Here is a 57,671-nt window from a genome sequence, read left to right on the forward strand (position 1 = left end):
AGCACCCCCAGGCGCCATCGGCATGAACGGCATCCCAGCACCGGCACCAACACCGGCACCAGGCGCCTTCGGAGACGGCCCTCCCAGACCCGGGGCACCCGCCAACGACACCCCGCCGACGCCGCTCCCGGCCCCCGAGCCCGGAAGCGTCACCCCACCAGCGCCCCCACGCCCCAGCACCTCGGACGGCATCCGGGACACAGGAGCACTCGGCGCGGAAACGGTCGGCGCGGACTGGCCGGGCGCCGATACGTCCGGCAACGGCACCTTGCTCGAAGGCGGGTTCGACGCGAGCGACACAGGGTCGATACCCGGACGTACACCACCGGTCGGCGCGGTCACGCCGCCTGCGTCAATGGTGCCCATGGTGGGCGGCGTAGCCCCCTGCCCACCGCCGCCGTGCAACAAGTCCGACGGCATCGGAGCCGGAGACCCGAGTGTGGGCATCCCCGCCGCCCCACCACCGGCATTCCCCCGCCGACTCGCCGAGTTGAGCGACGGCGGCACCACAGGACCCACCGAACCCCCCGTCGGCGACGGCACCCCACCAACAGACGGGGCAGAGGACAGCGACACCGGGTCAACACCCGTGGAGCCGCCCCCCGCACCACCGCCGTTCAACAAACCCGACGGCATCGGAGCCGGAGTGCCACGAGACGGCGACGAGGGCACGTTCGTGCCCCGCGTCCCGGGTGCGGTCGGCAATGTCGCGTTGGGAACGGAGCCCGGGTTGAGTGCCGCGTGCATCGCGGGGTTCACGTTCGTGGAGGTCGGCATAGGGGACGGCTTGGGCGACGGCAGGGGTGAGTTCACCGGAGCCGAAGCCAACTGGGATGGCGGCACTGACGAGTTGGTCGGCACGTTCAGTCGCGAAGGTGTCGGAACCGCTGTACCCACAGATGAGCCCACAGATGAACCCACCGGTGAAACCGCCGGTGTCTGCGGCAAGCCGGGAGACCTCACCGGCGAGCTGTTAGGCCCTGTCCCCGGTAGGGGAGTCGTCACCGGCGCGGCCACGGGACCGATCCCCCCCAACCCCGGCGGTGACACAGGCGTGGGAGCGGGGGTGACGGACGGCACCGAAGGCGACGGCACCGAAGGCACCGTCACCTGAGGAATGGTCGGGAGTGTCGGCGACGTCGTACCCGGCAGCGGGACAGCAGGTGACGTGACCGGCCTCGTGGGAACGGTCGGACCCGGGCCCATCGAGATGGGTGTCGTGTTGACACCGGACGGCGCGGTGATGTCGGGCTGCTTGAAGTCAGTGGGCTTCGGCTGGTCGAAGTTGCCGACCGGACTGCCGAGGGGAGATGTGATGATCGTCGGTGAGACCTGGTTCAGTGTGCGCGTCTCGGCGGAGTACTGACGCGCCAGCGAGTGCAGAACGCCGCGCATGTCCTCCGTCATCATCTTGACGATCTCCGGGCTCTGGCTGACGGGAATGAGCCCGTTCTTCATCGGCTTGATGCCGATTTTCAGCGCCTGCTTGGCATACCAGTCGTCAATGGTCCGGATGTTCGCCTGGGCCACCGCGAGATTGTTGCCGGCGTCGACGAGGGTCTGCGCGACCGAGGCGCCCATACTCCCCCCGGCCAGCGCGTTGGTGCTGGAGGCCACCTGCTTGGAGAAGGTCTGCATCATGGTCATGAAGGAGTCCGCCGCGGTGCCCTGCCACGGCGAGTCCGCGTTACCTGCCAGCGCCTTGGCCTGGGTGACCAGTTGCTCCGAAACCACTCGCAGAACGTCGTGCACGTACTGGAACACGTTGCCGGCGTCGTAGAGGCTTTGCGGCTCTGCCACGGTTTGCGCCCGGTCCCGCTCGTCCTGCTTCGCCATGTTCGAACCACCGAGAATGACCGCCTCGATCTGCTTCCAGTCCCAGGAGTCATAGTCGTTCGAGGACCCCATGACAGAGTTGTTGCCGAAGATTCCGGAGGTCTCCGACGCCTGTGTCGTGTTGCCGGTGTCGTAGTTCTTCTTGGAGTTCGCCATGGCGTCCGCGCTCTCGTCCGTACCTGAATGGGAAAACGCCTAGGGCGGCGTCAGGTCCGGGGAGGGGGACCTGACGCCGCCTAGGCAGCCATACAGCGTGTTGTCATCCGCCAGAGTTCATCTTGCTGAAATCGCTCTGGGCGGACTGCATTGCGGTGTTCAGGTCCTCGGCCGTCATCGTGGCCTCTTCTTCGGTGGTCTTGTAATTGGCACTCAGCTGGCGCATGCCGGCGCTGATGTCTGCCAGACCCTGGCCGAGAGAGTGGAGAACCTTGAGGTAGTTGTTCTGGAGCCCCGAGTCACCGTTGGCTCCGCAGGCGACCTGCCGGAGCATGTAGGCGTCGTAGAAGGCTCCGGGGTTGACCTTCTGGAGCTGCATCAGCTTGTCGTACGCCTTCTTGACCGGCTCCGCGAGCTTGTCCATGTTGTCGGCGAAGAGCTCCATGGACGGCGTGTCGACCGACGTCCTCGATCCCCGGCCGGTACCACCCGGAACCGGCGGCGGCGTGATGTCGGACTTCTCCGGCGCCGACCGCGTGGGCGGCGCGTGGAAGGTCGTGGGGTCCCACTCCTTGGGGGCGGGCCGATGCGCGATCCTGTCCAGCGCCCGCTTCGCCATAGCCTGCCCGGCAGCGGCTGACATCAGCGGCTCCAGTAACTCACGCCGGTCCGCTCGGCCTCGGCGTACTGGGCGATGATCTTGCCCAGCGAAACCTGTGCGTTGCTGGCCTGCACGGTCATGTCGGTAGCAGCCCTGGCCCAGATGTTCCGCTGCTCGTCGAACAGGTCGCGCGCGCCGCTCTCCCACTCGATGATGGCCTTCATCGTGCCGTTCTGCAGTTCACCCAGGAAGTCGTTGATCTGCGCGGAAATCCGGCCCATCTGCATGACCGCATCTTCGAGAGGCGCAAACTGGACACTGTAGTCGGACATCTTCTTCTCCTGTCTGTGAAAGCCGGTGTGTTCTTAGGCCGCGAATCCGGGGAGCGTCGGAGCGTGAATCCCGGCGGCGGCCTGCTGGGCCTTCTGGATGGTCTCCTCGTTCGTCCGCGTCAGCAGGTTGGTGTTGTCGTCCAGGGTCTTCTCCATGCCGTTGAGCACCGAGATCACCTTGTAGAAGTCCTGGAGCCAGCTCTGCAGTGCCCGGTCGAACGCCGCGTTCGCCTGCCCCCTCCACGAGGCCTGAATGTTGGCGAGCGTCTGGTGCATCGCCTTGTACTGGCCGTCGAAGTTGGTGACGCCGTTCGAGAAGACATTGATGGCCTGGCGGAGACCCGCGAGGTCGACCTGTGTCATCTGCTGGGGGTCCATGGCGATCGAACCCTCCTGTTCCTGTCCCGGGTTCGTTGTCGAACCGTCTGCTCACACCTTCTCCGCGGCACAGGACCAACGGAACGGGATTCGCGGCCCCTTGCCCCGCCCACCAGCGATCGTTGCCCCGACGACCCCCAGGACCCGTCGTTTGGCCCATGCATCAGCGCCGCGGGGCGTGGCACGCGCTCCCCCACTGCCTCATGGGCGGGGCCCCCAGCCGCGTTGTCGTCGGTTGCCGACCCTCCGCGTCGACGCCCCCTCCGCCATACATCTGCACACTCCCCCATCGCCCCGCTCGGGCGACTGGAAGGCACGCGCTCACAGCTGGCCTGATCCAGACGGCAGGCCCTACCCATAAGACCGCCGGACGTTGTTGACACCTGCGGTCTCCCATCACCACGAAGGCCTGACATGCACCCTTCAGGCAAACTGCAGCAGGACCGCCAGGCCCAGCGCCGCCTGGCGCTCCTGCGTCACGCCGAGGAAGTCATGGGACACGTCTCGCTGACCTGCCGGCGCTACGGGATCAGCCGGAACTGCTTCTACAAGTGGGAGCGGCGCTACGTCTGTCTGCGGCAGAACCACCACTTCGGGCCGATGAAGATCAAGATGCGCCTTGGGCGGTACCACGGCATCGACGCCGAGGAGTTCTACCGCATGCTCGCCGGCATCGTCATCGACGACACCGGAGTCCCCATCCGTCGCCCGCACGGCTCTCTCGCTGGCCCACGGCGTTGTGGCGTCGACTCGCCATTCCCTTGGGATGTCGGGGGTCTGCGGTGAGGGGACGGAGCCATCTCCGGTGCTGGCGGGTCGAGTTGGCGGAAGGAGCAGCCGCCGACAGGAGGGCTGGGACAGAGGAGAAGCGGCCATAGCCCTGGTTGGTGGGGCGGCAACCGCGTGGCAGGCCCGTGCCCTTCCCTTCCCCAGTAGCGGGCCTTGCGCGGGCGAGAACGGATAGCTCTGGGTGGACAAGGCGGTTGGAGGAGAGTTCGCTCTCTTGCCTGTGACGATGGTGTCATCGGCGCCGTTCCAGCCCGCGACGACGTTGCGAGCCTGTTCGATCTCGCACTGAAGGTGGCGGTCGCTCAGGGATCGGGCGACGAAGTCTTCTGCGCCGGCGATCTCATCGGCCCGCTCGGCGTGTGGCGCAGCCGGGGCAGAAGCGGGGCGAGCCCCCTCACGGCCGCTGGAGGCCGGGGGATTGCGGGCTCCGCCCGTCACCCTTCTGGCACGCGGGGCCCTCGATCAGGTGTCACCGTGCCTGGTCGTCAGCATGGTCTGCCTCAAGCCGGGCCAGCAGGTCCTCGAGTGCGGGCATGGCATGGCTGGTGCGGCGGCCTTCGGCCAGGCAGTCGTGCAGGGTTTGGACGTCCTGGGCGCGGACCTTGCCGCCGTGGTGGAATCGGTTGAACGCCTGGTAGTCCAGCGGCAGCATGTCCTGTTCGATGTTCTGGTGTGTCTGGGCGGTCTCGCGCGGGCCCATGGCCTTGGCCATCTGCTGTCCCGTCTCGCCGTGGCGCGGGAGCGTCATGATCTCGGTCTGGGCGCTGCAGGCCAGATTCCACAGCTCCTCGTCCTGCGTCAGGGTCGCGAAGTCGGGCCAGCCGGCGAGCTCACTCGCCGCGTACACGGGCGCGGCGGCGTTCAGGAAGACGTCGTCGACGGCGCGGGGGATCTGCGCACACTGTGATTGACCGCTGCGCTCGTACAGCGAGGCGAACCGCTCGGCGGCAGCCGCATTGCCGGTCTCGATGCGGAAGCCGATCCGGTTCGCCGGATGCCGGTAGCAGACGCTCGCCTGCGCCAGTGTCGCCGGGTCCGTCGGCGGATGCACGGGCAGGTCGGCCGCGGCCTGATGGCTGAGCATGCCCAGGAACCCGTGGGTGAGCCGGTCCTCCTCGATGCCCAGGGCCTGGAGGTGGTGCTCGCGGACACCGAGGCCGAAGCCGCACATGATGACGTGGGCGTCGCAGGCCCGAACCACATTGCCCAGGCCGCGCAGCAATTCGGTTCCCTCCTGCGTCCGGCTGGTGTGGCCGTCCAGCGTGATGACGACGAACTCGAAGTCCGTACCCGCCAGTTCCGTCACGTCATCGGCGACGCGGTAGTTGCCGAAGGTCTTCAGTTCGGTGTCGTCGTAGCAGTACAGCTGCTGCGTGGAGCCGAGCGCCTCCTTGCGGCCCGGCCGTACCAGGAAGGTGATGTCGGCTCCCGCCAGCCCGAGGTGGTAGCCGACGGGCAGCCCTGTGGCGCCAGCGCCGACGATGAGGACGGATGAGGTGGTCATGCGAATGCCTCCGGTTGAACGGTGGTAGGTCGGTCTGGTTGGTGCAGGAGTGCTCGGGGTCAGCCGAGCTCGGCCAGGCATCGGGCGGCCGGGGCGGGGTGCTCCTCGATCCCCCGCGGCCTGCCGCGTTGCGGGTGCAGGGACGTGATGAGGGCGTCGAGGTCGAACACGGTTTGGTCAGCCCTCTCCGGGGCGAAGCGGCCGAGGTCGGGTCGCCGCTGCGGAGCGCGTCACCGCTGCAGATCACCGCCTTACTGATCACGGCCCAGTCCCGGCCCACGCCGCCGTAGCGCCGACGCGGAACGTCCGAGCTTGTGCGCACCCATGTGAATCATGAGCGCATCTCGAAAATCACGATCCACATGTGAAACATTGTGTCAGAGTAGACCGAGGAGCTCAGGACTGCAATTTTGAGTCTTTCCTGCAGTAGTATCGGAGGCGTGACCCCAGCCGTGACCCGAACCAGCACCCGAGACATCGCCCGCAACGCGGTACGGGCCGAGCTGGCCCAGGTGGCCTTCGACCTGGTCCGCCGCGAGGGGTACGAGAACGTGACCGTGAACGACCTCGCCACCGCCGCAGGCGTCTCGCGCTCCACATTCCTGCGCTACATCGGCAGCAAGGAGGAGGCCGTCCTCAGCGCCTTCGACGCACACGGCGAGCAAGTCGCCGAGGCGCTGCGCGCCCGCCCCGCCACCGAGGACGACTGGACCGCGCTACGGCGTGCACTGGACACCCTGATGGAGCGCTATCGGCAGGACCCGCAGAGCGCGCTCGTGATCACGCGGCTGGTCCAGGACACCCCGGCGCTGTGCGCGCGCCACCTGGAGAAGCAGAAGGGCTGGCGGCCGACTCTCGCGAAGACCCTCGCCGAGCGCGCCGGCGAGGCCGAACCGACGACGCTGGCCCACGCCGCACGCGCCGCCGCGGCACTGGAATGCCTCGACGTCGCCCTCGACCACTGGACAGCCTCCGACGGCCGGCTGGACCTGCCCGGCCTCCTGGACGAAGCGTTCGCCGCTCTGGCCTTCTGACACTGCCCCCGGAACTCCCAACCCCCTACACGACCACATCCCCGACCTCCGCGAAATGCGCGCCGGCGTGGTCCCCCACCTGCTCGAAGCTGCGGAGCCTGATGGATCGCGGGGTACAGATCGACCTTCGACGCCGCCGGATCGAAGCTGGGCGGCCGGCCACCTGCCCGGCCTCGCCGGACACGGGGTCCGATCTGGTCTGAGGGCTGGGGGTTGACGGCCCGGATGCCTCGGCGTCGTAGATGCCGGCGGATTGCGCGGGAGGAACAGGCCGGTCCGCAAGGACGACCTCGGGCCGGGTTCTCGGCCTACCGAGTCCGATACGCGGGACTCTGATCCGGGCCATGACCGCGTCGGACGCCGGCGCATCACCCGCCTGGCCCGCGGTGATGTACAGGGCCAGGGGCCTTGCCCGACCGTCATCGGCCAGGAGGGCCGTCGTGCTCAAGCCACCGCGGGAGCGTCCGAGCGCCTGATCATCGGATTCCGCTTGGCCAAGGGCCCCTCTTCTTGTGAGCGGTTTGGAACGAACCGTCGTCCACGGACCGGATCGGCTGGCATCACCGGCTCGATCCGGTCCCGCATCGCGTCAGTGATCACCCTCCGGACAGGCACATCCGATCAACCGACCAACCCACCGAAGAGACACCCCCTAGGCCCCCGCGCCGGCTCCCGCCAGGGCCGGGCTGCCCTCCTCCGGAGGCCTCTGACCGGTACCGGAGGATTCGGGGGCGTCGGCGTCCCGGCGGGCGCCGCTCGGGCGGATTGCCGGGGAGTCCGACGCGGCCAGACGAGCGGCGAACTGGTGCGCCCCGTAGGCGCCCGCCGGGGGCGGAGAGTCGGTGAAGTGCTCGGCGAGCGAGTCGCGGACATGGTCGTCGACCGTGAATCCGCGTGCTGTCAGGTAACGCAGCGAGAGTTCGGCCGCCTCCGCACCGGAGTAGTCGACGAACGGCAGGTACTCGGCGAAGCAGGCGGCCAGTTCGGAGCCGGCGCGCGCGTTCAGGACCTCCGCCAGCGTCGGGTCCTCCCCGAACAGCACCAGCGCCACCTCGGCGTTGCCGTCCGTGGCGGCTCGCAGCGAGCTCATCACGGCACTGCGCTCCGACTCCGGGCGGGCCAGGAACGCCTGGTCCAGTTCGAGCAGCAGCAGCCCGCCCGCGGCTTCCTCGAAAAGGGCGGCGGCGAACGCCCCGGCCTGCTCCCGCCAGCGCGCCGGGAACGCGGACAGCGCCTGCCGATGCACCGCGCCGGTCGCCAGGAGCCCGTGCTCGGCGAGGCACCGCGCGTACAGCCCGGCCACGGCACTGCGGCCGCTGCCCTGTCTGCCCGCGAACACGACGTTCATCAGCCCGGCGACGGGCTGGCCCTGCCGGTGCAACTCCGCGAGACCGGCGAGGCGTTCGAGGAGCGAGGTGCGGACCGCCTCCAGTCCGACCAGGTTCGCGAGGCGCCGGCTGCTGCGCGGCTCCGGGCGCCTGTTGCCCCCGGAGCCGGGTGCGGCGCTCTCCGCTCCGGACGGCTTCTCCACGTCGTCGGCCGACAGACGGGTGAACTCCGAGTCGGCGGTGGGGGGATTGGCGGCCAGCCGGGATGCCTGACGGTTGATCATCGACTCGAACAGCTGGCGGGCCACGCGTCCGTTGCCGAAGGTAGGGCCCTTCGGGGTGCGTTCGAAGTACGAGGTGAGCGCGTCCAGCGCGGAGTCGGTGAGCTCGTAGTAGTGCTTGCCGCACAGTCCCCGGACGATCGTCACCAGTTCCTCGACCGAGTAGTTGGGGAACTCGACGGTGCGGGAGAAGCGTGAGGCCATACCGGGGTTGGAGGACAGGAACTGGTCCATCTGCTCGGAGTAGCCCGCGACGATCACCACGATCTCGTCGCGGTGGTCCTCCATCAGCTTCATCAGGGTCTCGACGGCCTCCTGACCGAAGTCGGGTCCACTCCCCTTGGCCTGGCTCGTCAGGGTGTAGGCCTCGTCGATGAAGAGCACGCCCCCGATCGCCTTGGTGAAGACCTCGGTGGTCTTGATGGCCGTGGCACCGATGTACTGAGCGACGAGGTCGGCGCGCGCGACCTCCACGATGTGGCCCTTGCTGAGGATGCCGAGTTCGGCGAGGACCGCGCCGTAGAGCCGGGCCACCGTGGTCTTGCCGGTGCCCGGAGGACCGGCGAAGACAAGGTGCCGGCTCATCGGAGGCATGGGCAGGCCCATCTCCTCCCGGCGCTGGGCCATCTTGTTGAGGTTGATGAGGCCGGTGACCTCCTGCTTGACGCTCTCCAGCCCGACCAGCGCGTCCAGTTCGGCGAGCGGCCCGGTGCCGGTGTGCTGCGCCGTCTCCGATGTGTCGGGCCCCTCCGAGCGATCCTCCGGCCGCCTCTTGCTCTTCGGCCCGGACTTGCTCTTCCGGTCGCCGCCGGTCAGGTTGCTGGCCGAGAACAGCGGATTGTCCCGGAGCTGATGGACCTGCTGGCCGCCGTTGTCGCGCACTTCGCAGTCGCGTACGCGTACGGGCTCCTCGGTGTTGGTGCGTACGCCGTCCCCCGCGTTGTCGAAGATCACGCAGTTGCTGACCTCGGCACGCGCGCTCGCCTGGATGTTCACACCGTGTCCGCGGGCGCTGTGCACCCGGCACCCGACGGCCGAGACCGATCCACCGCCGGTCACCCGGATCGCGTCGGTCCCGGAGCCGGCGACCTCGCTGTCCCGCAGGGTGAGCGTCGCGTCCTTGCCGACGAGGACCTCGCAGCCCTGGAGCCGGGCGGACACCACCTCCGCCGCACCGCCGTCGGTCAGGGCGAGCCCGGTGCCGCCCGAGGTGCGCACGCGCAGCTCCTGGAAGGTGCCGGTGCTCTTCTCGGCCAGGACCACCGCGTTCGCCCGGTCGGTGACGATCTCGCTGTCCCGCAGGGCGACCTTGGCCGCGCCCTCCACCCGCAGCCCGGTGCCCGCGCCCTCGGCCACCCGCAGGTGCTCCAACTCGGCGGTGGACCCTTCCGTGACGAGCACAGCCGCCTCGGCCGCCTCGCGTACAGCCAGATGTCTGAGGTCGGCGGTGCTTGCGCCGTCCACGACGACGCCCACCGACGCCTGTGTGATCTCGCAGTTCTCCAGCCGGGGCCGCGACTTCCCGGTGATGCGGAGTGCGGTTCCGCCCGGCGCGGCGAGGGTGCACGCCTTGAGCTGCGGGCTCGCGCCACCGGCGATGTGCACCGCCTCCGCACCGGCACCGGAGAACCGGCAGCCGGTGAGAGTGATCCGACCCTTGCCGGTGAGGTACGCGTCCACGCTCGCGCTGTCGGTCACGGTGAGGCCCGACACGGCCGCCGCGCCGTTCTGCTCGACGACCAGCGCCGGCTTGCCGCTCGCGCTGATCGCCGTGTCCTTGATCTGGACGCCCCCCTGGCCGTTGACGCAGATCCCGTTGCCGCCGGCCTGCTCGATGACGCTGTCCCGGACCGACAGCCGGCCGCCCTCGGCCACCACGATCGCGGACGAGCGGGCCGCCTTCACGACGGTCTTCTCGACCGTGTTGCCCCCGGCCGAGGTGACCACGATTCCGGCGCCGGGTGCCTCGTCGATGCGGCAGTCCCGTGCCGCCAGCGTCCCTTGATGCCACGCCAGGATCGCCGTCCATCCCGCGCCGGTGATCCGGCAGGCGTCGAGTGCGGCCTCGCCGCGCCGGATCTCGACGGCGGCCGTGTCGTCGTCTCCGCCGGAGATCGTCAGACCGGAGAGCTTCACCGCCTCGGCGTCGATCACGACGGCGCTTCCCGAATTCACACGGATGAGGACCTCGCTCGTGCCGCTCTCGGCAGCGATGGTCACCAGGCGCGTGATGACCAGAGCCTCCTCGTACGTCCCCCCGGCCACGGTGATCAGCGCGCCGTCGGCGGCGGCGCGCAGTGCGTCGCCCAGGGACTGGTAGGCACCCGGACGGTCCCGGGAGACCAGCAGGACCTGCCTCGTCATGGCGTCGTTCCCTTTCTGGGTGGTGCGGTGTCGGCGCTGCGCGGCGCTGCGCTGCGGCCTGTCACGATCAGCCCCGGCGGATGGCGAAGTGTGCCGGCGGCCGCCGCCGGGAGGCGGGTGGCGGGCTTGGCGTCCTGCCATTCCGTTGCGGCCTGCTCAAGCCCTGCCATGGCGATGTCGTCCAGGGGCAGGCGCCGGAGGTCGACGCTGCCGTCCGCGCCGATCTCCGGACCGGTCAGCTCTCGTAGCAGCACGCGTCGTTCCGCGTCGCGCACCCCGAGCACCTTGAAACTGGTGCCGGGCAGGTAGAGCACCCGGTCGGGGACGGTTGCGTCCAGCAGGGCGGTACGGCGGGCGGTCATCGACCAGATCAGTACGTCGACATCGCCGGCCAGCTCCGGATGTGCCGTGGTCAGCGCGGAGCAGAACGCCCACTCGGTGACGAGCCGACGCTTGCCGTACCACTGCCACTCGGCCTCGCTCAGTGTGGTGCGCAGCAGCGTTGCACCGCGATAGGACGGCAGCCGACGCAGCCCGGATGCCACGCAGCGGGCCAGCGGTACGTGGGGTCCGGTCTTTCCGCTCCGCACCGCGCTGTCGATCCGGTCGGTGCCCCCGGACAGGTACAGCCGGACCGCGACAAGGTCGGTGACCACGTCCTCGGCGGACTGCCGGGAAGCGCCGCGCAGCCCTGGGGACTCGGACAGCACGCGTGCCACGTGGTTCGCGGCGGAGCCGTACTGCTCTTTGAACGTCCTTCGCAACCAGCTCCGTTCCTGCTCGATTCCGCGCTCCGGGGGTGCGGCGCAGGCTTCGGGGCCGGGGACGGGTTGCACCCGCACCGCCGACTGCTGGGCCCTGGGCTGCTGCGCCGCAGTGGGAGTCGGCGCGGGAGTTGGTGTTCCGGATGGTTCGGGGGCCCGGGAGAGACCTTGCGCGCCCGAGGGGCCGGAGGCAGCGGGCACAACCGGCGTTCCCGGAGGACCGGAGGAATGCGCCGCGGGGGACGCGGAGTCCAGCACCGGAGCCGGCACGGGAGCAGGCACGGGAGTGGGCACGGACGGCGTGGGCGGAGCCGGCAGCGCGGTCGTCCGCGGCGCCGGGCCTGTCCGGATCTCCAGATCCATGGCTTCGGCACCTGCGGCCGAGGCGTCGCTCGGTTCGACAGGTCCGGTCTCGACAGGCGGGGCGGACTCCAGTCGAAGGGATCGCGGGCGCATCGGAGCCGGGGGCGGCGTCAGCTGTGCTTCCTCGGTGTCTGGCCCCGTGGGACCAGCGGACACGGCCGGCGTGGCCGCGGTCCCGGGGGTGAGGGACACCGGCTCAGGCTCCGCCGACTCGGCCGCGGGGACGATCCGGCCCGTCTCAGCCTCCGGCACCGGTCCCTCATGCCCCGACTCCCCTGCAGGCCCCGGTATTTCGACCACGGGAACGGGCTCGCCGGCCACGGAACCCGGGGCAGGCCCAGGCACCCCTGATCCGGATCCGGGGTGCCCCGGCGCGGGGGTCGGCACTGCGGCCCCGGGCGCAGGTTCGCCGGCCGCAGAGCCCGGTGCAGGCTCCGCAGGAGCGACCACGGGCCCAGGGCCGTGCGTCACAGGACCCGGGACAGGCCCCGAGACACCCGCCACAGGGACGGACCCGTCCCCTGCAGAACCCGAAACGCCGACAGCGGACCCGCCATCATCCGCAACGGACTCCGGCGTGGACCGCCGCCTCTCGAACGCCGGCGCGCGCTCACCCACCGCAGGCCCCGCAACACCGGTCGCGGGATCCGGAACATCGACCACCGGCCCTGGACCGCCCGCCGCGGGCCCGGCCACCTCGGCAGCAGGCCCACGCTCGTCCCTCGCAGGCACCAACCCGGGCTCCGTGACCCCGGCTTCTCTCCCGCTGTGTCCGGCGGTCCCGCTCTGTCCGGTTGCAGGCACCGACGCCCCAGCCGCAGCCCCGGGCTCATCCTCCACGGACACCGGTGCCGGGCCCGGTACCGACGTGGGCTCATGAGCTCCGGGCGGGTGCGGGGCACCGACGCGGGAAAGGTTCCCGGTTGTTTCCTTCGGAGCGGGCAGCACACGGCATGCCGCGGCAAGCTCGGGACCGAGCCTCTGCCGTACCTCTTCGGCCAGCGACCGCATCCGCTCGGCGGACTCCGACGTGCCCGCGTCGAAGTGGATGACCAAACCGGTCCGGTCGGGCGGGACGTGGTAGACGGCCGTGACGTCGACCGGGACCGTGGGTGGCCGCAGCCACAGACCGCTCTGGGTCACCTCCAGCACGGCGTCGGGCGCGTATTCGTACACGCCGGGCAGGACCTCCGGCAGACCGTCCACCGGCGGACGAAGGCCGAGCAACGCGGGCGGCGCCAGCTCCACGGAGCCGTTCGCGCCGGCCTGCCGGTAGACGAGCTCACGCACGAAGGTCGTCGGGCCCGGTGTGCCGTCCTCTCCGAGCACGCGCGTCAGCGTGCCGTCCGTGCCCGGATCACCGACCGTCGGCAACCCGGCGTAGAGGGTGACCTCGTGGCCGAGCCGGTCGGCCAGTATCTGACCGAGCGCCTTGTCCTCCGGCGCACCCACCGGCCCGTACGGCACGAAGCGCACCAGAGGGCGGGCATCCGGCGCGACGCATCCCCAGAACCGTTCGATTTCCGCCAGCGGCAGATCCGGCCCGGGGCAGCCGAGCACCACGGTGAGGCGATCGGTCTGGCAGCGCAGGAAGGCTGCCAGTCTCCTGCGATGGACGTCCAGCTCGTTCGCCGGCTGGTCCGTCCGTCGGATCCAGACGCCGGCGGGAAGGGGTTCGGCCGTGCCGACGACACTGGTGGCGAAGGAGCGCTGCGGCACCGCGTGGTCCCAGTCCGGCGCGGGAAAGCGCCGCGAGACCCGGGGCGCCGGTCTGTGCGGTGCGAGCCGCGTCCAGACGGACGATCGGCGGGGGCGGAAGCCCAGCCATCCGGAGCCGCCGTCCTCCGGTACGAAGAGGACGCCCCCGGCGGCGGGGAGCACCCTGCCGTCCGGGGTGAGCACTGTCCGGTCGAGCCGGTCGGCCAGTAGCTGACCGACCGTCATGGCGGTCTCGCGGCTGCTCGGCCGGCCGATCACCACCCGGAACGAACGCCCTCTGCGCTGGAGCAGTCCGGCGACCGACTCCCAGTCCTCGGTCGGCGGATCCGCCGGGAGGTCGACGACGACCAGGGTGTGTTCGGGGTCCTTGGCCAGCCCGGCGACGAAGGCACGCACCCGCGGGTCGATCTCCCCCTCGGGATGGACGAGGAGCGCACCGCCGATGTCCTGGCACTCCAACCGCGCACGGCTTGCACTGCGCGGACCGCTCTCGGATTGCACTACGTCCCACCTCCCTAACCGGCACGTGCCGTGACGGCGGTCTTGGCGGCGGTGGCGTCCAGCCTCGGACCCGTGGACGCCAGGTCGAGCAACTCCCGCGGGAGCGTGCTCACCTTGGCCTGGCCGTAGCCGAACGCCACGACGGCGTTGTCACCCAGCGGGTACTTCTTGCCGCTGTCGGTGATCAGGAAGAGCTGCGCCGCGGAGCCGGTGGGGTCGGCGGAGTCGGACGCCTGCGCGGACGGCGCCGCGGCGAGCACGGCCTTGTTCGGCGGCACATACAGACCGGAGGAGCTCAAGCCGGCCGCGACGGGCTCGGTCACGACCGTGCCCCCCTTGGAGCTTCCGGCCTTCTGCAGCACGCAGAGCGCTGAGCCTCCCGGTTGGAAAGCGGACCCCGAGAGCACGTCCGGCACAGAGGTCAGCAAGGAGCGGTCCGACGAGACCTGGGCGGCCGCCACATCGGCCGCGCTCACCTGCTTCGGTGCGGTGGCTCCGGGTACCGCGCTGAGCAGGGCGGACGCCGTGCGGTTGATCGGCGCGAGGCCGTCGGGCAGCAGCACGTACAGCTCTTGTGCCCCGGCGGCCGTGGCCTCGAACAGCTGCCCCACCCGCGCGGGACTCCCGGCGACGGTGGGGCCCGTGGAGCCCGCCCCCTTGATGCTCGGGGCGGTCAGCGTCCCGGCGGAGGGCAGTTGAGCCAGCCATGTCGCCGAGGCCCGGAGGGGCTGTTCGGCCACCAGGCCGAGCGCGACCAGTTCGGCATGGGACCTCAGCCGGGACTTTTGGCCCTGCCAGAGGATGTACCGGGTGTTGTCCGGCCCGGCGAGCAGGACCCGCTGGTTGCGCGGGACAGGGGTGGTACGGCCCGTCGGGTCGAGGTCCACCAGCGTGCTTCCGCTGCCCGGCGGCAGGCACACCGAACGGTCTCCGGAGACCAGTTCGGCGGCGGGAGGCACGACATCGGGTGCGCCGAGGATGCCGAGCTGCGGTCCCCGCCGGACGCCGTCCAGGGAGTCGCGTGATACGGAAATGACCTTGCCGCGGCCCCCCGTGACCAGCAGCGCCGAGGCGTAGTTGGCCATCGGGTACAGCTGCTTGCCGAGGTAGACGTACCGGTTACCGGTCTCCTTCTCCACGATGATCGACCCGGGACTGCGCCAGGCCGTGCTCGCTCCGGGGCTCATCAGGCCGTATACCGCGAATCCCGCGGCGAGCAGCACGGCCACCAGCGCACCGAACTGCATGCCGAGATGGCCGCGCCGCATGGGGACTTCGACCGGGCCCGGATCGCCGGCCACCAGTGCTGAAACCAGCCGGCCGACGGCGAACCTGTGTGCCTGGACGTGATCGCGTCGATTCTGCACCGCCGCCTCCTCAACCGGCCAGCGAACGGAAGTACGCGTACACGTTCAGCACCTGCAGCAGCAGCGGGACGAGGGCCAGCGCCGTGCAGCCCTCAAGAAGCTCGCCGAGACGTCCCCATATCGGCCGTAGCCGTGCACCGGGCAGGCGCCAGGCCCCCGTCAGCAGCAGAGCGGCGGCGGCGAACAGCCCGAGCATGAGGGCGGACTGTTCCAGAGGGGTCGCCCCCAGGGCGAGGGACAGCAGCACCAGGATCGCCCCGAGCACGCCGGCGACCACCAGCGCGATGCGCTGCCACGCGTTGGCCACGCCACGCGCGCGCAGCAGCACCGCCGCGCTGAACACCGCGGTGAACACCCAGCCCGACCAGTTCGGGGACTGCACCAGCAGCGCGGCGGCCACCGTGAAGACCGCGGCCACGGACAGGAAGAAGACGCTGAGGTAGCCGTCCGCCACCTCGACCCGGCGGGTGACGAGTGCCTCCGGCAGCGGGTCGATGCCCTGCTGCAGTTCCTCGGTGTTGTGCGGGAGTTCCACGACGCGCAGTCTGGCCACGAACAGCGCGATGCGCGGGGCGACCGGGGACACGGCGAACAGGGCCGACGCGAGCACCGCTGCGACCCGTGTGGCGTCCCACCCGAGCACGATCGACAGGAACGATCCGAACTCCACCGTGCCCGCGAGCACGAGCAGGCTGCCGAACACCGCGATCGGCACCCTGCCGGTCGCCAGGACGGCGGCGGCCGCCGCCCCGGTGAACGCGGCGGTGACCAGCCCGTCGAGCCGGCCGGGTGAGAGCAGGCCGGCGGGGCCCGCCGCCGCCGCAAGGCCCGCCAGCGTGGCGAACACGCATGCGCCCAGGCCGGTGACAGTCCCCATGCCCCGGTCTTCCAGCTTCGTGGTGACCAGAGCGCAGCCGACGACCAGGCCCAGTGCGAGCAGGCCGCAGGTGATCGCGGTCAGCGGACCGGGGCGTGCGGCGAGGGCCAGGACGACGCCGGACACCAGCACCAGACAGGCCAGGACGAGGCAGAGGATCCGGGTCAGTTCCGGTCGCCAGCGGTTGCCTCGGCTGCTGATCGCGGTGGCCACTCCGTCGGCCACGTCGTCGAACTGCAGCTGCGCCAGGGGGCTGTCCTTCGGCCGCAGGTACAGAACGTCACCGTCCCGCAGGCCGAGGGTCTCCGGGGTGCCGTCCAGATCCAGCGGGGCCTCTCCGAGACGTTGCAGCGCCCAGCTGCCGCCGAGGTCGTCCTCGGCCACGGCCCGCCGCACCACGACGGGCAGGAGGGTACCGATCATGGCGGAGACGGGCACCGCGAGGTCGGTGCGGCCGGATGGCGCGTTGATGGTCAGCCGGCAGACATCGGCGGTTCCCCCGTGCCCTGCGCGGGACGGGGACGACGCGGCGGTGCTCATTGTTCTCCTGCGGTGCGCGGACGGGGAATCGTTGATGCTGTACGCGAGGTCGAAGCGGTGCCCGGGTGCCGGGTGTCCGTCGCAGTGCTCATGACGGCGCCGCGAGTCCGGTCTGGAGCAGACCGACACCGCGCCGGGTGACGAACTGAGCGCGGCCCGCGGGCAGCGTGCGCGGTTTGGCCTCGCCGATGAACTTGCCCTCTTCCTTGGGGTAGGAGAAGAGCAGCGCCGGGCTTCCCAGTTCCCACATCCGGCGCATCAGCGGGTCCATCATGGCGCGCATCGCTCCGGAGGTGCTGCGCGCGACCACGATGTGCAGTCCGATGTTGGCCGCCTGGGCCAGCAGCGGCACCATGGGCGACATCGGGTTGTCCATGGCTCCGCCGGTGGCGAACAGGTCGTAGTCGTCGATGAGCATGAACAGCCGCGGCCCCTGCCACCAGTCGCGCTGCGACAGCCGCTCGGGGGCGATGTCGGGGCCGGGCACCCGGCCGCCCACCGACGCCGCGGCGCTGGCGGCGAGTTGCGCCAGTGCCTCGGTGCCCACGGCGTAGCCGACGCGGTACTCCTCGGGGACGTCCCTCAGGAGCTGCCGGCCGGGATCGGCGAGCAGGATGCGCGCCTCGGCCGGGGTGTAGCGGGAGGTGATCGCCTTGGCGACCAGGCGCAGCGTGTTGGTCTTCCCGGTGGCGTCGTCGCCGAAGGCCATCAGGTGCGGCACCTTCTCGAAGTCGTGCCAGACGGGCTCCAGGCGCTTCTCGTCCCAGCCCAGACAGAACCGCATGTCGCCGTCCGGTGGCGGCAGCTGCTCCATCGGCAGGTTGGTGGGCAGCAGCCGGACGCCCGGGGCCGACCGGCCGGTCCAGAACGTCTCGATCTCCGCCACCGCGGCCTTGGTCGCGCTGGTCAGATCGTCGATCTCCGAGGAGCCGTCGAGCCGGGGCAGAGCGGACAGGAAGTGGTGGCCGGCGCTGGTGAGACCGCGTCCGGGACGCGAGGGCACTCCGCCGGCCTGCCGCGTTCCGACCTCCGACTCCATGGCGTCGCCGAGCCGGAGTTCGAGCTTGGTGCCCATGAGGTCACGCTGCTTGGGGCGGATCTCCGACCAGCGGACCGCCGATGCCACGACGTGCACACCGAAGGACAGACCACGGCTGGCCAGCTCGGCGACTCGGTCCTCCAGCTCGTCGAAGTCCTGCCGGAGCGTGCCCCACCCGTCCACCACGAAGAAGACGTCGCCGTACGGGTCGTCGATCTGCCCGCTCCTGCGCAGCGCGCGGTAAGCGGCCATGGATTCCAGGCCCATGCTGGTGAAACGTTCCTCGCGTGTCTCGAGGATCTGGGTCATCTCCTCGACGGTGCGCAGCACCCGGTCGCGTTCGAGGCGGGTGGCCACCGAGCCGACGTGCGGCAGGCCCGCGATGGAGACGATGCCGCCGCCGCCGAAGTCCAGGCAGTAGAACTGGACTTCCTCGGGGGTGTGCGTCAGGGCGAGCGAGAGGATCAGGGTGCGCAGCAGGGTGGACTTGCCGCTCTGCGGTGCTCCCGCGATGCCGACGTGCCCGTCGGCTGCGGAGAGGTCAGCCACCAGGAGTTCACGCAGCTGCTCATAGGGGCGGTCCACCATGCCGAGCGGTATCTTCAGGGCGCCGACGGCCGGGTAGTCGCTGGCGCTCATGCCGCGCAGCGGGTCGGGCACGATGCCCGGCAGCAACTGGTCCAGGCTCGGCGACTCGTCCAGCGGTGGCAGCCACACCTGGCGGGCGGGCGGGCCGGCGTCGGTGAGCCGGTCGATCAGCACATCGAGCAGGCTTTCGGAGCTCTCGGACTGCTCGTCGTCGCGTGACGGCTCGTCAGGTTCCGGTGAGACGAAGGGATCCACGGTCGCCGGGTCGACCGGAAGCAGCGTGCGCTGATCGAGGCCGAAGGGGACGATCTCGGCCGCCGGCCCGGTCGGGGCGTCGCCCGCCACGGCGCGGGTCTGCGGCTCCGGGCAGGGTCCGGAGACGTAGGCCGCCTTGAATCGGACCAGGTTGGTGGTGTCGACCTTCAGGTATCCGTGGCCGGGCGCCGAGGGCAGCTCGTAGGCTCCCGTGACGCCGATCACGCTGCGCGACTCCATGGAGGAGAAGGTGCGCAGGGCGATCCGGTAGGAGAGGTGGCCCGCGACCTTGTGGATACTGCCTTCGTCAAGTCGCTGCGAGGCGAGCAGCAGGTGCACGCCGAGGCTTCGTCCGACGCGCCCGATCATCACGAACAGGTCCACGAACTCCGGCTTGCTGGAGAGCAGTTCGGAGAACTCGTCGACGATGAGAAGCAGCGACGGCAGCGGGGTGAGCCGGGCCCCGCCGAGTCTGGCCTTCTCGTACTCGAAGAGGGAGGCGTAACCGGCCTCACGAAGCAGCTCCTGGCGGCGGATCACCTCTCCCTGCAGCGAGTCGCGCATCCGGTCGACCAGCGGCAGCTCGTCGGCCAGGTTGGTGATCACCGCGGACGTGTGCGGCAGCTTCTCCATGTTGAGGAAGGTGGCGCCGCCCTTGAAGTCGACGAGGACGAGATTGAGGATCTCGGAGGAGTGCGTGGCGCACAGGCCGATGACCAGGGTGCGCAGGAGTTCGCTCTTGCCGGATCCGGTGGCACCGATCAGCAGGCCGTGCGGCCCCATCCCACTCTGCGCGGACTCCTTGAAGTCCAGCTCGACGATCTCGCCGTCCTCGGTCACCCCGAGGGGCACCCGCAGACGGGCATGCTGCGGGGTACGCGGCCGCCACTGGGAGGCCGCGTCCAAGGTCCGCGGGGCGCGGATGCCGAGCAGAGCGGTCAGGTCGAAGTCGTTCTCGAACGGTTCGTCGACCAGGTCCACCACCCCGCCGGTACGCATCGGTGCCAGGTGTCTGGCCAGGTTCTCGGCCTCGGCCGCACTCAGTCCGTCGGCTCGCGCGGATGCCGTGGAGTCGCCGGAAGGGAAGGTCACCTCGCCGTTCTCGGTGGTCAGACGCAGTACCTTCGGACCGCCGGTCATGTCACCGGTCAGGTCGAGCAGGACCACGTTGCGCAGGCCGGCGCCGAGCAGCCGGGAGCCGGCCGGGAGGTGGGTTCCGGCGGCGACGATCACGATGAACGGCTCGGACGTGCTGGGCGCCTCGGACTTGTCGTGGTCCGGGCGGTCGGTGACGTCCTGACCGAGGAGTTCCAGCAGTGCGTCGTGGTCGGTGGCGACGAGCCGCAGCGCACCCGCGGCGTCACGCTCGTGTGGATGGGCGTTGTGGGGCAGCCACTTGACCCAGTCCCAGTCCGCCCGGCCCTCCTCGTCCGTGAGCACGGCGATCCGCAGTTCGTCCGGCGAGTGGAAGACGGCCAGTTGGCAGAGCATCGCCCGGACCAGTATGTACGCGTAGGCGCCGTCCCCTGCGAACTCGACGCTGCTGAAGCTGCGGAGCGAGACGGGGACGGCCATGCCCTCGACCGACTGGTGGGCCTTGATGAACCTGCGCAGCGAGATCGCGGAGAGGGGTTCGAGGTCCTCGACCGGCTTGGTCTCCGGGGGGACGAAGCGCAGCGCGGCTCGTCGTGAGCCGAGCCCGACCCGGACCCGGGCGAAGTCGTCGTGGCTGGCGCGGCGCTCCCACAGCCTGGACCCCATCGCCAGCGACCACAGGTCCTGGGGTTCGGGATGGTCCCACAGGACGGCGGCCCGCTGCTCGGCCGCCGCCTCCCTTGCCTGCTTGCGCAGTTGGGCGAGGTAGCGCAGGTAGTCCCGGCGCTCGGCCCGCATCCGCCGCTTGCGCTCCTTGCCGGCCTGCCCGAGCTGGGTCAGGCTCATCGCGATCATGGAGACGCCCATCATCCCGGACATCATGTACGTGGTGGGCGAGCCGTTGCCCAGCGAGAGGCCCACCGCCATGGCGGCCGAGCCCAGGCCCATGGGGAGGAAGGCCAGCGCGGACCCGAAGTCGACGCTCGCCGGCTCACCGAGCACCGGCGGCTCGGCCAACTCGATCTCGCCCTCGGGCATCTCTGGAGCTGCCGCGCGCGAGCCACGCCTGACCGGCAGGGTGTTCGTCATCCTGGTCCTCCCGCGAATGTGGCACGGCAGAGGCGCTCTTGAGGATTCACAGCGCCCCGCACTTCATCGCGTACGCGACCGCGTGGGAGCGGTTGCGTAGGTTCAGCCTGGTCAACATGCCACTCACGATGTTCTTGATGGTTCGCTCCGAGTAGCTCAACTGCTTGGCGATCTCCACGGTGTCCAGGCCGTCGGCGAGCAGCCTCAGCACCTCGACCTCCCGTTCCAACAAGCCGCCGACGGCCAGCCCGTGGGGCACGAGCACGGTGCGCTGAATGGTCCTGACCTGCTCCAGCAGCCAGCCGACCATCTTTTCGGGGACGAGCGCGCGGTCCCGGCTGCTGTCCCGGATCGTCTTCACCACGCGGTCCCGGTCGGCCTCCTCACGCGACACGAAACCGACCAACCCGCTGGCGACCGCTCGCATCAGGTAGTGCTCGCTGATGGTCTCGGCGATGAGCACGATCCGCATCTCGGGATTGGTCGACTCGGTCGCAGCCTGTTCCATCCATTCGACGATGTCCTCCGTGGTCTGGTGGACCGTGATCAGCAGTACGTCGGCTTCCCGTCTCCGAGCGGGCGGGACCAGCGTGATCCCGGGGGTGTCGCGCAGGCAGGCGACGGCACCCTCACCGCTGACCGGGTCGGCGGCGTGCACGGCCACGCCGATCGCCGCGCTCTGTGCCCCTGCCATCGACGCCTCTACCGCGCGGGCGGCCATACCGACCAGCCTGCTTCTGTGTCACGGGACGGAGCGGGGGTGAGGATGGGGGTGAGGGTGGGGACGAGGTCGAGGACCGGGTTCAGTGCCCCGGGTTTCACGTCCCCGGCGCGGCCGGTTCCCCCGATGAAGACGATGTCGGCGTGCATGGCGTGCGATCTGCCTTTCCCTGACCTGAGGCGTCACCCGAACCTAACCGAATGACATTCAGTTGACGATAATATAGGCGACTTCCCCACCCTCGGGAAGGCATAAATGAATGCCATTCGATAACGGCTCGGTTACGGCCATCCGAGCTCACCGCCGCACTCCAAAGACCCGCCAATTAGCCCAAACACGAAACGGAGCCACCATGGGACGGCCACGCACCCCCTTGCTTGACCGCCGCCGCATCGCCGCCGCCGCCCTGGACCTGGCCGACCAACAGGGCACCCTCACCATCCCCGCCCTCGCCAGAGCCCTCGGCGTGGCCCCCTCCGCCCTCTACCACCACGTCTCCGGCCGTGACGAGATCATCTCGCTCATGCGTGAGGAACTCATCATCACGACCAGCTGCGACCGGGACTGGTCACAGCCCTGGCCCCAGGCGCTCGACAAATGGACCCGCGGCTACCTCGCCGCCTTCACCGCCCACCCACGAGCCGTCCCCCTCCTCGCCACCACCCCACTCGCCGAACCCTGCATCCACGCCGTCTACGAAGAAGTCGCCGAACTCCTGCTCACCTCGGGCTTCGCCAAAGACCAGATCATGCCCATGATCACCGCCCTCGAGAGCTTCACCCTCGGCTCCGCACTCGACTCGATCGCACCGCCCGTCATGGTCTCCGACGTCGCGCGCGAAAAGGCACCCCACCTCGCCATCGCCCTCGACCACACCCCCACCGACCAACAGCGCGCCCAAGCCGCCTTCGACACCGGCCTACAGGCCCTGCTCACCGGTTTCGCCGCCCTCCTCCCCGACCACCACACTCCCTGACCAACCACCGGCGCCGCCCTGGTCGTCGACTGAGCCCGGACGTACGTGGGCCTGAGCGTCCGCATGCCGCCGCTGCTGATCGCCGGTGCGCACAAGGAGTCGGGAACACCTCAACGGCTCGACGGATCCGGTGAGGCCGACACTCGTGCAGGGTCACCGTGTGCACGTGCGCCGACGACGCCGCGGCGGTGGCCCGAAGGACCGAGCGGGCCGGATCGTCGGTGCTACGGCCAGCAGATCGAAGGACTCGACCAGGACGGACGCCGCCGGGTACCAGTCGGCGAGCCGGTCCTGGCCAACCGGTGGCCGGAACAGCACGACGTCCGAGATGCCGAGGAGGGACGGGACGTCGTTCCGCCCTACGGCCCGACGGGTCGGTGGCGAAGCGACCGCAACCCGTCAGCCGGTGAAGGCCTCGACGCGTGGGCGTACGGCATCCGCCGAGCGGTCAGCCCGCGTCGAGTTCGAGCAGGCCGAGCCGGACGGCCTCGCTGACCGTGCCGGCCCGGTTCTCGGTGCCGAGTTTGCGGTAGATCCGGACCAGGTGGGTCTTGACCGTGGCCTCGGTGAGGAACAGGGAGCGGGCGATGGCCCGGTTGCTGAGCCCCTGGGCGAGCAGTTGGACGACCTCGGTCTCCCGTTCGCTGAGCACCGGTCCCGGGTCGGCGGTCCGGCCGACGAGGCGAGCGGCCGCTTCGGGGGCCAGGCCCATACCTCCGGCTGCCGCCGCGCGTACGGCGCGGAACAACTCGTCGGGCGGGCCGGCCTTGAGGATGTAGCCCCGGGCGCCCGCCTCCACGGCGCGCACCACATCGCCACGACCGCTGTAACTGGTCAGAACGACGACATGGACACCCGGTGCGGCGGCGGTGATACGGCGTGTGGCCTCGATACCGCCGAAGCCGTCGTCCGCCGTGGCGGCATCCGACAGGCGCAGATCCATGAGCACCACGTCGGGCCGCAGTCGCCGGGCAAGGTGTACGGCCTCCTTGCCGTCGCCTGTCTCGGCGATCACGTCGAGGCCCGGCTCGCCCTCCAGCAGGGCGCGCAGACCGGCCCGGACGACGGTGTGGTCATCCACGATGAGGATCCGCAGCGTCTGCGCGGTCACGGTGTGCCGGCCAGGACGCGGTCGGCTGCGGGCAGCATCGCCCGGACGCGGGTGCCGTGACCGGGGGCGCTGTCGACGGTGAGTGTGCCGCCGAGGGCGCTCAGACGGCCACGAGCGGCAGCCAGTCCGAACCCCCGGTCGGGACCGAAGGGTTGAGTTCTCCGCTGGTCGAAGCCCCGTCCGTCGTCCCGGACTTCGACGGCCGCCCTGCCGTCCTCGTAGGCGAGGGTGACATGGACATGGGTTGCCTGGGCGTGTTCGCGGGCGTTGGCCAGGAGCCCCTGAGCCACCCGCAGCAGCGTCACGGCCCGATCGGTGGGCAGGAGGTGCGGATCTCCTTCGGTGCGGAAGGCGACGTGTGGGACACCGGTGGAGGACTGCGGGCGGGTGCACAGGCCACGCAGGGCAGCTTCCAGGTCGTCCCGCTCCAGTGCGGGAGGGGTGAGGTCGCTGATGATGCTGCGCGTCTCCTCCAGGTGCGCGCCGAGGGCCTGGGAGACGGCACGCACCTGGCGAAGAGCAGCGTCCGGGTTGCGCTCCCAGTCCCGTTCGGCGGCCTGCAGGAGCATGCGGCTGCCCGCGAGTTCCTGCGCGAGGGTGTCGTGCAGGTCCCGGGCGATCCGCGTGCGCTCGGCGAGCCGTCCGGCTTCGCGCTGACGCCGCCCCAACTCACTGCGTGTGGCGGCCAGTTGACTGTTCAGCCGCTGCTGGGAGCGGTAGAGGACCACCGTGGCGCCGAGGGCGGCGAGCGGGGGCGCCAACACATCGAGGTCGACGCCGCCGATCCGCACCAGTGAGGCGAGCAGCACCGCCGTGATCGCGCCGACCGCCGCGACCGTCACCCGGCGCCCGGGCATCCGGAGTGCCAGCACCGCCAGCGGAACGGCGAGCCATGTGTAGGCGAAGGCGAGTGCCACCGGGAGCTGCCAGGACACCCAGGCCCACAGCAGCACCAGCGTCCCCAGCCAGACCGGCCGCCCCGCGGCACCGAACCGGTCCCAAAGGGCCGTCCCGGCGATGTAGAGCAGTCCGAGGGCGGCGATGACCGGTGCGACCCTCCAGCACACTGCGTCGTCCAGCTGGACGAGCCGCACGAGCGTGCCGACGACCGGAAGCAGAAAGACCAGGTGAGGAAGGTGCCGCACGGTCGGGGACGGCCGTCGGCGCACGACGGTGGAGAGGGACACACAGGCTCCCTGCGGCGGGCCGGACGCATTCGACAACGATGCCAGAAGTGTAGAACGAGCCCTGTGTGTCCCGGGTAAAGACCAAACCACCCTCTGCCGCGGTCACCGCCCCGGGTGCAGGCCCAGCCATCCCGGCGACGGATCGCCCTTGACCTCGCCGAAGTACAGGGCGAAGGTCTGCTTCAGCCGCTCGATCTCGGCACGGTCCTCCATGAACTTCGGGAAGCCTTCGACGTTGGCGTTCGGGAAGTCCCAGACGGGCCTGAGGCTCGCGTTCGGGGTGATGTCCTTACGGACCGACCAACCGTTGAAGGCTGCCTTCTGGCGGGCCTCGGACAGCTGCCAGTTCATGTAGAGCTTGGCCGCCGCCGGATGCGCGGCCTGCTTCAGGATGGCGGCGCGCTGACCCCAGGCCATGAAGGGGGCCTCGTCCGGGAGGACCCACTTCAGCGTCGTCGAGGTGGACACCGCGCTCCCGGAGCCACCGACGCCGATGGTCTTCTGCTTGCCGGTGACCGCGGCGCCGGGAGTGTTGGTGCCGCGCGCGAACTGCGGCTGCTGGGCCGCCATGGCAGCCACCCAGTCCCAGCCGTAGGTGCGCTGGTAGAGGCTGTAGAGGTAGAGGACCGCGTCGTCGTCGTGCGGATAGGAGGACGCGATGGCGTTCCGCCAGCGGGCGTCGACCAGGTCGGCCGGCGTCCTGGGCGCGTTCGCGCCGGCGGCCTGGATGTCGTACATGAAGCTGAAGGCGATGACCATCAGCGACGTCCACGCGCCGTCGGGGTCCTTGAAGCCCTTGTGCACCTCGGAGAAGCCGGCGGGCTTGTAGTGGAGCAGCTTGCCCTGGCGCTTCCAGCGGGTGAAGTCCTGAAGGGTCTGCAGCTGGACGACGTCGGGGACCAGGGTGCCGGTCGCGAGCTGGTTGTCGACGCGGACGTCGTGGTACTTGCTGTAGTCGACGGCGACCGTCAGCTCGACCTCGGGGAAGGCCGCTGCCCAGGCGGTCCGCACGGCGGCGGCCTGGCTGTCGACGTCGCCGCCCTGGTAGAGGACGAGCTTGCCGCCCTCGGCGACGGCGGCCTCGTACAGCTCTTCCAACGAGCGCCGCTCCTCACGGACTCCGAGCAAGGCAGCCCCGGGGCTGCGGCTGCCCGGTGCGGCAGACGCCTGGCCGACGGCGCCACCGGCGAGCGCGACGCCCGCGCCCGCGCCTGCGCCTGCGGCGAGCAGCCGTCGCCTGCTGAAGTCCGTGGACATGGTGGGAATCCTCTCCTCGTGCCTGAAGCTGTGCTGCCGTCGGCGACTCAGGCGCGACGGCCTGGCCAGTCTCGCGGGACGGGGCCCTGTTCCGCGTCGCCCGTAAGCCGGGACCGGATTCAACCGTTCGATGGACCCGAAGTGCGAGCTGCCGAAGGGGGCATGCCGCTTGGGCGCCGAGTCGACGCGGCCGAAGCGGAACACTTCACACCGGGTCCGCCCACTGTCTGATGAGCCTCGTGGCTCGCTCGGGATGCTCCTCGTGCAGGTAGTGGCCGACTCCGGGCCAGTGCTCCACGCGGGAGCCGGGCACGTGCAGGGTGCTCCGCTCCCAGTCGGCCGCTTCCGCCGACGTCCACACCGTCAGGGCCGGCTGCACGCGTCGGCGAAGGTACACCTCGCTGTGCGGGCGGATGCCGACGGCGTCCGGGTCGGTGTACATGCCGGCATACGCCTGGGCGATGACGTGGCCCGGGGTGCCGAGCATGGTGCGGACGTGGGCGGTGCGCAGCCCGCGCGGGGCCTGCGGGGAGAAGGCACCGGTGACGAAGTCCGCCGCCGCCCGCGCCCCTTGTTCCCGGTAGGCGGCCGCCCGCCCCGGAATGCCGTCCACTTCGGTGCCGTGCGCGCCGTGGGCCGGGTCGAGGGCCATGACGGAGCGGACCAGTTCGGGGTGCCGTACCGCGAGCAGGTTCACCACCTGCCCGCCCATCGAGTGGCCGACAGCCACCACCGGGCCGCAGCCGAGGACCTCGACCAGGGCAGCCAGGTCGTCGGCCATCTCCAGCGGGGTGTTGCCCTCGTCCGGCACCTCGGAGCGGCCGTGTCCGCGCAGGTCGGGGACGATCACCCGGAACCGGTCGGCCAGGTCCTCGGCGTGCGGCGACCATTCCCGGCCGTCGCCGCCCCAGCCGTGCACCAGCAGCAGGGCGGGGGCACCGGCGGGCCCCGGACTCGTGCAGAACAGGCGGACACGTCCGATGTCGATCACGCCCCGCCCTCCCGGTACGTCGCGTACGCGAAGTCCGCGTGCACCCCGGCGCCGTCCAGATCCTGTACCCACAGGCCCAGCATCGCGCCGGTGAAGCCGAGGACGCGCAACTGCCCGTCGTGGAACTCGTCCGCGTGTTCGTCCGAGAGGATCGTGGCGTCGAGGTCGAAGGGCAGGGGGTGCGGGCCGGTCCCGTCGGTGTCGTGGAGGAAGCGCAGGGCGGGGCCGTCCAGTTCGGCGCGCAGAACGACGGGGTGGCCGGGCCGGAGCGGGATCCGGGCCGGGTGCGCGGTGAGCCGGCCGGCCGCGCAGCTCAGAGCGGTCAGCACCGGTGAGCCGGCGTCGTCGGCGGTCACGTACAGGTAGTGCCAGTTGCGGGTGTTGTAGTACGCCGTCAGTCCGGCGAGGTGGTCGGGGGTACGCGGGACGAACGTCACCCGGGTCTCGAACGAGCACCGCGGTGCGGTGACTCGGCGGGCGACCAGGCTGGGGGCCCGCCGGCCGGCGGGTGACTGGCCGCCGCGCAGACGCAGGCGTCCCGCAGCGGGCTCGGCCCAGTCGGACGTGGCGGGGCGTCGCAGGGTGGACCACTGCGGTCCGAGGGTGTCGAAACGGTCGGTGACGGGATCCGGTGGGACCGGGGCGACGGGAAGCGCGGGGGCGGGCACCCTGACGGCGGGCACGCCTTCAGCGATACGTGGCCAGCCGTCCTCGGTCCAGGTGACCGGTTGCAGGGCGGTCTCCCGGCCCAGGACGCACCGGCCGCGCTCGGAGTAGGGGCGGGCGGTGATGTGGGCCGCGTACCACTCCCCCGTCGGCGTCCGCACGAAGGAGCAGTGGCCCGCCTTCTGCAGCTCCAGTGAGGGATCGTGACGGGATGTCAGGAGTGGGCCGGCCGGATCGGGTTCGTAGGGGCCGAAGAGGTCGCGGGAGCGGGCGACCGCCGCGCCGTGCTCGTACCCGGTGCCGCCCTCGGCGTGGACGAGGTAGTACCAGCCGTCCTTCTTGTACAGGTGTGGGCCCTCGGCGACTCCGGCGGCGGTCCCAAGGGAGATCGTCCGGGGTTCGCCGAGCAGGGCCTGCGCCTTGCGGTCGTACTCCTGGAGTTCGATCCCGGCGAAGGACTCCTTCCCCGGCCGCCAGTCGAAGCGCATGTTCAGCAGCCAGCTGCGGCCGTCGTCGTCGTGGAAGAGGGAGACGTCGAAGCCACGGCTGTGCAGGGGTACCGGGTCGGACCACGGGCCTTCGATCGACGGCGCCGTGGTCACCAGGTTGGGAAGGTCCTTCCAGCCCTCCGCGTAGGTGTCGACGACGGTGAAGACCAGGTGGAACAGACCGTCGGCGTACGACAGACCCGGCGCCCAGATGCCGCCGGAGTCCGGGACACCCGTGAGGTCGAGCAGGCGCCCGCTGTCCAGGATCCCGCCCAGCGGCCGCCAGTTCACCAGGTCCCGGGAGTGGTGGACGCGCACCCCCGGGTACCACTCGAAGGTGGATGTGGCGATGTAGAAGTCGTCACCGACCCGAAGGATCGCGGGGTCGGGTTCGAAGCCGCGCAGGACGGGATTGTGGATCACGGTTGCTCCGCTGGGTGACTGGTCGAGGGCGAGTGATGAAGAGGGCGTTCAGAGCGTGAACAGCAGAGTGCCGAAGCCGGGGTGGTCGCACTGGGTCCCGTCGCCCTCGGGCCGCAGCCGCCTCGCCACCTGCTCCGTGTACGGGGCGGACCTGCCGGCGCGTCGCACGTAGTGGTTGTAGGCGATCTCGTAGATGTTCCGGAAGGATCCGCGGGCGGAGACGCTGTCCCAGTGCCAGTTGCACCGCCCGAACGCGGCGTCGTACGGCACGGTGCCTCCGAGGTTGTACTTCGCCGTGTACTCGTAGCCGGACAGCAGCAGGGAGCCGGACGCGCCGAACATGTCCAGGCCCTGTACCCAGCCGGTCTGGCAGATCTCGGCCAGCGAACCGAGGATCAGCTGGGTGTGCGCCTGGTCGCGGCCGGACTCGCAGCACTGGCCGGTGCCGGACCTGATCAGCTTGGTCAGCCCGCAGCAGCTGTGCGTCATGAAGGCGTTGTACGCGTCGTCGAACAGCCTGAGGTCGTTGCAGGCCACCGCGATCTGCGTCATCCCCTTGAGGCCCATCAGGCCGTAGCCGCCGTCGCCGTAGATGTCGATGCGCGGGACGAAGACGTTCTTGAACATCGCCACCGTGGCGGCGAGTTCGGACGCCGACCAGCTGCCCGCCGGGCCGGTGTAGTGCATGATCTCGACGGCGGCCGCCAGTTTGGCGCCGTAGATGCCGGCGGCCAGCTCGGCGTCCTTGCCGTTGATCACCCGAAGCGCGTCGGTCCAGGACCTGATGATCTGCAGGGCCTTGGTGGCGTGGGCGGTGTCGCGGGTGATGTACCACATGAGGGCGTTCTGGTACGCCGCGTTGCAGTCGTACCAGAGTTCCGTGTTGCCGGGGGACCCCGCGGGGTCGCGCGTCACCGTGGCCCGGCCGCCCGCCATGACGTACGAGGAGCTGGAGAAGCGGTCGGACCTGAAGACGTTGTAGCCGCTCAGCCAGGGCTCGGCGCCCGCCGCGACCTTGGAGCGCATCCGGTCGAGGTCGGCGCGGCTGTGCAGCACGCCGGGATGGGTCAGGGCGGTCAGGCCCGAGGTCACGGCCGCGGCCCGGTTCGCGCCGGCCAGCGAGGCCCCGGCGAGCCCGGCCACGCCGGCCCCGACCGCTGTGATCTTGAGGAAGCGTCGTCGCGGATGGCTGTCGGTCATGGGGTTCCCTTCACTCGTCGTCGAGTGCCGAAGTACCGAGGGGCGGATGTGCCGAAGCGGAGGCGTGCCGGGCCGGTGCGGGCCCCGTATCCGCACCGGCCCGGCGTGCGGATCAGCCCCGGTACAGCACGAGCGTGCTGCGGGGTCCGAGCCGGTGCCGCGTGCCGGCGCCGATCGTCCTGCCGGTGGTGAGGTCGCGGGCCGGTCCGAAGTCCTGGCGGGCGGGCAGGGTGTACGTCTTGTCGGTGCTGGTGTTCATGGCGATGAGGTAGTCGCCGTACTCGCACAGGTAGAGCGGCGCGCGGCCCACGAGCATGGTCTCGACGCCGTCGAAGTGGACGCCGAGGGTGGGGTCGGGAACGTCGGCGGGGACGGGCGCCAGGTGGTAGACGTCCCCGGCGAGCGCCTGGTGGAGGGTGTCTCCGGGGGGCGGGAAGCCACCGGGCGGGATGTGGCCGGCGCCGGGGTCGTTGATGGCGTAGTCCCACAGGACCCAGTCGCGGGCGGTGAAGGTCTTGTCGGTGGTGCCGGCGGAGCGCTCCCGGATGGTGGCCGATCGCTGGTCGACGGGGGTGACGTGGTGGACGCGGGCGTAGTTGTTCACGCCCTGGCGGGAGCGGAAGTACAGGGAGGCGAAGAGGAGTTCCTCGCCGTTCTTGACGGCCACGCAGCCGTTCTCCTCGTCGGTGAGGACGAAGTCGGGCTGGTCCCAGCCGGTGGGGATACGGCCGGGGCGGGCGGCCAGGGCCTGGAACTCCGGCCAGTCGCGGGAGAGGAACCGCAGGGCGTTCAGGCCCACCCGGGTCCAGGTGTGGGTGGCCTGGAGGTGCAGTTGCGGGTAGAGCTGGCCGTCGGCGGCCATCTCCTGCGTCCAGCCGACGATCTCCGGGTCCCTGAACGCGACCGCTGCCATGAGGGGGTTGGAGTCCCAGGCGGTGCGGGACGCGTACGCGGTCTCGCCGGGGAACACCTCGTTGCGCCAGCCGATGACGGTTTCGATGCGGGAGATCCGATGGTGGTCCCGGTCCACGTCGATGACCCGGAATCTGCCGCGTGCCTTGGTCATCTTGACCATGTGGTCGCGTAGTTCGGGGGCTTGCTGTCCCTGATATCCCCGGGTGACCGACTCGTACATCATGACCAGCCAGTCGATGACCTCGCCGTAGCTGCCGACATACCCGAGTTCACGGGTCAGGCCCGCCTTGGTGACCTGGTGGTAGCTGTCGCCGAGGGGCTTGGTCGGGTTGCCGTCGGCGTCCTCGGGGCCGAGGTAGGGGACCATGCCGATCGACTGGTACAGGTAGTCGCGGGCCCTGTCCTCCGGCAGGGCCAGGTCAGGGGCGAGGAGCTTCAGGCCGCGGTTGGTCTGGTAGAGGCCGATGGCGCAGATCTGGGCCTGGTTGCTGTAGTGCGGGAAGTGCTGTCGCCAGTAGTCGCGGCTGGACCTGAGCATGTCGACGTAGGCGTCCTTGCGGACCGGCGGCACGGGCGTGGTCGTGTCGGCGGGGGCGACGAGAGTGACGTCGTCGAACCATGCGGTGCCGGGGCCGGACAGGCGCAGATGCATCTCCACCTGGGTGGCACCCGCCGGGGTGTCGAAGACGAACTCGACGTACTCCCAGTCGTGGGTGCCCTTGCTCGCGAACACCTTGTGGTCGCCGCCGACCAGTTTGCCGCTCGCGTCGAAGAACAGCGGGTCGATGTGGGCGCCGGCGCCCGTGACACCGTCGGTCCTGATCCAGGCGCCGTACTTGTAGGTGCCCTGGCCGATACGGGTCTTGGGCGCGGAGTACACGTAGCTGTACCCGGCGGCTCCGGTGGCCTCCAGCTTGAGGGAGGCGGAGCCGGACCGGTGGACCGTGGTGTCGCGGGACCAGGTTCCGCTGGGAGCCCAGCCGGGCTTCTCCCAGCCGGTGGGCGTGTCGGCGCCCGACTCGAAGCCGGGGTTGGCGATGGCGTACGGCGAGCCGGTCACCCGCTCGTCGAGACGGTCGCCGAGGTGCTCCCACAGCAGCGCCAGGACCAGGCCGACCCGGCCGAAGCCCTGCCACTGCTGGTCGGAGCCCGTCATGACGGTGTCGTCGGCCTGCCACGCCATGTACCGGCCGTCGATCGCCTGCAGTACGCGGTCGATCGCCTCGGGCTTGCCGTAGGCCGGGCTTCCGGACCAGAGATAGCCCTCGGCCAGCGACTGCATGGCCCAGCCGTCCATGGCGGCCGGGGTGGCCTTGGTGAGGAGCTGGTTCTGGTCCTTCGCCACCCGGGCCCTGATGGCGTCCAGGACCTCCTCGCCGCCGGTGCGCGGGGTCGCGGTGGGCGCGGTGCCCTGAACCTCGTCCTTGGGCGGCACGAAGTAGGGGTCGGTGTGGGTGTAGAGGCGGTAGATGCCGCGCGAGGGCGTCGTCATGGTGCGGTAGAGCTGGGTGGCGTCCTGGCCGTAGGGCCAGATGCGGCCCATGGACCGGATCTCCAGGGTCACCTTCTCCTTGCCGGCCGTCATCTTCTCCGGCAGCGGAAGGGTGTGGAAGAAGAAGCGGCCGGGGGCGCGCGGGGCGGTGTCGAGGATGTCGAGGCCGTCGACGGCGCCCTGGTCCTGGTAACCGACCTGCTTGCCCTCGCAGAAGAGCTGGAGCCGCCACATGTTGGTGCCGGCGGCGGCCTCCTCGGAGGTGCTGTCGTGGTCGTCGCCCCACAGCCGGACCGTGACGTAGGTGGTGCCGGTCGGGCGGACGGCGACCTCGAACTTCAGGGTGCCGCCCCAGTAGGACGCCGGGCTGGTCGGGTTGAGGACGCGGGCGGACTGGCCGAGGCCGCCGGTGACCGTGTCGGAGAGGGTCGCGGTGAGGTTGTGCGCCGCCTCGGAGTCCGTGTCGCCGAAGACAACGATGTCCAGCGGTCGACACTCCCGCTTCGTGGCAGCGGAGACGGAGGTCGCGGCGGTCGCCGTCGGAACCGACGGCAGACCGAGGACCGCGACGCCGGCACCGACCGTGCCGGCGTACTTCAGCACCTCACGGCGTCTGGGGGAGTCAGGCATGGAAGGTCCCTTACTTGAGGCTGCCCATGAGGATTCCGCTGCGCCAGTACTTCTGGAGCGCGAACATGAAGACCGCGAGCGGGATGATCGAGAGCAGGGATCCGGTGAGCACGAGGGTGTTCATGTCACGGGCGGTCTGCGCCTGCTGGACCCAGGAGAAGAGGCCGAGCGTCACGGGGAAGGAGCGCTCACCGTTGAGCATGAACAGCGGAAGGAAGAAGTTGTTCCAGATGTTGACGAAGTCGAGCATGAAGATCGTGATGCCGCCGGTGCGCATCAGCCTCAGCGCGACCGAGAAGAAGATCCGGGTCTCGCTCGCCCCGTCGATCCGGGCGGCCTCCATCAGCTCGGTGGGCACTGATGTGTCGGCGTAGACCTTGCCGAGATACACCCCGAACGGGTTGATGAAGTACGGGATCAGCACGGCCCACACGGTGTTGGTGAGGCCGATCTCGGCGAAGACGAGGTACAGGGGGAACGCGAGCAGGGTGCTCGGCAGCAGCGAGGCTCCGACGATGACGCCGAACAGGGCGCCCCGGCCCTTGAACTCGCACTTCGCCAGACCGTAGCCGGCGGCGAGGGAGACCAGGGTCGAACCCGCGGCGCCGACGGTGGAGTACACGACGGAGTTGAGCAGCCACCGGCCGAAGACGCCGTCGTGGTAGTCCCAGATCGCCTGGAAGTTGTCGGCGAGATGGTTGGCGGAGAACCACAGGCCGAAGGTGGAGTACAGGTCCGTCTGGTTCTTGGTCGAGGCGACCAGGAGGAACCAGGTGGGGGCGAGCGAGTAGAGCAGGAAGACGATCAGCAGGCCGGTGGTCAGTGCCACCGCGCGTCGGGTCGGTCGTGCTCCGCCGCCGGGGGCGGCCGCGTCATGCGTGGCGCTGCTCATGACATCTTCCTGTTCGTGACGCGGTAGAAGACGAAGGCGAGAACGCCGGTGACGACGGCGAGGACCAGCGACTCGGCGGCCGCGTACTGGTAGTCACCGGTCTTGAAGGCCCGGTCGAAGATCTCCAGCATCGGCGTGAAGTCGGTGCTGATGGACTCCGGTGCCACATACCGCAGGAACAGCGGCTCGGTGAACAGCTGGAGCCGGCCGATCAGGGAGAACATGCCGGTCAGCACCAGGATGCCGGTGATGTTAGGCACCTTGATCGACCAGGCGATCCGCCACTCCTTCGCCCCGTCCAGCCGGGCCGCCTCGTACAGCTCGCGCGGCAGCGCCTGCAGCGAGGCGGAGATCAGGATCATGTTGAAGCCGATGCCCTGCCAGGTGAGCAGATTGCCCAGCGAGAGGTAGGTGTTGATGCCGCCGAAGAAGGTGACGCTCGTGCCGAGCCGGTCCGCGATGTCGACGATCGGGCTCGCGGTCGGGCTGTAGAGGAACAGCCAGATCAGGGTCGAGACCACGCCCGGGATGACGTACGGGATGAGCAGTCCGGCGCGGAAGAAGCGCACCGCGCGGGCCGCGATGCCGTCGAGGAGCAGGGCCAGCAGCAGGGAGATGCCGAGCATCACCGTGATCTGCGCGGCGCCGAAGAGGAGGGTGCGCAGCATCCCGGCCCAGAAGGCGCCGTCCGCGAGGATCGCCGCGAAGTTGGCGAAGCCCGCGAAGACGACCTTGGTCGGGCCGAAGCCGATGCCGCTGCTCTTCTTCTCGTGCAGGCTCTGGTTGAGGGCGTATCCGATCGGTACGACGTAGGTGAGGAGGAAGCCGATCAGGAAGGGCAGCATGAACAGCAGGCCCTTGTAGGCTCCCCGTCTCCCGGCCCGGCGGGGGGAGGTCCGCCGGACCGGGGAGTCGGTGGCGACCTTCGGCGGTCGCGTCAGGGTGGACAAGGCAGTCTCCAGATCAGGTGGATCAGCAGATCGAGGGGATCAGCCGGCCGCGACGGCCTTGACGCCCTTGCTCTTCAGGTCGGCGAGCACCCAGTCCTGAAGGTGCGTCAGCATCTCCTTCACGGTGATCTCCTTCTTCATGACCTGACCCCACTGCTTCTGCATCTCGGAGTACATGGCCGCGTAGTTCGGCCCGTACTGCCACTGGTCACCGACCCGGGAGGCGGCGGTGGTGATCACCTGGGCGCTGTCGGACTTCCCGTTGAACATCTCGGCCGGGATGATCTTGTCGACGTAGGGCGACACGTCCTTGACCGCCGGGAAGAGCCCGGACTTGGACTTGGGGTCGGTGAGCGCGGTCAGCGACTCCTTGCTGCTGGACAGCCAGGCCGCGAACTGGGCCGCGCGATCCGGGTACTTGCAGCCCTTCAGGACCGCGGTCACGTCGAAGTTGCTGGATGTCTGCGGCTTCGCCGGGTCGAACGCGGGTGAGTCGGCGAGCTGCCACTCGCCCTTGGACTTGGGGAAGTTGGTGTCATAGATCGGCAGCTGCCAGGTGGAGGTGGTCATCGCGATCGTGTGGCCTAGGTCCCAGGTCTTGAAGACGCCCGGGTCGGCGTACGAGGCGTTGGAGGCAAGGTCGTTGTCGACCAGCTGCTGGACGACATCACCGGCCTTGAGCGCCTCGGGCGAGGTGAAGCCGATCTCCCAGTGATCACCGGCGAGCTTGTACCACTGCGCGCCCGCCTCCCAGGACAGGTCGACGAGGGTGCTCGGGTCCTCGCCCGCCATGTTGTAGATCTTGACGCCCTTGTCCTTCTTCTGCACCGCCTTGCCCGCGTCGATCAGGTCCTGCCAGGTCTTCGGCGCCTTGATCCCGTACTTCTGGAAGAGGTCCGCGCGGTAGGCGGTGAACAGCGGGGAGGAGCCGGTGGGGATGCCGTACGTGGCACCGCCGGGGCTGACCGCGTTCCAGGCCGGGGCGGTGTAGCGGGACTTGTACGGGGCGGCGACCTCGCTGATGTCGGTGAGCAGTCCGTCGGCGGCGAAGTTCGCCAGGTTCATCCCGTCCATCTTGGACAGACAGGGCGCGTTGCCGGACGTGACCGCGGCGCGCAGCTTCTGATAGACGGTGTCGCCGGCCGCGTTGACGAACTTCACCTGGGTCTCGGGGTGCGCCTTGTTCCAGACGCCGACCTGGGCCTCGATGCCGTCGGTCCAGCTCCAGAACTCCAGCTTCACATCACCCTTGGTGGTCTTCGCCGCCGAGTCGGAGCCGTCACCGCCACCGCAGGCGCTCAGGACGAGTGACAGGGAGAGGGCGGCGGCCGCGCCGGCCACTGCTCTGGTACGGATGGTGCTCATCGGTCCTCCGGAAAGGGCGGAACAGCGCCTGCGGTGGGGAGAAGGGCGCGGGCGGCAGCAGGGCAGAGGGTGGAACGGTCACGTGTTGTGTAACCGTTTGCTGTGGGACGGTAGGTCTCCTGAGTGGCTCAACACAAGAGGCGGAGACTTGTATGTTTCGTCAAGCTTTCCTCGAAGTAACACCACATGCCTGTTCACCTGCGCTTTCTCAACGTTGCCGCAACTTGGACCAGCAGGGGGACGGCTGAGCCCGATCCCGCGGAGGGCATTGACCATCCTGCCCGGCCCTCTCTAGCGTGGAATACGGTTACTACTCGCGTTCCCCCGCATCCGGAGTCCCCGCCCATGCCTCAGCTGCCTCGCGCCGTGTTCGCCCTGAACCCGGTGCACCTTCCCGAGCTCTTCCCGCCCCCGCTCATGGCCCGGCTCCGCTCGCTCGTCCGGATCGACCCCGCTCTGGTCGTACGGGACTTCACCGATCCCGGCGCGGCCCGGGCCCTGGCTCAGGCGGAGGTACTGATCACCGGCTGGGGCTGCCCGCCCGTCGACGCGGACGTGCTGGCGGCGGCGCCCGGACTGCGGGCCCTGGTGCACGCGGCGGGCAGTGTGCGCGGCTGGGTCGGCGACGTGGTCTGGGAGCGCGGCATCGCCGTCTCCAGCGCGGTCGACGCCAACGCTCTGCCGGTCGCGGAGTACACGCTCGCCGCGGTCCTGTTCGCGGGCAAGGACGCGTTCGGTCTCCGGGAGCGGTTCCGGACCGGCCACACGTTCCCGGCACCGGCCGACTACGCGGCCGTCGGCAACCTCGGCCGGCGGGTCGGGATCATCGGGGCGTCCCGGGTCGGCCGCCGGGTCCTGGAACTCCTGCTGCCCTTCGACTTCACGGTCACGCTGCACGACCCGTACGTCGAAGACACCGAGGCCGTCGCGCTGGGCGCCACGCCCCTGCCGCTGGACGAGCTGCTGCGGACCAGCGACATCGTCAGCCTGCACGCGCCCGACACCCCCGAGACCCACCGCATGCTCGACCGCCGCCGCCTCGCCCTGATCCCGGACGGAGGTGTCCTCATCAACACCTCGCGGGGTGCGCTCGTCGATCCCGGCGCGCTCCAGGACGAACTGGTCAGCGGGCGGATCAGCGCGGTGCTCGACGTGACGGAACCGGAGCCGCTGCCCGCCGACTCGCCCCTGTACACCCTGCCCAACGTCTTCCTCACCCCGCACATCGCGGGCTCGCTCGGCAACGAACTGGCCCGGCTCGGACGCACCGTCGTCGACGAGCTGACACGGCTGAGCGCGGGGTCGCCCCTGGCGCACGCCGTACTCCGAGGCGATCTGGTCAACAGCGCGTGACCGTGGCGGGGCCCGCCGACCCACGCCCCCCGGGCAGCCGGAACGGGGACGGCCAGGAGCCGGGCCACGGCGGCCCGTGCCCGGCCGCCGGGTCGGGAACGCGCCGGCGGCAGCGCGCCGCACCCCACCCATCACTTCTGTCGTAGAGCCCGGCTTGGGGTCGTCGCCCTTCTCGTGGCCTTCGGTGCCGGTACGACAGGTCGCCCCTGCCCTTGCTGATCCGTGGGGCTGTCGCCCGGCCCAGGCGGCCCCGGCTGGTCGCTGATGGCAGCGGGGCCGCCGACAGGCAGGGCGGCGCAGTGCGGCTGCCGATCTCCCGTGCCGGGCGAGCCAACGGATCCCGTCGTGCGCGGTCAGCCCGTGGTACCGAGCCCGCCGAGGGCGATCAGGACCGCCGTGGCGGACGACAGGCCCACGCGCAGGACCCGCGCACCGCTGTCCCAGTCGAGCGACGGCCCGGGGCCGGTGGCGAACAGCACCCTCGGACGCTGTCCTTCCGGCACCCAGGGCAGCGGGACGCTCACCACGTCCGGCGCGCCGTCGCGGCGGCACACGGCGAGCAGCGTCGAGTCGTCGCCGACGGTCAGAGCGAGGGCGACCCAGCCGTCGCGCCAGCCGGGAAGGCCGAGCGGCCAGCACGGACGCGCGGTCGGCAGGAGGTGGCGGTACGTCCGGTACGTGTCCACCGCCCGGCGTACGACGCCCAGTTGACGCTCGCTGAGCAGGTCAGGTCGTCCGCTCAGGTGGACCCTGCCGAGCATGGCCGACACCATGACCGTGCCGAGGTCGGCCTCGGTGTGCTCGGGCAGCGGGTAGGCCCAGACGGCGCCCTGCTCGGGAGTGACGGCGGTGGGCGCGGCCGCGGCGATGGCGGGCAGCAGACGGAAGTCCTGCTGGTCGGTGACGGAGTGGATGGGCAGCCGGGACAGGATCGCGTGGTCGGTACGGCTGCCGCCGGCCGCGCAGCTCTCCAGGACCAGGTCGGGATGGCGGTCGAGGACGCCGTCCAGCCAGTCCAGGTAGGCGCGGTTGTGGCGGAGCAGGCCGTCGCCCGGGCTGTCGCCGCCGTCCGTTCCGGCGCCGATGTCGATGTTGTAGTCCAGCTTGAGGTACCCCACGCCGTAGTCGCGCACCAGCCGGTCCACGACCTCGTCGAGGTGGGCACGGGCGGCCGGATGCGCCAGGTCGAGCTGGTGGCGGCCCCACTCCACGGCCCGGATGCCGTCCCGGCGGAAGAACGCTTCTTCGGGCAGAGCCGCGGCGAGCGGACTGCGTACTCCCACCACTTCGGGCTCCAGCCACAGACCCGGCACCATGCCCGCCGCGCGGATCCGGTCCAGCACCTCGCGCAGACCGCCGGGGAACCGGGTGGCCGACTCCTCCCACTCCCCCACCGCGTCCCACCAGCCCGGAACTCCGCCGGGGCCGACGGTGCCGGGCGGCTCGGCGTCGTACCAGCCGGCGTCGACGCAGAACACCTCGGCGCCCGCCGCCGCGGCGGCGTCCACCAGGGGCAGGAGCGCGTCGGTGCTGGGCTCGCCCATCAGACTGTTCATGAAGTCGTTGAAGACGACGGGCAGGCGAGCGTGATCCGGGTGCGGGCGGCGGGCGGCGCGGCGGTGGTCGGTCATCGCCCGCACGGCCGCCTCGAAACCGCCGTCGGACACCAGGGCGACGGCGGCCGGCACCGTACGGAAGCAGTCCCCAGGGGCGAGTCGGCGGCGCCACTGGTGCTCGCGGTCCGTCGGTCCGGACAGGGCCAGGTACACGTCGTCGAAGCGGTCGGCGACCTCGGCGTGCCAGGATCCGTTGTGCTCGATCTGCCACAGCAGCGCGCGGCCCGTACCCCTCTCCTCCACACACCCCATCGGCAGGTACTCGGACGTGGACCAGGACCCCGTGCTGGTCACGGCGATCCGGTTCTTCGAGCCGGTCTGGCCGAAGCGAACCATGCCGACGTCGTACAGCCCGCGTTCGGCGAGTGTCGCCCTCGACCAGCGGAACTCACCGCTCCAGGGGTTGGCGGCCAGCCACAGGGACAGGGCGTCCTCCCAGCGCACCCCGTCCGGGAGCCCGCGGGCCAGGTGAGCCAACGCGAAGGAGGAGACGTACTCCAGCGTGACCGGGCGGTCCCCCGTGTTCTCGACGAGGACTTCGCAGCCGAGCACGGGGATGCCGTCGCGCAGTGTGTACGAGGCGGTGACGCGCAACCCTGTGGCGGCCTCCACCTGGCGGACCCGCAGGGTGGCGACGTCGCCCGCGCGGCTCTCTTCGTGCTCGGAGTAACGCAGGCCGCGAGCCAGGGCGCCGTCCACATGGCGCTTTCCTGACGTGCCCAGCCTTCCGCTGCCCGTGGTCTGCGTCTCGACGAGCGGCAGCGCGCCGCGGGCGAGGCGCGCGCAGAGGTCCGGCTCCCGCTCCGGGACGGGCAGACCGGACGCCGCGCCCGCGGCCAGTAGCCGCACCGGGCCGCTCGGGTCATGAGCGATGAGCAGGGACAACTCGTCGCTGCCCCAACGCAGGTGGGTGATGGGCATGGCGGCTCCGGCGGGCAGGCGGGCGTAGGCAAGGGAAATGACTAGGAAAACGTTTACTACCCGCGAAGGGTACGCACTTCCCTGACACGCTCGCAAGAAGAGAGGAATGCAGTAACGTCGGAGCCGTGACGGATGAGGAAGAGGGCCCGCGACACGGTCCTGCCAAGCGGAGGGCGAAACGCAGGGGGAGAGCCGACGGTCCGAGCACCATCCGTGACGTCGCCGCCAAGGCCGGTGTCTCCGTAGCAACCGTTTCCCGGACGCTGGCGGGCAACTACCCGGTCTCCGCGGAGACAAGGCAGCGCGTCATGGCCGCCGTCGACTCCCTCCACTACGTCGTGAACGTCCACGCCAAAGCCCTGTCCGGCCGCGTCGCCGGCCCGGTCGCCCTCGTCCTGAAGGACATCACCGGTCCGTCACTCGCCCACGTGGCCGCCGGAGTGGAGGAGGAGAGCGGCCGCCGGGGCCGCCTCAGCCTGGTCTGCTCCACCAAGGGCGACCCGAAGCGCGAGGACGACCTCGTCCAGCTGATGCGGGAACAGCACGCGGCTGCGGTCATCCTGGTCGGCGGCACGGAACCGGACGACGCCTACCACCGCCGGATGGCCGGCTACGCGAAGGCGCTGCACTCCGCGGGTTCCCGGCTGGTGCTGTGCGGCCGGCCGCCACTGCCCTGGAACGCCCCGGTGACCGTCGTCGACTACGACAACCGCGGCGGCGCCTTCCAGGCCACGGCGCACCTGCTGACCGCCGGGCACCGGCGGGTCCTCTTCCTCGGCGGCTCCCTCGGGTTCAGCAGCTCGGATGAACGCCGCCTCGGACACCGGGACGCCCTGCGCGCCCACGGCATCCCCTACGACGCGGCCCTGGACATCGCCGGGGACTACACCCGCAGGTCGGGCTACCTGCGCACGCGGGAAGCGCTGCGCGCGCAGGTCGCGTTCACGGCGGTCTTCGCGGGGGCCGACGCGGTCGCGGTCGGTGCGCTGGCCGCCCTGCGCGAGGCCGGCCTGCAGATCCCGCGTGACGTGTCCCTGGTCGGCTTCGACGACGTCCCGTTCGCCGCCGACCTCACCCCCTCCCTCACCACCGTCCGCGTCCCGTACGAGGAACTGGGTCGCACCGCCGCACGCCTCGCCCTGGATCGAGACGACGGTCCGACGTCGGACGACCATGTCGTACTCAGCACACAGCTCGTGATCCGGGACTCGGTGGTTCGGGCGAAGACGTAGCAAGGCACCCGGCACCCGGCACCCGGCCGGGAGGCGTCCCGCTCGGTCGGCAGGGTGCGGGGCATGACAGACATTCCCTCCGCCCGAGCCGGGCGCAGAGCCCGTCGGGTCACGCACACCGTCGCCCGTTCGAAGCCGCGCCCACGACACTCCCACAAGTACGTCCCGATGAACTGCCGCTCCGTGTCCGCCGGTTGCACTCGTGTCACGCGAGAAGATCTACCGGTCCTGGCCCGCGTCGAGGGCGGATTTACTCAGCTTGATCACGACTGGGTAGGCGCCCTACTGATCGGGCGCCGAGCAGGGCAGCCCAGTGGCGGCCGGTGGCGATCAGTCCGGCGACGGCCCAGTCGATCTCGGTTGCCGCCAGGACACGACGGCGGCGACGCCGATGCGATGGCTGTCGGCCCGTTCTTGGCGGCGTTGATCCACTGCAGTCCACCGTTCTATGGCCAGTTGGGCTTGGAAGATCTGGCGCGAGCTGGACCGGTAGGGGCATACGGTGCCCGCTGTACTGTCGAGCGCCTGGCGCGCGAGACGGGGCATCCAGGGTGCGGTCCGCGGCAAGCGGGTGATCACCACGCTACCCGGCAGACAGGTCGAGCGGGGCCCCGAACGTCTTGACCGCGGCTTCGTCGCCGCCGCCCCCAATCGATGCCGGGTCGCGGACTTCACCCAGGTGAAGACCCGGTCGGCGGCCGGCTACGTCGCGTTCGTCGTGGACGCCTTCCCCCGCCGGGCGGTCGGCCCCGCACCGTGCAGGTGACCGCCTTCGTCCTGGCCGCCCTGGAGTTGACAGTCCGTAACGCGACCTCTACCAACCTCCCTTCTGCTCCGGCGAGTTGATCAAAACCCCGGACGCCTGACGCAATGCACCCTCATTCCCGGGCGGAGTGGTTGCGGATCAGTTGCAGGGGCTGCACCTGTGGCTCACGCTGGATCGTACGGACTTGCGTCGGTGGCGTAGCGTCAAGGACATCGGCGGGACGGCCGAGCCGGATCATCAATCGGCCGTTCCGTTCTCAGACGTTGTGGAGGTACGGCTCGCACGTGGTCTGAGAACAGATACGCGACCGTAGGCAAGCGGCTCTCCACAGTCTCGGTCAAGGAACTCATCGGCGTCGCCGAAATGGTCGTCGGGAGAGAGCTATTGCGGGCAGCCGAGGTGACCGAGACCGCGCAGCCACTCTTCGAACCGGTCGAGCCAGGAGTCGGCTGCCTCGCCGGTCGGGGTGCATCCGAAGCCATGCCCACCGATGGGATAGAGGTGCGCCTCGACGGGACGGCCCGCGGACTGCCAGGCCTGGATCAGGCGGACGGTCTCGTCGAAGCACAGGACGTCGTCGGCGGTCACGACCGCGAACAGCGGAGGTGCGTCGTCGGGGGCAGTCTTGTCTTCGGCGTAGCCGCCGTAGATGCACGCGATGAAGTCGGGCCGTTCTACCGGGTCCTTGGCATCGACTGCGTTGGAGGCGAGGAAGGCGCCCGCCGAAAAGCCGATCAGGCCGATGCGGTCGCTGTCGATCTGCCACTCCGCAGCGCGCTCTCGCACGAGGGCCATGGCACGACGCGTGTCGTCCAGAGCGAGTCCCGGTGCCAGGTGGTCCATGTTGGCAACGGAGCCGGCCACCGTCTCTCCCGCGGTCACCGGCTCGAAGAGCGACACGAAGCGCTGCGCGAAGTCCGCCATGGTCGCGCCCGAGTGACCGACACGGTACTTCAGTAGAAACGCCGCGATCCCTCTCTCCCGGAGCCATTCGGCGACAGCCGTGCCCTCGCTCTCCATGGAGAGCATCAGGAAGCCGCCTCCGGGAGCGACGATGACCGCGGCGCCCGTGGCACGTTCGGGATCGGGCAGGTAGGGCGTCAGTGTCGGTACGACCACGTTGCGGACCTGCAGTGCACCCGTCGAGCCCACGAACACCGATTCCTGGTGCTCCCAGCCTTCCGAGCCGGGTGCGGTTCCCGGCCACAGCGGGATGCCCGGGGCGAGCGTGGTGACCGATCGGGGATCGAGCTCCTGTCCCGCGGCGATCATCCGTGCCGCTGTGGCGAGGGCGCCGTCGTCCTTCGTCATACGTGTTCTCCTTGGGTTGGGTACGGAAAGGGTGCTGCGACGTTGCATCGCAGTTCCCGGCTCGATCGGGGTCGTTCTGCTCACCCCGCGCTCATGCGCACCACGGCGGCCCGAGCCCCGTCATCGTCGTGCAGGCAAGTCCGCAGCGGGACAGGTGGGGAAGAGGTCCCGCGAGAGACCCTTCGGCGCGTTCGGATCACTGAAGCGGCAGCCGAAGGTCATGGACGCGACTTCCTTACGGCTGAGGAAGTTGTCACCTGCAGGCCGCGCAGCGTCCTCGCCATGCGCCGCCCGCCGTTCCACCCACGAGGTGAGGTCCTTCCACGCCTTGCCCACCTCGGCCTCGGTGAAGTCGCAGTGCAGGGCGCCGCGGATGCCACGCTGGACAAGCAGATCGGACTGCCCGTTGCCGGCAACCTTCTTGGCGTAGCTCTGCTCCATCGACAACGGCACGAACAGCTCGCCGATGTCATGCAGACTCATCACCGGTACGTTCGGCTTGCCCACGATGCGCGGCACGTCATTGAGGGCCATGCTGTTGCGCCTGGCCCAACTGCTCGGCGCCACGCGCTCGACCGTCTTGTTGATGTCCACCGGGTAGGTCGGCTGGTAGCGCGTGGTGATGTTCTGCGTCGTGTCCTTGGTCGTACGAGGGGTCGGCGGCGGCGCCGCTGCCAGCATGGCCCCGACGTAGATACCCATTGCCTCGTCCGCGCCGGGCCGCGGGCCGCCGGACAGTTCTGTGAGCATCTGCTGGTACTGCCGTCCGGCCACCGTCGTGGGATCCTGGCCGACCTGCAGGTCTGTGATCCCGAGGCGCTTCTTGATCAGCGGCAGCGCATCCGTCGGGTAGTCCTCGGTCGCCAGATAGGCGTCGACGCCCGCCAGTGCCTGCGCCGCCAGGTTCGCGTCCAGGAAGTAGTCGAACAGCCTGATGTCACCGAGCTGTCCGCACAGCGACAGGGCTCCGTCGTAGTAGCCGGAGTACTCCTCGAGCGAACGGGCGACCACGTGGCCGCCCATCGAACCGCCGGTTATGTAGGTGCGGGTTGGCCGGTGGCCGAGCAGTTCGGTGGCGGCGTACTCGGCAAGGTCGTGCGTGCTGCTGACACCCGACCCCGCGTCGTAGCCGTTGACGGTGTAGCTGGAGGCGGCCCAGGCATAGCCCTGCCGCAGGAGCTGTTCCCGCAGGCCGAACGGCGGCAGGTCGACGGTGAGCTCCTTCGTGTCCTCGCGAGTGCCATGGGCGAACATGACGAGTTCGCCGTTCCACTTCGGAGGTACTTCCAGGTCGTACGCGGCATGGCCGTGAATGCCCTGGACGACACGCGTGAACCCGCCGTCGACCAGCATCGGCGCCAGCGGAGGGTTGTTGACCCGGTACCCGGGCAACGGCTGGGAGCCGTCCGGATCGTCCTGCGCGGCTGCCGGGCCGACGGGTGAGAGCAGCACTGCGGCCACTGAGCACGCCACGAGCACCGAGAGACGCCTGTCCCATCGCATGATGGTCCTCCGTTGGTTGGGGTTCGGGGGGGGGGACGCCGGCCAGGGTGCGCGCCCAGCGCCAGGGCAGTCCCTGGCAAGCCGGGCGATCTGCCGGCAGGCGCACTTACGCCAGCACGTATCCGCCATCGACATGGAGACAGGTGCCGGTGGTGTAAGAGGAGTCGGGCCCGACCAAGTAGGCGACGGCTCCCGCGACTTCCGACGGCTCACCCATGCGGGGTATGGGTGTTCGGGAGACGCCGTACTCCGCGCCGGCCGCCATGGGGGACGCGATCGGTCCTGGGGCGACCGCGTTCGCGGTGATGCCCCAGACGCCGACCTGCCGGGCGATCCAGCGGGTCAGGTTGATGGCTCCGGCCTTGGCCGAGGCGTAGGCCGCTCCGGATCGGCCGCCGCCGCCGGCCGAATCGACCGGGCCGATGCCGCCTACCTTGCCGGAGACGGAAGCTATGTTGACCAGACGGCCGCTCCCCTGTTCCTTCATGTGCGGGAAGACCGCCGCCTGGCAGGCGAATGCCATCGCGGTGAGGTTGGTGTCGATGTCGCGCTGCCACGTGGCGGGACTGAGTTCCTCGAAGGATTCCCGGCCGCAGGTACCCGCGCAGTTGACGAGGACGTCGAGCCGGCCGAAGCGGGTGGCGACGTCGTGCACGGCCGCCTGCAGTGCGGGGATGTCGCGTATGTCCACGCGCACCGCGTCGGCGGCCCCGATACGGGCCGCCGTGTCCTCGACCGTCGGCGCGATGTCCAGCAGAACGGCGATGTCGCCGTCGGCAATGAGCCGTTGGGCGATGGCCTCGCCGATGCCCTGCGCTGCCCCGGTGATCAGGGCGACGCGGCGGCTCGGATCGGAGGATGCGGGATGTGCGGTCACAGTGATGCTCCGTACGGGTTCGCGGGAAGGGTGTCAGCTGCCTACGCGGAAGCGTCGGACCTTGCCGACGCTGGTGCGTGGGAGCTCGTCGATGAGGTGCCAGGCTCGTGGCCGGGCCGCGGGCGCAAGATTGCGGTCGGCCCACTCGTCCAGGTCTTCCGCGCGGGGTGGTTCGTTCGGGTCGCGGGCCACGACGTAGGCGACGGGAACCGTGTCGCGCACGGGGTCGGAGACACCGACCACCGCTGCCTCCAGGACTCCGGGTGCCTGTGCCACGGCAGCCTCGACCTCGGTGAGGCTGACGTTCTCCCCCGACACCTTGATGACATCGTCGACCCGGCCGGTGAAGCGCAGCACGCCGTCGGCGTCACGGGAGACGAGGTCACCGGTGGCGAACCAGGTGCCCTGCGGCTCGGTGGAGAAGGCGCGGGCGGTGGTCTCCGCGTCGTCGAGGTAGCCGGCGAACAGGTCGCGTCCGGGTGTGCCGAGCACCTGGAGTTCTCCCGTGGCTCCCGGTGCCGCCGGGTTCCCGCTCACCGGGTCCGCCACACGGATGCGGCGGTCGGCGACGGGGGTGCCGATCACGTCGTGCACGGGGTGTTCGCTGGAGTCGGCGCTGACGATCGCGACCGTCTCGGTCATGCCGTACAGCTGCCGTGGGCGAGTGCCCACCAAGCGCGCGAACCATTCGTAGTGTTCGGCGCCCAGGCTCTGCGCGAACCACACGTGTTCCAGCTGGAGCGGAGGCTCCTCGCTCGGGGTACGGGCAAGGATCATCCGGATCGGAGCGGCGAACAGACTCGCATGGGTGGCCCCCAGCTCCCGGGCCTGCCGAAGCCAGCCGGATGCGCTGAAGGCGGCGCTCAGGGCAACGCTCGCCCCGACGGCGATGGCCGGTGCGAAGCAGTAGTACTGGGCGTTGGCATGGAACAGCGGCAGCGTGACGTGCCATCGGTGGTGCGGTCGCAGCCGTGCCGCCTCTGCCATCACAGCGGCGACGTGGGCGTAGTTGGCCTGTGTGAGGACCACACCCTTGGGCTCCGCGGTGGTCCCAGACGTGAACATGACCGCGAGCCGGTCTTCCGGCCGCAGTGCCTGATCGCCCATCTCCACGACCTCCGTGCACAACAGCGGGGTCTCACTGTCGTTCACGTCACCGGCGTCCTCCGCCAGCACCAGAACTGCCGGGACCCGGTCACCGGCACCCTCGCGGTACACGGCTTCGCGGGCGGACGCGCACACCCCCACCGCCGGCCGCACCCGGCGCACCTGCCGGTCGATGTCGCGCGGGGAGGAGGCTGGATCGACCGGAACCAGCCAGGCACCCAGGCGGGACGCCGCCAGCCAAAGCGCCACGAACGCTGGGCAGTTGCGCAGTGCGACGTGCACCGGCGAGCCGGGACCGACCCCGGCCGCCCGCAGGGAGTCGGCTGTACGGGCCACTACGAGATCGAACTCCCCGTAGGTCCATTCGCACACCTCGCCCGACTCCGCCCGGAAGACAAGGAAGGGAGAGTCGGTGTGACGGCGCACCGCCGAGTCCCAGGTGTGCTGGAAGGTAGCGGATTTCATATGAGGGATTCCTTCTGCTGGCGGGAGCCGACAGGACGGTCGAGGGAAGCCAGGGAGATCCCGCGTGTCTCTCGGAGACTGGCGACCGCGAGGAGGGTGACGACCGAGGCCGCCGCGAGATACAGGGCGATCGGGGTCGAACTGTCGAAGCGTTCCAGCAGGGCGACAGCGAGGATCGGTGCGAGTGAACCGGCGGCGATCGAGGTGACCTGGTAGCCGAGGGAGATTCCGGAGTAGCGGATCCGGGTCGGGAACATCTCTGCCATCAGCGCGGGCTGTCCCGCGTACATGAGGGCGTGTACGAGCAGGCCGATCACGATCGCGGCGAGGATGATCCCGTCGTGGGCGGTGTCCATCATGGGGAAGGCGATGAAGCCCCAGCCGGCGCTCAGTACGGCACCGGCTGCGTAGACCGGACGCCGGCCGATGCGGTCCGTGAGGGCGCCGGCCAGCGGGATCGCCACGAAGTGAAGTGCATGCGCGAGGAGCAGGAGGCGCAGAATGCGCTCCGTGCCGGCCTCCACGACCACCGACAGATAGGTGATCGAGAAGGTGACCACGAGGTAGTACATGAGATTCTCGGCGAACCGGAGACCCATCGCGGTGAGCACGGCACGGGGATGTCTGCGCACCGCCTCGAACACGCCGTACTGCTCGGCCGAGCGCTGGGCCGCCTCGGTCTGCGCCGCCTGGAACACCGGCGCGTCCGTGACGTGCGTGCGCACGTAGTAGCCGATCAGGACGATCACGGCGGAGAGCCAGAAGGCGATGCGCCAGCCCCAGGCGAGGAATGCCTCGTCGGACAGGGTCGAGGTGAGGAGCAGCAGGACGGCCGTGGCGAGGATGTTGCCGACCGGTACGGCCGCCTGCGGCCAGCTGGACCAGAAGCCGCGGCGCTCGTCGGGGCTGTGCTCGGCGACCAGGAGTACCGCTCCGCCCCACTCGCCGCCCACCGCGAAGCCCTGCACGAAGCGCAGGACGACCAGGATCGCGGGGGCCGCGTAACCGATCGCGTCGAAGCTCGGAACGCAGCCCATGCCGAACGTCGCGACGCCCACCAGGACAAGGCTGACCTGCAGCAGCGTCTTACGGCCGTGCCGGTCGCCGAAGTGGCCGAAGACGAGACCGCCCAGCGGACGGGCGGCGAAGCCGACGGCGTACGTCACGAACGCGGCGAGGATGCCGTCCAGTTCGCTGCCACCGTCCGGGAAGAACAGCTTGCCGAAGACCAGCGTCGCCGCGGTGGCGTAAAGGAAGAACTCGTACCACTCGACGACCGTGCCGGCCATGGACGCGTACACGACGCGCCGCAACGCGGGGCCACGAGTGCCGTCTGGGACGGGGGGCCGGGGCATGAGAGTTCCTGTCAGTGGTCGGTGATGGTCGGGGCCGGTCCGGCTGCACCACGTCCAAGGGGCGTGGAGTAGCAACGCCGTGCTGGACACACGTCGTACACAGTCGGTCGTGTCCGTGGGGGTGTGCGACAGAGTTTCGATCTGCAAGAAAGTTGGGTCAATGCCCCGCGAGGGGCTTGATTCGCAGTACGGTCCTGCAAAAATGTACAGATGCAGACCTCGCGCCCCAGCGCCGACGACCTCCTCGTCCTCCTGGAGGTCGCCCGCAGCGGCCGGTTCAGCAGGGCGGCCGAGACCCTGGGGGTCAACCAGGTCACCGTCTCGCGGCGAATCGCCGCACTGGAACACGCGGTCGGCGGCAAACTGCTCGTCCGCTCGGCCTCCGGATGGGAGCTCACCGACCTCGGCCGCCGCGCCCTGGCAGCAGCGGAACAGGTCGACGGAGTGCTGCAGAAGCTGGAGTCCGGATCGGAGGTCGGGACGGAGATCGAGGATGTGGTCCGGCTGTCCGCCCCCGACGGCTTCACCACGTTCGTCGCCGCCCCTGCGGCTGCCCACCTGCACCAGAACCACCCAGGAATCAGTGTGGAGATCGTCTCCGCGACCCGGCGCGCGGCCCAGCACCGGTCCGGCCTGGACATCGAGATCGTCGTCGGTGAACCGCGCGTGATGAGGGCCCGTGCCCTCAGGCTCGGTGGCTACGTCCTCGGCCTCTACGCCACCCCCGACTACCTGGCGCGCAACGGCTCACCGGCCGGTGCCGACGACCTGGCCCGGCACCGACTGATCTACTTCATCTCGTCCATGCTCCAGGTCGACGACCTGGACGTGGGACGCCGCCATCTCCCCGAGATGCGCGACGCGGTGACGTCGACCAACGTCTTCGCCCACATCGAGGCCACGCGCGCCGGCGGCGGCATCGGGCTGTTGCCCACCTTCATGATCACTCCGGACCGTGGCCTCGTCAGGCTGCTGCCCGACGAGGTCTCGGTCGAGATGAGCTACTGGCTCGTCGCCCGGGAGGACACCCTGCGCCGTCCCGCGGTCGCAGCCATGGTGAGGCAACTCATGCACACGATGCAGGGGATGGGCACCGTACTGTCCCCCACGGCCGATCCTGTGGTCTGAGGCTCCGGCCAACCGGCTCACGAGCTCGCGCAGGTGAAGTTGTCGGCTCGGTCGGGGTCGCCGATGCCGTTGTACCGGGGCCATTCCGGGTACTCGCACAACGGGCGGGTGCGACCGGGGGTGGCAGGGTTGATGTCGGAGACGACCGGCTCGCGCGGCCCGTATCCCTTCTCGCTCCATCGCTGCAGGGCCGTCAGCGAGTCCCAGCTGGCCGTGAACGGGGCTTGGCCCCCGTGGCCCATGCCGGGGATGGTGTACATCCGCAGGAACTTCGACGTGGCGCGTGCTCCCATCGTCGCGCGGACCCGCTGGTAGTACTCGGCCGTGGAGCGATAGCTGACCGCTGGATCGGCCGTCCCGTGCACGAGCAGGAGCTTCCCGCCTGCCTTGGCGAACGCGGTGAGGTCGGGGTTGTTGATGTCCTGGAGCGCTGTCAGTTCGCTGATGCGCTTCTTCCACTTCCCCGGGGCGCGCGGGTCCAGTGTCAGCCCGTCGAAGTCGGGATCGCGCGCGATGAAGTACTTGGCCCACTGGTCCCAGAACAGGGCGGCGAAGGCGGTCGTGAAATCCACGGGCCGGGAGGGAGCCCTGCTGCCGATACCGAGCCCCGGGGTGCTCAGATCCGCCCCTGACAGGAACGGAGTACCGGGGTGGCCGCGTTCACCGCTGCCCAGCTTGTAGCCCCACTCGACGGGTGAGGACAGATCCCGCACGGCCTTGATCTGCGTGTCCGACAGGCAGGTGGCGCCGTCATCCTCGCCACCGGGGCAGCGCAGGACCCGCGGGTCGAAGTCGCATCCGGCCTCGTCGGAGATGAGGCCGTCGCGCACCCCGTCGTCGCCGTCGCAGGTCTGCATGGCCCGGTCGCGGATCAACCGCTGCTTCGCGGGGCTCGGGAAGGCTCCGGGGCGCTGCAGTATCTGTGCCATGTGGCCGAACCACAGGTCGAGCGTGGCGGCGTTCCAGGCCGGGGCGACGGAGATGACCCCGTCGAAGTCGCGGGGCCAGCGTTGCGCCACGGCCAGAGCCTCGCGGCCGCCGCTGGATGACCCCGCGAAGTAGGAGCGGCGGGGCTGCGTGCCGTAGCGCTCGGCGATGATGCGCATCGCGGCGTCACGCGTCTTCTTGAGTGCGTCGGCGGCGAAGTTGCGCAGGGCCTCGTCGTTCATCGCGAAGGCTCCGGCATTCCCCAGATCACTCAGGTCGATCTGGTGGCCCGAGTCGCCGGCGAAGACGGCGAATCCTCGTCCGAGTGGAGTACTTGCGTCGGCATCGCCGAAGGGAACGTTCTCGGTGAGCGAGGGAATGACTCCGTCGTAGCCTCCGCCGCCGAACATCATTGCCCTGCCGTTCCACTCGGCCGGGAGCGCGACGCGCATCTCGATGTTCGGGGCCTCGATGTCGACGGGGAACAGCTCGGCGTCGACCTGACAGTATTCGCCGATGGCCCCGGAGCCCGTTCCGGAGTCAGGCACGGTCTTCGTCCCGGTGACACGTCCTCCCGATGTCGGAAGGCCCAACGCGTCGGCGGGGATGGCCAGTTCGGCGAGTGCCTCGCATCTGGCGGACGGCCCCGCCGCGGCCCCGGCCGGCGCCGGGAGCAAGGCAACCGTGGAGACCGCGACGACGGCAGCCGTCAGCGCGCGCACAAGGACGGATCTCATGACTTCTCCTCGGAAAAAGGCAGACTTAGCCGACCCCGGCGTGCGACGTCATCCAGGTCGCCTCCGGACGCCGGGGCTACGCGGCCGTAACGTTAGGGAGCAACCGCTGCGCTTGGAAATGCACCGGCAGCGCACAGTTACGCATCCGTGAACTGCACTTCTGTGCATGCGCTGTCTTCGGCGGGCCGGCCGAACGGGACCGTTCGGCCGGCCCGCCGGGGGATGCGGTCCGCACCGACCGACTCCTCTGAGGCACCGGCGCCTGCCGTGACTCCAGGTACGTGGCTACCTGCCACAAGCCGTGTTGCCACGGCTGAGCGTGAACTGCTTGAAGAAGCGCCACGACGCCTCGGAGGCGCTGGGACCCTTCGGATCGTTGAACACGTCGGCGTACACCGGGTCGGTCGACCCTCCGGACCAGAAGTGCCCCATTCCGTCCACGATCCACCGCTCCGTGATCTGGCAGCCATGGGGGTCCCTGGCCACCTTGCTGGTCCACGCGTAGCCGCCAGGCACCTGGCCGCTCTTGGTGGACTGCGGATCGTCCCGGAAGGTGTCGCCGTCCGTACCCGGCTTCAGCAGGTTGTTCACGGCCAGCCACTGGATCGCGGCGGACCGCGCACACCCTCCGAGCTGCGCCTCACCGAGAGGGTCGTTGGTCCCCCCGATGGAGAAGAAGGGCATCACATGCGCCCGCGGCCCCATCTGCTCGACCACTTGGGGCGCGTGGAGCCGGGCGACGAGGTCCGTCAGGAGCATGCAGGAGACGAAGTCCATGCCGTAGCCGCCGCCTGCCGACACCCCGATGGCCGCGTACAGGTCGGGGTAGGCCGCGCCGGTGGCACTCGTCTGGAACGCACCCGAGGACATGCCCGCGAGGTACACACGGTCGGAGTCCGCCTGATACCTGGAGATGACCTCGCGAGTGATCCCGGCCACGATGTCCGCGTCGCCGCCACCGCCTCGGGTCGAACTCGCCTGGTCGTTGAGCACCGCGCGCCAGCACTGCCCGCCGTTGTCGGGATACGCGACGAGGAACCGCTCGCGGTCCGCCAGCGGGTTGAGCAGGTTGGCGTGCATCTGCTGCTCAGCCGTCGTGAGACAGCCATGCAGCATGACGTACAGAGGCAGTCTGTCGGTCTCCTTCCAGCCCTGCGGGACGTAGACCAGGTATTCGTTGGTCCCGGTCGCCGCTTCGTAGACCCGCCGCTCGACGTGCCCTGCCCCGCCTGCGGTGTCGGCAGGTTCGGCGGCGAGGGCGGGAGGGGCGGTGACGAGGGTCAGAGCACGGTGAGGAGGGTGCGAAGCCATGCCGTCCCGGCGGGTCTCCGTACAGCTCCCGAGCGGAGGGACGCTCCGCGATCACGCTGTTTCCAGCCGTACTTCATGCATGAGTGGGCCATGGATCCTCCAGGTGCGGCACCGCGGACACGGCAGAGGCGCACGTCGAAAGTGGGGATGCACACAGATGTGTGTGGCCCAGGCGGAGCAACGTAACGGCAGAGTCACCGAAGAACAAGACTCCGCGCCATGACCGTCAGTCATCAGGCAGGCACGGAACGTCGAACAGATCGACGCACCCATGTCACCACCAGCGGCAATAGCCGACGCACACTCACCGAACAGGTCGCGAATTTATTGCCACGATAAGAAGTTGCTGTTACGGTCACCGCATCCTCGCCCCATGCGGGCACTCCCCCTGCCCAAGTCGGCTCCCGGTGCCATGTGCCACCTGAACGAACCCGAACCAAGGCGCGAGGGCCCACCGTGCGCGATAAGGAATCCACATGATTCGAACGTCGTTCAACGAAGGCTGGGAATTCCGGCCGCAGGTCAACCCGTTCGCCGAACTGTCCGGCCCGAGCGCCCCCTACCGGCCGGTGACGGTTCCGCACGATGCCATGATCGGTCGGCAGCGCACGGCGTCGGCAGATGCGGCGGGGGCCTTCTTTCCCGGCGGGGCCTACGAGTACCGCAAGGTCTTCCATGTGGCGGCCGAGGATCAGGGCAAGCGCATCCTCGTCGAGTTCGAGGGCGTCTACCGGGACGCGATGGTCTACGTGAACGGCGCCTACGTCGCCCAACGCCCGTACGGATACTCGCAGTTCCACGTCGACATCGGGCCGCACCTGCGCTACGGCGCGACGAACGAGATCCGGGTCGACGCCCGAACCCACCAGGACTCCCGCTGGTACACCGGCGCGGGCATCTACCGTGACACCTGGCTCCTGGCGGGCGGCCCTGTGCGGATCTCGCCCGAGGGTGTCCGTGTCACGGCCCTGGACACCGACCGAGAGCGCGCCGTGGTGGAGGTCGCCGTTCAGGTCGAAAGCGACGAGCGCATGTTGCGCACCGTCCAACTCGGTATCCGGATCACGGACGTTGACGGACGCGTCATGGCGACGGGTGAAGCACCGGTCACCGTCGAACCGGGCCAACGGGCCGTGGCCCGGCAGCGGTTGTACATACCCGACCCCGGTCTGTGGAGCCCCGAACAGCCCACGCTGTACACCGCCGTGATCACGCTGGACGACGGCCAGGACACGGAACACGTCACCTTCGGCATCCGAACACTGCAACTCGACCCGACGCACGGTCTACGCCTCAACGGAACTCCCGTGAAACTGCGCGGCGCCTGCGTTCACCATGACAACGGACCGCTCGGCGCCGCCACCCATGCGCGCGCCGAAGAGCGCCGTGTGGAACTGCTCAAGGACGCCGGGTTCAACGCCATCCGCATGTCTCATCACCCCATGAGCCGCGCCATGCTGGAGGCCTGTGACCGGCTCGGGATGCTCGTCGTCGACGAGGCATTCGACATGTGGACCTCCGCCAAGTCCGCCTTCGACTACAGCCTGCACTTCGCCGATTGGTGGGAGCGCGATCTGGAGGCCATGGTCGCCAAGGACTACAACCACCCCAGCGTCGTCCTGTACTCGATCGGCAACGAGATCCTCGAGGCCGGTTCACCCGCCGGTGCCGTGTGGGGCCGCCGGCTCGCCGAGAAGACACGTGCCCTGGACCCGACCCGCTACGTCACCAACGGCATCAACACGGTCCTCGCTGTCATGGCCGACCTCAAGGCGATGAACCGGAACGAGGCGTCCGAGCAGAGCCACGACGACGCAACCGGCATCAACACCCTCATGGCCGACCTCGCCGCCCGCATGGAGGCCCTGACCACTTCCGAGCTGGTCACGCGCAAGACGGAGGAGTCCTTCTCCGTCCTCGACATCGCCGGCATGAACTACGCCGAGGCCCGCTACGAGATCGACCGCGAACTCTTCCCCCAGCGCGTCATCCTCGGCACTGAGACCGTCCCCACCCACATCGACCGCATCTGGCGCCTGGTGAAGGAACACAGCCACGTCATCGGCGACTTCACCTGGACCGGATGGGACTACCTGGGCGAAGTCGGCATCGGCCGCCCGCAGTACCTCACGGCCGGGGAGGCGCCCATGGAGTTCATGGCTCCCTTCCCGCACCTGACGGCCGACTGCGGCGACATCGACATCACCGGCCATCGCCGCCCCGCCTCCTACTACCGCGAGATCCTCTTCGGGCTGCGCACCGATCCCTACCTCGCCGTCCGCCGCCCGCAGCACCACGGCAGGACATACACCGCCACATCCTGGGCCTGGAGCGACAGCGTCCCCTCGTGGACATGGCCCGGCTTCGAGAGCGCCCCCATCACGGTCGAGGTGTACGGCGCCGGAGACGAGGTCGAGTTGTTGGTCAATGGCTCCTCGCGAGGGCGACACCCCCTGACGAACTTCCGCACGGAGTTCGACCTCTCTTACGAACCGGGCGAGTTGCTCGCCGTCTGCTACACGGGCGGTACGGAGACCGGGCGTCACGCGATACGCACGGCCGGCACTCCGGACCGCCTGCGGGCGGAGTGCGACCGGCCTGTCATCGCGGCCGCCGGCGGCGATCTCGCTTATGTTTCCCTCACCCTCACCGATGCGGACGGCACCTGTCATCCGGCTGCCGACCGCTCCATCCGCCTGGAGGTCACAGGAAGCGGGGTCCTCGCGGGCTTCGGCTCCGCCCGGCCGTCCACCGAGGAGCGCTTCGACGCCCCCGACCACCTCACCTACGAAGGCCGGGCGCTCGCGATCCTGCGCCCCACCGGGCCCGGTGAGATCCGTCTGCTCGCTTCGGCGCAGGACTGCGGGACCGTCATGGTGCGGGTCGAGGTGCGGGACTTGTCGGTCGACGGCATGCCCCCCACGTCCCACACCGCACCTGCTGGCAGACGCGACCGGGCCGACGAGTCGGAGGCTGTTCTCTCCTCATGACGCGTGAGACCGTCCGCCGGCCTGGCAAAGCGTTCCGATAGGGTGCCGATGTGTCAGAGCTTCGTCGGCGCGGCCCGTATGCACGTACGAGAGAACGCCGTGCGGCCATCGCGGAGGCCGTGCTCTCCCTGGTGATCGAGCGGACCCACCGCGGCGTGACCACGCTCGAGGTGGCGAAGCGGGCGGGCATCAGCGAAGCCGGCCTTCTCTACCACTACCCGTCCAAGGAAGCGCTCCTCGTCGCGGCGCTGGCTCTGTTCGACGAGCGCGAGATGAGCCTTCTGCGCCCGGGCGAGGCCCTCGAGACCGCGCCCGCACTCGCCGTTGCCGGTGTGCGACGCACCAATGTCGTCCACCTCTACGCATCACTGCTCGGCGAGGCCAGCAACCCGGATCATCCCGCGCATGACTACTTCAAGGAGCGGTGGCGCATCTCGCGCGCCAGCCTGGCGCGCGACATCACCCTGCTTCAGGAGGACGGCGAGGTGGACCCGGCGCTCGACCCGAACCGGGCCGCGACCTTGATCATCGCCGCGTGGGACGGGCTGCAGAACCACTGGCTCGTCGACCCCACCTTTGACATCGGCGCCGAACTCAGGGCGCTGATCGACGCTGTCCTGATGCGGCGTCCGAGGTAGCGCCAGCAGCGCTTCGGTGACCGCGATTTTTTTGGGGGCGCTCCGCGTTTCCCCAAGGGCTGGGGCGGCGTGACATCAGCGCTCCTCCAACTCTTCGCCGTGCAGGGAAACTTCAGCCCACCACCCATGAACGCCCGGCCGCGCCACCACAGCGCATCGCGCTGCCCAGCCGCCACCGACCGCCCAATTCTTATCTCGTCGCAGATATTGACGGCGCGCGATACACGACCCTACTTTGAGCACGAACTTCAAGTGTCACTGGGAATTCAACGGTCTGTCATCCGTCTGGAACATCGACCGCTGTCGTCATCCGACTCACTTCCGAAGGCGCCATCATGAGAATCGCGCACACACTCGTGTCGTCGTTCGCCGCTGACTGTGCTGCCAGGACCATCCCCATGTCCGAGCCGTTCGCGCCCAGTTCAGGGCGCGGCGCCGAACACCGGGGCCCGCGTGGCGCCGCCGCACCGTTCAAGGCAATCCGCCGCTCTGCGGCGCCCCCGCTCCCCCCGTGCCCGTCCACGGAGGGCCGGCCATGCTGAGGCTCCTGGGGCACCGTCTGCTCTGGTCGCTCCCCATGGTCTTCGTGGCCACCGCGCTGTCGTTCGTGCTCACCGCTCTGGTACCCGGCGACGCCGCCCAGTCGATACTCGGCTTCAAGGCCACGCCGGAGCAGCTCGGCGCCATGAGGGCACGACCTCGGCCTGGACAAGTCGTTGGTCGAGCAGTACGGCAGCTGGCTGGGGCACGCGGTCCAGGGTGATCTCGGGAGCTCCCTCTTCTCCGGAGAGAGTGTCACCACGCAGCTCAACCAGCACCTGGAGATCACCTTCTCGTTGCTGCTCCTGGGCACGCTCGCGAGCACGGTCCTCGGCCTGGCGCTCGGCATCACCGCGGCGGTGCGCGGTGGAGTCGTCCGCAGCGTCGTCGACGTGCTGTCCCTGGCGGGGATGGCCATCCCCAACTTCTGGCTGGCGATGGTCCTGACGTCCGTCTTCGCGGTAGGACTGCGGTGGCTGCCGGTCGTGGGGTACGTCAGTTTCACGGAGTCGCCGCTGGACTGGGCACGCTCGCTGGTGCTGCCGGTGGCCGCCCTCGCGGTCGGATCGGCCACGATCATCGCCAAGCAGACGCGCGATTCCCTGGGGCAGGTCCTCGACCAGGACTTCGTCAAGACGCTCCGTGCCAACGGATTCGGACCGCGGTCGGTCCTCTTCCGTCACGCGCTGCGCAACGCGGGCGTACCGATCATGAGCGTCATCGGCATCGTGTTCGTCAGTCTGATCGGCGGTTCCATCTTCGTCGAGCAGATCTTCGCGATGCCCGGCCTCGGGTCCATCACCCAGCAGTCGACGGCATCCCACGACCTG

Annotated in this window: 39 protein-coding genes and 2 pseudogenes (1 of these 41 running past the window's edge); 10 read left to right on the top strand and 31 right to left on the bottom strand. The window is 69.8% G+C overall.

Annotation, left to right across the window (positions count from 1 at the left end; all coding sequences use genetic code 11):
• The 4 genes from AQJ67_RS47465 to AQJ67_RS05035 all read right to left on the bottom strand — a co-directional run.
• On the bottom strand, nucleotides 1-1,992 hold a 1,992-nt coding region (locus AQJ67_RS47465; protein WP_482258139.1), incomplete at its 3' end, for a WXG100 family type VII secretion target.
• 103 nt (nucleotides 1,993-2,095) lie between these two features.
• Nucleotides 2,096-2,635 carry a hypothetical protein gene (locus tag AQJ67_RS05025; protein WP_159058714.1) on the bottom strand — a complete coding sequence of 180 codons (540 nt, stop codon included), beginning with the start codon at nucleotides 2,633-2,635 and terminating at the stop codon, nucleotides 2,096-2,098.
• Nucleotides 2,635-2,925 (bottom strand): WXG100 family type VII secretion target, encoded by a 291-nt coding sequence (locus AQJ67_RS05030; RefSeq protein WP_062716807.1) that lies wholly within the window; start codon nucleotides 2,923-2,925, stop codon nucleotides 2,635-2,637. Before AQJ67_RS05030 ends, AQJ67_RS05025 begins: the two co-directional genes overlap by 1 nt.
• 33 nt (nucleotides 2,926-2,958) lie before the next feature.
• On the bottom strand, nucleotides 2,959-3,303 hold the full coding sequence (locus AQJ67_RS05035) for a WXG100 family type VII secretion target (protein WP_062716808.1): 345 nt from the start codon (nucleotides 3,301-3,303) through the stop codon (nucleotides 2,959-2,961).
• Nucleotides 3,304-3,717: 414 nt separating this feature from the next.
• Between AQJ67_RS05035 and AQJ67_RS05040 the strand changes: the two genes are divergently transcribed.
• Entirely contained in the window at nucleotides 3,718-4,089 is a 372-nt protein-coding gene (locus AQJ67_RS05040) for a hypothetical protein (protein WP_062716809.1), read from the top strand.
• 472 nt (nucleotides 4,090-4,561) lie between these two features.
• Here the strand turns inward: AQJ67_RS05040 and AQJ67_RS05045 are convergent, their stop codons facing one another.
• Nucleotides 4,562-5,596 (bottom strand): ketopantoate reductase family protein, encoded by a 1,035-nt coding sequence (locus AQJ67_RS05045; RefSeq protein WP_062716810.1) that lies wholly within the window; start codon nucleotides 5,594-5,596, stop codon nucleotides 4,562-4,564.
• A 440-nt stretch (nucleotides 5,597-6,036) separates the two neighbouring features.
• On the opposite strand from AQJ67_RS05045, the gene AQJ67_RS05050 reads away from it, so the two are divergent.
• Nucleotides 6,037-6,630, top strand: a complete 594-nt coding sequence (locus AQJ67_RS05050; RefSeq protein ID WP_062716811.1) for a TetR/AcrR family transcriptional regulator — start codon at nucleotides 6,037-6,039, stop codon at nucleotides 6,628-6,630.
• A 140-nt stretch (nucleotides 6,631-6,770) separates the two neighbouring features.
• On the opposite strand, the pseudogene AQJ67_RS48540 reads toward AQJ67_RS05050, so the two are convergent.
• From AQJ67_RS48540 to AQJ67_RS47475, 8 genes and pseudogenes are all read right to left on the bottom strand, one after another.
• A pseudogene (locus AQJ67_RS48540) lies at nucleotides 6,771-7,114 on the bottom strand (IS5/IS1182 family transposase); the annotation flags it as partial.
• A 168-nt stretch (nucleotides 7,115-7,282) separates the two neighbouring features.
• Nucleotides 7,283-10,603: a right-handed parallel beta-helix repeat-containing protein gene (locus AQJ67_RS05060; RefSeq protein WP_062716813.1), complete on the bottom strand. Its 3,321-nt coding sequence runs from the start codon at nucleotides 10,601-10,603 to the stop codon at nucleotides 7,283-7,285.
• On the bottom strand, nucleotides 10,600-13,950 hold the full coding sequence (locus AQJ67_RS47470) for a hypothetical protein (RefSeq protein WP_159058715.1): 3,351 nt from the start codon (nucleotides 13,948-13,950) through the stop codon (nucleotides 10,600-10,602). Before AQJ67_RS47470 ends, AQJ67_RS05060 begins: the two co-directional genes overlap by 4 nt.
• Before the next feature lie 14 nt (nucleotides 13,951-13,964).
• The gene (gene eccB, locus AQJ67_RS05070) at nucleotides 13,965-15,317 is read right to left on the bottom strand and encodes a type VII secretion protein EccB (protein WP_062716815.1); all 1,353 of its coding nucleotides are present in this window, start codon (nucleotides 15,315-15,317) and stop codon (nucleotides 13,965-13,967) included.
• A 10-nt stretch (nucleotides 15,318-15,327) separates the two neighbouring features.
• A complete protein-coding gene (gene eccD, locus AQJ67_RS05075) occupies nucleotides 15,328-16,734 on the bottom strand; it encodes a type VII secretion integral membrane protein EccD (protein WP_062716816.1) in 1,407 nt (468 codons plus the stop codon).
• 88 nt (nucleotides 16,735-16,822) lie between these two features.
• Nucleotides 16,823-20,800 (bottom strand): type VII secretion protein EccCa, encoded by a 3,978-nt coding sequence (eccCa, locus tag AQJ67_RS05080; RefSeq protein WP_062716817.1) that lies wholly within the window; start codon nucleotides 20,798-20,800, stop codon nucleotides 16,823-16,825.
• A gap of 46 nt (nucleotides 20,801-20,846) precedes the next feature.
• Nucleotides 20,847-21,521 carry a helix-turn-helix transcriptional regulator gene (locus tag AQJ67_RS05085; RefSeq protein WP_062716818.1) on the bottom strand — a complete coding sequence of 225 codons (675 nt, stop codon included), beginning with the start codon at nucleotides 21,519-21,521 and terminating at the stop codon, nucleotides 20,847-20,849.
• Nucleotides 21,503-21,670 carry a hypothetical protein gene (locus tag AQJ67_RS47475; protein ID WP_159058716.1) on the bottom strand — a complete coding sequence of 56 codons (168 nt, stop codon included), beginning with the start codon at nucleotides 21,668-21,670 and terminating at the stop codon, nucleotides 21,503-21,505. Before AQJ67_RS47475 ends, AQJ67_RS05085 begins: the two co-directional genes overlap by 19 nt.
• A gap of 203 nt (nucleotides 21,671-21,873) precedes the next feature.
• On the opposite strand from AQJ67_RS47475, the gene AQJ67_RS05090 reads away from it, so the two are divergent.
• A complete protein-coding gene (locus AQJ67_RS05090) occupies nucleotides 21,874-22,497 on the top strand; it encodes a TetR/AcrR family transcriptional regulator C-terminal domain-containing protein (RefSeq protein ID WP_063807283.1) in 624 nt (207 codons plus the stop codon).
• Nucleotides 22,498-22,945: 448 nt separating this feature from the next.
• Here the strand turns inward: AQJ67_RS05090 and AQJ67_RS05095 are convergent, their stop codons facing one another.
• The 10 genes from AQJ67_RS05095 to AQJ67_RS05140 all read right to left on the bottom strand — a co-directional run bounded on the left by AQJ67_RS05095 (nucleotide 22,946) and on the right by AQJ67_RS05140 (nucleotide 36,064).
• Nucleotides 22,946-23,608 carry a response regulator transcription factor gene (locus AQJ67_RS05095; RefSeq protein WP_062716820.1) on the bottom strand — a complete coding sequence of 221 codons (663 nt, stop codon included), beginning with the start codon at nucleotides 23,606-23,608 and terminating at the stop codon, nucleotides 22,946-22,948.
• The gene (locus AQJ67_RS05100) at nucleotides 23,605-24,795 is read right to left on the bottom strand and encodes a sensor histidine kinase (RefSeq protein WP_062716821.1); all 1,191 of its coding nucleotides are present in this window, start codon (nucleotides 24,793-24,795) and stop codon (nucleotides 23,605-23,607) included. Before AQJ67_RS05100 ends, AQJ67_RS05095 begins: the two co-directional genes overlap by 4 nt.
• A 102-nt stretch (nucleotides 24,796-24,897) precedes the next feature.
• Nucleotides 24,898-26,052, bottom strand: coding sequence for an ABC transporter substrate-binding protein (locus AQJ67_RS05105; protein WP_062716822.1), 1,155 nt, complete (start codon nucleotides 26,050-26,052; stop codon nucleotides 24,898-24,900).
• Between the two features lie 205 nt (nucleotides 26,053-26,257).
• Nucleotides 26,258-27,043 (bottom strand): alpha/beta fold hydrolase, encoded by a 786-nt coding sequence (locus AQJ67_RS05110; RefSeq protein ID WP_062716823.1) that lies wholly within the window; start codon nucleotides 27,041-27,043, stop codon nucleotides 26,258-26,260.
• The gene (locus tag AQJ67_RS05115; protein ID WP_062716824.1) at nucleotides 27,040-28,620 is read right to left on the bottom strand and encodes a glycoside hydrolase family 43 protein; all 1,581 of its coding nucleotides are present in this window, start codon (nucleotides 28,618-28,620) and stop codon (nucleotides 27,040-27,042) included. Before AQJ67_RS05115 ends, AQJ67_RS05110 begins: the two co-directional genes overlap by 4 nt.
• Before the next feature lie 48 nt (nucleotides 28,621-28,668).
• Complete coding sequence (locus tag AQJ67_RS05120; protein ID WP_062716825.1) at nucleotides 28,669-29,820, bottom strand: alginate lyase family protein; 1,152 nt, start codon at nucleotides 29,818-29,820, stop codon at nucleotides 28,669-28,671.
• 112 nt (nucleotides 29,821-29,932) lie between these two features.
• A complete protein-coding gene (locus tag AQJ67_RS05125; RefSeq protein WP_062716826.1) occupies nucleotides 29,933-32,857 on the bottom strand; it encodes a hypothetical protein in 2,925 nt (974 codons plus the stop codon).
• Nucleotides 32,858-32,867: 10 nt separating this feature from the next.
• The gene (locus AQJ67_RS05130; protein ID WP_062716827.1) at nucleotides 32,868-33,749 is read right to left on the bottom strand and encodes a carbohydrate ABC transporter permease; all 882 of its coding nucleotides are present in this window, start codon (nucleotides 33,747-33,749) and stop codon (nucleotides 32,868-32,870) included.
• Nucleotides 33,746-34,699 carry a carbohydrate ABC transporter permease gene (locus AQJ67_RS05135; RefSeq protein WP_062716828.1) on the bottom strand — a complete coding sequence of 318 codons (954 nt, stop codon included), beginning with the start codon at nucleotides 34,697-34,699 and terminating at the stop codon, nucleotides 33,746-33,748. Before AQJ67_RS05135 ends, AQJ67_RS05130 begins: the two co-directional genes overlap by 4 nt.
• A 39-nt stretch (nucleotides 34,700-34,738) precedes the next feature.
• The gene (locus AQJ67_RS05140; RefSeq protein ID WP_062716829.1) at nucleotides 34,739-36,064 is read right to left on the bottom strand and encodes an ABC transporter substrate-binding protein; all 1,326 of its coding nucleotides are present in this window, start codon (nucleotides 36,062-36,064) and stop codon (nucleotides 34,739-34,741) included.
• A 345-nt stretch (nucleotides 36,065-36,409) separates the two neighbouring features.
• On the opposite strand from AQJ67_RS05140, the gene AQJ67_RS05145 reads away from it, so the two are divergent.
• A complete protein-coding gene (locus AQJ67_RS05145) occupies nucleotides 36,410-37,417 on the top strand; it encodes a hydroxyacid dehydrogenase (RefSeq protein WP_062716830.1) in 1,008 nt (335 codons plus the stop codon).
• Between the two features lie 353 nt (nucleotides 37,418-37,770).
• Here the strand turns inward: AQJ67_RS05145 and AQJ67_RS05150 are convergent, their stop codons facing one another.
• Nucleotides 37,771-39,954 (bottom strand): alpha-galactosidase, encoded by a 2,184-nt coding sequence (locus AQJ67_RS05150; protein ID WP_062716831.1) that lies wholly within the window; start codon nucleotides 39,952-39,954, stop codon nucleotides 37,771-37,773.
• 125 nt (nucleotides 39,955-40,079) lie between these two features.
• On the opposite strand from AQJ67_RS05150, the gene AQJ67_RS05155 reads away from it, so the two are divergent.
• Together AQJ67_RS05155 and AQJ67_RS05160 are read left to right on the top strand one after the other, a co-directional pair.
• On the top strand, nucleotides 40,080-41,186 hold the full coding sequence (locus AQJ67_RS05155) for a LacI family DNA-binding transcriptional regulator (protein WP_079055781.1): 1,107 nt from the start codon (nucleotides 40,080-40,082) through the stop codon (nucleotides 41,184-41,186).
• Nucleotides 41,187-41,688: 502 nt separating this feature from the next.
• A complete protein-coding gene (locus AQJ67_RS05160; RefSeq protein ID WP_079055782.1) occupies nucleotides 41,689-41,952 on the top strand; it encodes a hypothetical protein in 264 nt (87 codons plus the stop codon).
• 381 nt (nucleotides 41,953-42,333) lie between these two features.
• Here AQJ67_RS05160 and AQJ67_RS05165 read toward each other — a convergent pair whose 3' ends face one another.
• From AQJ67_RS05165 to AQJ67_RS05185, 5 genes are all read right to left on the bottom strand, one after another.
• Nucleotides 42,334-43,263 (bottom strand): alpha/beta hydrolase, encoded by a 930-nt coding sequence (locus AQJ67_RS05165; RefSeq protein ID WP_062716833.1) that lies wholly within the window; start codon nucleotides 43,261-43,263, stop codon nucleotides 42,334-42,336.
• Between the two features lie 120 nt (nucleotides 43,264-43,383).
• Nucleotides 43,384-44,616 (bottom strand): alpha/beta hydrolase family protein, encoded by a 1,233-nt coding sequence (locus AQJ67_RS05170; protein WP_208614911.1) that lies wholly within the window; start codon nucleotides 44,614-44,616, stop codon nucleotides 43,384-43,386.
• Between the two features lie 256 nt (nucleotides 44,617-44,872).
• Nucleotides 44,873-45,643, bottom strand: coding sequence for an SDR family NAD(P)-dependent oxidoreductase (locus AQJ67_RS05175; RefSeq protein ID WP_062716835.1), 771 nt, complete (start codon nucleotides 45,641-45,643; stop codon nucleotides 44,873-44,875).
• Between the two features lie 33 nt (nucleotides 45,644-45,676).
• Entirely contained in the window at nucleotides 45,677-47,215 is a 1,539-nt protein-coding gene (locus AQJ67_RS05180; RefSeq protein ID WP_062716836.1) for a class I adenylate-forming enzyme family protein, read from the bottom strand.
• A complete protein-coding gene (locus tag AQJ67_RS05185) occupies nucleotides 47,212-48,570 on the bottom strand; it encodes an MFS transporter (RefSeq protein WP_062716837.1) in 1,359 nt (452 codons plus the stop codon). Before AQJ67_RS05185 ends, AQJ67_RS05180 begins: the two co-directional genes overlap by 4 nt.
• A gap of 210 nt (nucleotides 48,571-48,780) precedes the next feature.
• Here AQJ67_RS05185 and AQJ67_RS05190 point away from each other — a divergent pair, with 210 nt between their 5' ends.
• Nucleotides 48,781-49,698, top strand: coding sequence for a LysR family transcriptional regulator (locus tag AQJ67_RS05190; RefSeq protein WP_062716838.1), 918 nt, complete (start codon nucleotides 48,781-48,783; stop codon nucleotides 49,696-49,698).
• Nucleotides 49,699-49,715: 17 nt separating this feature from the next.
• Here the strand turns inward: AQJ67_RS05190 and AQJ67_RS05195 are convergent, their stop codons facing one another.
• Together AQJ67_RS05195 and AQJ67_RS05200 are read right to left on the bottom strand one after the other, a co-directional pair.
• A complete protein-coding gene (locus AQJ67_RS05195) occupies nucleotides 49,716-51,362 on the bottom strand; it encodes a tannase/feruloyl esterase family alpha/beta hydrolase (protein WP_062716839.1) in 1,647 nt (548 codons plus the stop codon).
• Nucleotides 51,363-51,647: 285 nt separating this feature from the next.
• Nucleotides 51,648-52,673 carry an extracellular catalytic domain type 1 short-chain-length polyhydroxyalkanoate depolymerase gene (locus AQJ67_RS05200; RefSeq protein WP_062716840.1) on the bottom strand — a complete coding sequence of 342 codons (1,026 nt, stop codon included), beginning with the start codon at nucleotides 52,671-52,673 and terminating at the stop codon, nucleotides 51,648-51,650.
• A 476-nt stretch (nucleotides 52,674-53,149) separates the two neighbouring features.
• On the opposite strand from AQJ67_RS05200, the gene AQJ67_RS05205 reads away from it, so the two are divergent.
• The 3 genes and pseudogenes from AQJ67_RS05205 to AQJ67_RS48970 form a co-directional block, all read left to right on the top strand.
• Complete coding sequence (locus AQJ67_RS05205; protein ID WP_079055784.1) at nucleotides 53,150-55,663, top strand: glycoside hydrolase family 2 TIM barrel-domain containing protein; 2,514 nt, start codon at nucleotides 53,150-53,152, stop codon at nucleotides 55,661-55,663.
• Nucleotides 55,664-55,782: 119 nt separating this feature from the next.
• Entirely contained in the window at nucleotides 55,783-56,301 is a 519-nt protein-coding gene (locus tag AQJ67_RS05210; protein WP_062716841.1) for a TetR/AcrR family transcriptional regulator, read from the top strand.
• Between the two features lie 836 nt (nucleotides 56,302-57,137).
• Nucleotides 57,138-57,671, top strand: a pseudogene (locus AQJ67_RS48970) (ABC transporter permease); its annotated part runs 39 nt beyond the window's last position; the annotation flags it as partial.

Origin of the sequence: Streptomyces caeruleatus, from assembly GCF_001514235.1 — a bacterium.
Classification (GTDB): domain Bacteria; phylum Actinomycetota; class Actinomycetes; order Streptomycetales; family Streptomycetaceae; genus Streptomyces; species Streptomyces caeruleatus.

Excerpts from the sequence above, each read along its gene's own strand:
- eccD (WP_062716816.1), bottom strand. The coding sequence starts at position 16,734 with ATGAGCACCGCCGCGTCGTCCCCGTCCCGCGCAGGGCACGGGGGAACC.
- AQJ67_RS05145 (WP_062716830.1), top strand. The coding sequence starts at position 36,410 with ATGCCTCAGCTGCCTCGCGCCGTGTTCGCCCTGAACCCGGTGCACCTT.
- AQJ67_RS05060 (WP_062716813.1), bottom strand. The coding sequence starts at position 10,603 with ATGACGAGGCAGGTCCTGCTGGTCTCCCGGGACCGTCCGGGTGCCTAC.
- AQJ67_RS05200 (WP_062716840.1), bottom strand. The coding sequence starts at position 52,673 with ATGGCTTCGCACCCTCCTCACCGTGCTCTGACCCTCGTCACCGCCCCT.
- AQJ67_RS47475 (WP_159058716.1), bottom strand. The coding sequence starts at position 21,670 with ATGCACGCCGACATCGTCTTCATCGGGGGAACCGGCCGCGCCGGGGAC.
- AQJ67_RS05190 (WP_062716838.1), top strand. The coding sequence starts at position 48,781 with ATGCAGACCTCGCGCCCCAGCGCCGACGACCTCCTCGTCCTCCTGGAG.
- AQJ67_RS05180 (WP_062716836.1), bottom strand. The coding sequence starts at position 47,215 with ATGAAATCCGCTACCTTCCAGCACACCTGGGACTCGGCGGTGCGCCGT.
- AQJ67_RS05090 (WP_063807283.1), top strand. The coding sequence starts at position 21,874 with ATGGGACGGCCACGCACCCCCTTGCTTGACCGCCGCCGCATCGCCGCC.
- AQJ67_RS05040 (WP_062716809.1), top strand. The coding sequence starts at position 3,718 with ATGCACCCTTCAGGCAAACTGCAGCAGGACCGCCAGGCCCAGCGCCGC.
- AQJ67_RS05130 (WP_062716827.1), bottom strand. The coding sequence starts at position 33,749 with ATGAGCAGCGCCACGCATGACGCGGCCGCCCCCGGCGGCGGAGCACGA.
- AQJ67_RS05025 (WP_159058714.1), bottom strand. The coding sequence starts at position 2,635 with ATGTCAGCCGCTGCCGGGCAGGCTATGGCGAAGCGGGCGCTGGACAGG.
- AQJ67_RS05030 (WP_062716807.1), bottom strand. The coding sequence starts at position 2,925 with ATGTCCGACTACAGTGTCCAGTTTGCGCCTCTCGAAGATGCGGTCATG.
- AQJ67_RS05150 (WP_062716831.1), bottom strand. The coding sequence starts at position 39,954 with ATGCCCATCACCCACCTGCGTTGGGGCAGCGACGAGTTGTCCCTGCTC.
- AQJ67_RS05120 (WP_062716825.1), bottom strand. The coding sequence starts at position 29,820 with ATGACCGACAGCCATCCGCGACGACGCTTCCTCAAGATCACAGCGGTC.
- AQJ67_RS05165 (WP_062716833.1), bottom strand. The coding sequence starts at position 43,263 with ATGACGAAGGACGACGGCGCCCTCGCCACAGCGGCACGGATGATCGCC.
- eccCa (WP_062716817.1), bottom strand. The coding sequence starts at position 20,800 with ATGACGAACACCCTGCCGGTCAGGCGTGGCTCGCGCGCGGCAGCTCCA.
- AQJ67_RS05195 (WP_062716839.1), bottom strand. The coding sequence starts at position 51,362 with ATGAGATCCGTCCTTGTGCGCGCGCTGACGGCTGCCGTCGTCGCGGTC.
- AQJ67_RS05085 (WP_062716818.1), bottom strand. The coding sequence starts at position 21,521 with ATGGCCGCCCGCGCGGTAGAGGCGTCGATGGCAGGGGCACAGAGCGCG.
- AQJ67_RS05185 (WP_062716837.1), bottom strand. The coding sequence starts at position 48,570 with ATGCCCCGGCCCCCCGTCCCAGACGGCACTCGTGGCCCCGCGTTGCGG.
- AQJ67_RS05205 (WP_079055784.1), top strand. The coding sequence starts at position 53,150 with ATGATTCGAACGTCGTTCAACGAAGGCTGGGAATTCCGGCCGCAGGTC.
- AQJ67_RS05105 (WP_062716822.1), bottom strand. The coding sequence starts at position 26,052 with ATGTCCACGGACTTCAGCAGGCGACGGCTGCTCGCCGCAGGCGCAGGC.
- AQJ67_RS05125 (WP_062716826.1), bottom strand. The coding sequence starts at position 32,857 with ATGCCTGACTCCCCCAGACGCCGTGAGGTGCTGAAGTACGCCGGCACG.
- AQJ67_RS05170 (WP_208614911.1), bottom strand. The coding sequence starts at position 44,616 with ATGCTGGTCGACGGCGGGTTCACGCGTGTCGTCCAGGGCATTCACGGC.
- AQJ67_RS05035 (WP_062716808.1), bottom strand. The coding sequence starts at position 3,303 with ATGGACCCCCAGCAGATGACACAGGTCGACCTCGCGGGTCTCCGCCAG.
- AQJ67_RS05045 (WP_062716810.1), bottom strand. The coding sequence starts at position 5,596 with ATGACCACCTCATCCGTCCTCATCGTCGGCGCTGGCGCCACAGGGCTG.
- AQJ67_RS05140 (WP_062716829.1), bottom strand. The coding sequence starts at position 36,064 with ATGAGCACCATCCGTACCAGAGCAGTGGCCGGCGCGGCCGCCGCCCTC.